At 71.0% G+C, this 56,198-nt stretch carries 50 protein-coding genes, 1 tRNA gene and 2 pseudogenes (2 of these 53 cut by a window edge); 24 read left to right on the forward strand and 29 right to left on the reverse strand.

Going from position 1 to position 56,198, the window contains the following annotated elements; translation table 11 throughout:
* Nucleotides 1–997, forward strand: partial view of a PA14 domain-containing protein gene (locus tag ACIRF9_RS24495; protein ID WP_403825987.1) — the 3' portion only. Its footprint begins 707 nt before the window's first position; the window shows 997 of its 1,704 coding nt (coding positions 708–1,704); its start codon lies beyond the left edge, outside the window; the stop codon is at nucleotides 995–997.
* An 18-nt stretch (nucleotides 998–1,015) separates the two neighbouring features.
* Here ACIRF9_RS24495 and ACIRF9_RS24500 read toward each other — a convergent pair whose 3' ends face one another.
* The gene (locus ACIRF9_RS24500) at nucleotides 1,016–1,663 is read right to left on the reverse strand and encodes a Uma2 family endonuclease (protein WP_403825990.1); all 648 of its coding nucleotides are present in this window, start codon (nucleotides 1,661–1,663) and stop codon (nucleotides 1,016–1,018) included.
* A gap of 103 nt (nucleotides 1,664–1,766) precedes the next feature.
* Nucleotides 1,767–2,138 (reverse strand): ATP-binding protein, encoded by a 372-nt coding sequence (locus tag ACIRF9_RS24505; protein ID WP_403825992.1) that lies wholly within the window; start codon nucleotides 2,136–2,138, stop codon nucleotides 1,767–1,769.
* Nucleotides 2,139–2,544: 406 nt separating this feature from the next.
* Here ACIRF9_RS24505 and ACIRF9_RS24510 point away from each other — a divergent pair, with 406 nt between their 5' ends.
* Complete coding sequence (locus tag ACIRF9_RS24510) at nucleotides 2,545–4,578, forward strand: fibronectin type III domain-containing protein (RefSeq protein WP_403826428.1); 2,034 nt, start codon at nucleotides 2,545–2,547, stop codon at nucleotides 4,576–4,578.
* A gap of 89 nt (nucleotides 4,579–4,667) precedes the next feature.
* On the opposite strand, the gene ACIRF9_RS24515 is transcribed toward ACIRF9_RS24510, so the two are convergent.
* The 5 genes from ACIRF9_RS24515 to ACIRF9_RS24535 all read right to left on the reverse strand — a co-directional run bounded on the left by ACIRF9_RS24515 (nucleotide 4,668) and on the right by ACIRF9_RS24535 (nucleotide 10,157).
* A complete protein-coding gene (locus ACIRF9_RS24515) occupies nucleotides 4,668–5,129 on the reverse strand; it encodes a heat shock protein transcriptional repressor HspR (RefSeq protein ID WP_403825995.1) in 462 nt (153 codons plus the stop codon).
* 5 nt (nucleotides 5,130–5,134) lie between these two features.
* The gene (gene dnaJ, locus ACIRF9_RS24520; RefSeq protein ID WP_403825998.1) at nucleotides 5,135–6,310 is read right to left on the reverse strand and encodes a molecular chaperone DnaJ; all 1,176 of its coding nucleotides are present in this window, start codon (nucleotides 6,308–6,310) and stop codon (nucleotides 5,135–5,137) included.
* Between the two features lie 42 nt (nucleotides 6,311–6,352).
* Nucleotides 6,353–7,009, reverse strand: a complete 657-nt coding sequence (gene grpE / locus ACIRF9_RS24525; RefSeq protein WP_403826001.1) for a nucleotide exchange factor GrpE — start codon at nucleotides 7,007–7,009, stop codon at nucleotides 6,353–6,355.
* Complete coding sequence (gene dnaK, locus ACIRF9_RS24530) at nucleotides 7,006–8,844, reverse strand: molecular chaperone DnaK (RefSeq protein WP_403826003.1); 1,839 nt, start codon at nucleotides 8,842–8,844, stop codon at nucleotides 7,006–7,008. Before dnaK ends, grpE begins: the two co-directional genes overlap by 4 nt.
* A gap of 95 nt (nucleotides 8,845–8,939) precedes the next feature.
* The gene (locus tag ACIRF9_RS24535; RefSeq protein ID WP_403826006.1) at nucleotides 8,940–10,157 is read right to left on the reverse strand and encodes an MraY family glycosyltransferase; all 1,218 of its coding nucleotides are present in this window, start codon (nucleotides 10,155–10,157) and stop codon (nucleotides 8,940–8,942) included.
* 176 nt (nucleotides 10,158–10,333) lie between these two features.
* On the opposite strand from ACIRF9_RS24535, the gene ACIRF9_RS24540 reads away from it, so the two are divergent.
* The 3 genes from ACIRF9_RS24540 to ACIRF9_RS24550 all read left to right on the forward strand — a co-directional run bounded on the left by ACIRF9_RS24540 (nucleotide 10,334) and on the right by ACIRF9_RS24550 (nucleotide 15,301).
* A complete protein-coding gene (locus ACIRF9_RS24540; RefSeq protein ID WP_403826008.1) occupies nucleotides 10,334–12,610 on the forward strand; it encodes a heterodisulfide reductase-related iron-sulfur binding cluster in 2,277 nt (758 codons plus the stop codon).
* A 182-nt stretch (nucleotides 12,611–12,792) separates the two neighbouring features.
* Nucleotides 12,793–14,223 (forward strand): FG-GAP and VCBS repeat-containing protein, encoded by a 1,431-nt coding sequence (locus ACIRF9_RS24545; RefSeq protein ID WP_403826011.1) that lies wholly within the window; start codon nucleotides 12,793–12,795, stop codon nucleotides 14,221–14,223.
* Between the two features lie 145 nt (nucleotides 14,224–14,368).
* Nucleotides 14,369–15,301 carry a YIP1 family protein gene (locus ACIRF9_RS24550; protein WP_403826014.1) on the forward strand — a complete coding sequence of 311 codons (933 nt, stop codon included), beginning with the start codon at nucleotides 14,369–14,371 and terminating at the stop codon, nucleotides 15,299–15,301.
* Between the two features lie 55 nt (nucleotides 15,302–15,356).
* Here ACIRF9_RS24550 and ACIRF9_RS24555 read toward each other — a convergent pair whose 3' ends face one another.
* Nucleotides 15,357–15,875 (reverse strand): phosphoribosyltransferase, encoded by a 519-nt coding sequence (locus tag ACIRF9_RS24555; RefSeq protein WP_403826017.1) that lies wholly within the window; start codon nucleotides 15,873–15,875, stop codon nucleotides 15,357–15,359.
* A 10-nt stretch (nucleotides 15,876–15,885) separates the two neighbouring features.
* On the reverse strand, nucleotides 15,886–16,461 hold the full coding sequence (gene dcd / locus ACIRF9_RS24560) for a dCTP deaminase (protein ID WP_403826019.1): 576 nt from the start codon (nucleotides 16,459–16,461) through the stop codon (nucleotides 15,886–15,888).
* Between the two features lie 506 nt (nucleotides 16,462–16,967).
* Between dcd and ACIRF9_RS24565 the strand changes: the two genes are divergently transcribed.
* Nucleotides 16,968–17,041 (forward strand) — tRNA-Gly (locus tag ACIRF9_RS24565).
* Nucleotides 17,042–17,169: 128 nt separating this feature from the next.
* Here the strand turns inward: ACIRF9_RS24565 and ACIRF9_RS24570 are convergent.
* Entirely contained in the window at nucleotides 17,170–18,345 is a 1,176-nt protein-coding gene (locus ACIRF9_RS24570; RefSeq protein ID WP_403826021.1) for a glutathione-independent formaldehyde dehydrogenase, read from the reverse strand.
* A gap of 780 nt (nucleotides 18,346–19,125) precedes the next feature.
* On the reverse strand, nucleotides 19,126–19,614 hold the full coding sequence (locus tag ACIRF9_RS24575; protein WP_189717578.1) for an Lrp/AsnC family transcriptional regulator: 489 nt from the start codon (nucleotides 19,612–19,614) through the stop codon (nucleotides 19,126–19,128).
* 173 nt (nucleotides 19,615–19,787) lie between these two features.
* Between ACIRF9_RS24575 and ACIRF9_RS24580 the strand changes: the two genes are divergently transcribed.
* Nucleotides 19,788–21,227: a pyridoxal phosphate-dependent decarboxylase family protein gene (locus tag ACIRF9_RS24580; RefSeq protein ID WP_403826025.1), complete on the forward strand. Its 1,440-nt coding sequence runs from the start codon at nucleotides 19,788–19,790 to the stop codon at nucleotides 21,225–21,227.
* Nucleotides 21,228–21,289: 62 nt separating this feature from the next.
* On the opposite strand, the gene ACIRF9_RS24585 is transcribed toward ACIRF9_RS24580, so the two are convergent.
* The 5 genes from ACIRF9_RS24585 to ACIRF9_RS24605 form a co-directional block, all read right to left on the reverse strand.
* On the reverse strand, nucleotides 21,290–22,549 hold the full coding sequence (locus ACIRF9_RS24585; RefSeq protein ID WP_403826028.1) for an NAD(P)/FAD-dependent oxidoreductase: 1,260 nt from the start codon (nucleotides 22,547–22,549) through the stop codon (nucleotides 21,290–21,292).
* A complete protein-coding gene (locus ACIRF9_RS24590; protein WP_403826031.1) occupies nucleotides 22,546–23,229 on the reverse strand; it encodes an amino acid ABC transporter ATP-binding protein in 684 nt (227 codons plus the stop codon). Before ACIRF9_RS24590 ends, ACIRF9_RS24585 begins: the two co-directional genes overlap by 4 nt.
* 106 nt (nucleotides 23,230–23,335) lie before the next feature.
* Nucleotides 23,336–23,458 carry a hypothetical protein gene (locus ACIRF9_RS24595; protein WP_403826033.1) on the reverse strand — a complete coding sequence of 41 codons (123 nt, stop codon included), beginning with the start codon at nucleotides 23,456–23,458 and terminating at the stop codon, nucleotides 23,336–23,338.
* Nucleotides 23,459–23,787: 329 nt separating this feature from the next.
* Nucleotides 23,788–24,120 (reverse strand): ABC transporter permease subunit, encoded by a 333-nt coding sequence (locus ACIRF9_RS24600; RefSeq protein ID WP_403826036.1) that lies wholly within the window; start codon nucleotides 24,118–24,120, stop codon nucleotides 23,788–23,790.
* A 9-nt stretch (nucleotides 24,121–24,129) separates the two neighbouring features.
* Nucleotides 24,130–25,062 (reverse strand): substrate-binding periplasmic protein, encoded by a 933-nt coding sequence (locus ACIRF9_RS24605; RefSeq protein ID WP_403826038.1) that lies wholly within the window; start codon nucleotides 25,060–25,062, stop codon nucleotides 24,130–24,132.
* Between the two features lie 162 nt (nucleotides 25,063–25,224).
* Here ACIRF9_RS24605 and ACIRF9_RS24610 point away from each other — a divergent pair, with 162 nt between their 5' ends.
* Entirely contained in the window at nucleotides 25,225–26,391 is a 1,167-nt protein-coding gene (locus ACIRF9_RS24610) for a CdaR family transcriptional regulator (protein WP_403826041.1), read from the forward strand.
* 40 nt (nucleotides 26,392–26,431) lie between these two features.
* Here the strand turns inward: ACIRF9_RS24610 and ACIRF9_RS24615 are convergent, their stop codons facing one another.
* Together ACIRF9_RS24615 and ACIRF9_RS24620 are read right to left on the reverse strand one after the other, a co-directional pair.
* Nucleotides 26,432–26,884 (reverse strand): DUF5707 domain-containing protein, encoded by a 453-nt coding sequence (locus ACIRF9_RS24615; protein ID WP_403826044.1) that lies wholly within the window; start codon nucleotides 26,882–26,884, stop codon nucleotides 26,432–26,434.
* A gap of 180 nt (nucleotides 26,885–27,064) precedes the next feature.
* On the reverse strand, nucleotides 27,065–27,871 hold the full coding sequence (locus tag ACIRF9_RS24620; RefSeq protein WP_403826047.1) for an IclR family transcriptional regulator C-terminal domain-containing protein: 807 nt from the start codon (nucleotides 27,869–27,871) through the stop codon (nucleotides 27,065–27,067).
* Nucleotides 27,872–28,057: 186 nt separating this feature from the next.
* Here ACIRF9_RS24620 and ACIRF9_RS24625 point away from each other — a divergent pair, with 186 nt between their 5' ends.
* Entirely contained in the window at nucleotides 28,058–29,140 is a 1,083-nt protein-coding gene (locus ACIRF9_RS24625) for a homoserine dehydrogenase (protein WP_403826050.1), read from the forward strand.
* Nucleotides 29,133–30,566: an aldehyde dehydrogenase family protein gene (locus ACIRF9_RS24630; protein WP_403826053.1), complete on the forward strand. Its 1,434-nt coding sequence runs from the start codon at nucleotides 29,133–29,135 to the stop codon at nucleotides 30,564–30,566. Before ACIRF9_RS24625 ends, ACIRF9_RS24630 begins: the two co-directional genes overlap by 8 nt.
* A 68-nt stretch (nucleotides 30,567–30,634) precedes the next feature.
* On the opposite strand, the gene ACIRF9_RS24635 is transcribed toward ACIRF9_RS24630, so the two are convergent.
* The 4 genes from ACIRF9_RS24635 to ACIRF9_RS24650 form a co-directional block, all read right to left on the reverse strand.
* The gene (locus ACIRF9_RS24635; protein WP_403826056.1) at nucleotides 30,635–31,078 is read right to left on the reverse strand and encodes an Lrp/AsnC family transcriptional regulator; all 444 of its coding nucleotides are present in this window, start codon (nucleotides 31,076–31,078) and stop codon (nucleotides 30,635–30,637) included.
* Nucleotides 31,079–31,171: 93 nt separating this feature from the next.
* A complete protein-coding gene (locus tag ACIRF9_RS24640; RefSeq protein WP_403826059.1) occupies nucleotides 31,172–32,626 on the reverse strand; it encodes a cyclase family protein in 1,455 nt (484 codons plus the stop codon).
* On the reverse strand, nucleotides 32,623–34,074 hold the full coding sequence (locus tag ACIRF9_RS24645; protein WP_403826062.1) for an amino acid permease: 1,452 nt from the start codon (nucleotides 34,072–34,074) through the stop codon (nucleotides 32,623–32,625). The genes ACIRF9_RS24640 and ACIRF9_RS24645 overlap by 4 nt, the downstream gene beginning before the upstream one ends.
* Nucleotides 34,075–34,264: 190 nt before the next feature.
* Complete coding sequence (locus tag ACIRF9_RS24650) at nucleotides 34,265–34,720, reverse strand: hypothetical protein (protein WP_403826065.1); 456 nt, start codon at nucleotides 34,718–34,720, stop codon at nucleotides 34,265–34,267.
* A 205-nt stretch (nucleotides 34,721–34,925) separates the two neighbouring features.
* Here ACIRF9_RS24650 and ACIRF9_RS24655 point away from each other — a divergent pair, with 205 nt between their 5' ends.
* Entirely contained in the window at nucleotides 34,926–35,696 is a 771-nt protein-coding gene (locus ACIRF9_RS24655; RefSeq protein WP_403826068.1) for an IclR family transcriptional regulator, read from the forward strand.
* A 187-nt stretch (nucleotides 35,697–35,883) separates the two neighbouring features.
* Here the strand turns inward: ACIRF9_RS24655 and ACIRF9_RS24660 are convergent.
* Nucleotides 35,884–36,003: pseudogene (locus tag ACIRF9_RS24660) on the reverse strand (VapC toxin family PIN domain ribonuclease); the annotation flags it as partial.
* Between the two features lie 254 nt (nucleotides 36,004–36,257).
* On the opposite strand from ACIRF9_RS24660, the gene ACIRF9_RS24665 reads away from it, so the two are divergent.
* Complete coding sequence (locus tag ACIRF9_RS24665) at nucleotides 36,258–37,391, forward strand: hypothetical protein (RefSeq protein WP_403826071.1); 1,134 nt, start codon at nucleotides 36,258–36,260, stop codon at nucleotides 37,389–37,391.
* Nucleotides 37,392–37,401: 10 nt separating this feature from the next.
* On the opposite strand, the gene ACIRF9_RS24670 is transcribed toward ACIRF9_RS24665, so the two are convergent.
* On the reverse strand, nucleotides 37,402–38,004 hold the full coding sequence (locus ACIRF9_RS24670) for a hypothetical protein (protein ID WP_403826074.1): 603 nt from the start codon (nucleotides 38,002–38,004) through the stop codon (nucleotides 37,402–37,404).
* 286 nt (nucleotides 38,005–38,290) lie between these two features.
* On the opposite strand from ACIRF9_RS24670, the gene ACIRF9_RS24675 reads away from it, so the two are divergent.
* The 3 genes from ACIRF9_RS24675 (at nucleotide 38,291) to ACIRF9_RS24685 (ending at nucleotide 41,639) form a co-directional block, all read left to right on the forward strand.
* Nucleotides 38,291–39,457, forward strand: coding sequence for a sensor histidine kinase (locus ACIRF9_RS24675; protein WP_403826077.1), 1,167 nt, complete (start codon nucleotides 38,291–38,293; stop codon nucleotides 39,455–39,457).
* Nucleotides 39,454–40,119: a response regulator gene (locus ACIRF9_RS24680; protein ID WP_403826080.1), complete on the forward strand. Its 666-nt coding sequence runs from the start codon at nucleotides 39,454–39,456 to the stop codon at nucleotides 40,117–40,119. Before ACIRF9_RS24675 ends, ACIRF9_RS24680 begins: the two co-directional genes overlap by 4 nt.
* A 335-nt stretch (nucleotides 40,120–40,454) precedes the next feature.
* Nucleotides 40,455–41,639, forward strand: coding sequence for a type III polyketide synthase (locus ACIRF9_RS24685; RefSeq protein WP_403826083.1), 1,185 nt, complete (start codon nucleotides 40,455–40,457; stop codon nucleotides 41,637–41,639).
* Between the two features lie 6 nt (nucleotides 41,640–41,645).
* Here the strand turns inward: ACIRF9_RS24685 and ACIRF9_RS24690 are convergent, their stop codons facing one another.
* Both ACIRF9_RS24690 and ACIRF9_RS24695 read right to left on the reverse strand, forming a co-directional pair.
* Complete coding sequence (locus ACIRF9_RS24690; RefSeq protein WP_403826086.1) at nucleotides 41,646–43,808, reverse strand: SpoIIE family protein phosphatase; 2,163 nt, start codon at nucleotides 43,806–43,808, stop codon at nucleotides 41,646–41,648.
* A 193-nt stretch (nucleotides 43,809–44,001) separates the two neighbouring features.
* Nucleotides 44,002–44,796 (reverse strand): CAP domain-containing protein, encoded by a 795-nt coding sequence (locus tag ACIRF9_RS24695; RefSeq protein WP_403826089.1) that lies wholly within the window; start codon nucleotides 44,794–44,796, stop codon nucleotides 44,002–44,004.
* Between the two features lie 754 nt (nucleotides 44,797–45,550).
* Here ACIRF9_RS24695 and ACIRF9_RS24700 point away from each other — a divergent pair.
* The 8 genes and pseudogenes from ACIRF9_RS24700 to ACIRF9_RS24735 form a co-directional block, all read left to right on the forward strand.
* Nucleotides 45,551–45,820: pseudogene (locus tag ACIRF9_RS24700) on the forward strand (cellulose binding domain-containing protein); the annotation flags it as partial.
* Between the two features lie 99 nt (nucleotides 45,821–45,919).
* The gene (locus tag ACIRF9_RS24705) at nucleotides 45,920–46,807 is read left to right on the forward strand and encodes a hypothetical protein (protein ID WP_403826430.1); all 888 of its coding nucleotides are present in this window, start codon (nucleotides 45,920–45,922) and stop codon (nucleotides 46,805–46,807) included.
* A 134-nt stretch (nucleotides 46,808–46,941) separates the two neighbouring features.
* On the forward strand, nucleotides 46,942–48,648 hold the full coding sequence (locus tag ACIRF9_RS24710) for a DUF4132 domain-containing protein (RefSeq protein ID WP_403826092.1): 1,707 nt from the start codon (nucleotides 46,942–46,944) through the stop codon (nucleotides 48,646–48,648).
* 36 nt (nucleotides 48,649–48,684) lie between these two features.
* A complete protein-coding gene (locus ACIRF9_RS24715; RefSeq protein WP_403826094.1) occupies nucleotides 48,685–49,128 on the forward strand; it encodes a winged helix-turn-helix domain-containing protein in 444 nt (147 codons plus the stop codon).
* 124 nt (nucleotides 49,129–49,252) lie between these two features.
* Entirely contained in the window at nucleotides 49,253–49,663 is a 411-nt protein-coding gene (locus ACIRF9_RS24720) for a hypothetical protein (RefSeq protein WP_403826097.1), read from the forward strand.
* 83 nt (nucleotides 49,664–49,746) lie between these two features.
* On the forward strand, nucleotides 49,747–50,439 hold the full coding sequence (locus tag ACIRF9_RS24725; RefSeq protein WP_403826100.1) for a DUF6766 family protein: 693 nt from the start codon (nucleotides 49,747–49,749) through the stop codon (nucleotides 50,437–50,439).
* Between the two features lie 89 nt (nucleotides 50,440–50,528).
* Complete coding sequence (locus ACIRF9_RS24730; protein ID WP_403826102.1) at nucleotides 50,529–51,569, forward strand: YihY/virulence factor BrkB family protein; 1,041 nt, start codon at nucleotides 50,529–50,531, stop codon at nucleotides 51,567–51,569.
* Nucleotides 51,570–51,589: 20 nt separating this feature from the next.
* A complete protein-coding gene (locus tag ACIRF9_RS24735) occupies nucleotides 51,590–52,174 on the forward strand; it encodes a phosphatase PAP2 family protein (RefSeq protein WP_403826105.1) in 585 nt (194 codons plus the stop codon).
* On the opposite strand, the gene ACIRF9_RS24740 is transcribed toward ACIRF9_RS24735, so the two are convergent.
* Together ACIRF9_RS24740 and ACIRF9_RS24745 are read right to left on the reverse strand one after the other, a co-directional pair.
* Nucleotides 52,137–52,589, reverse strand: a complete 453-nt coding sequence (locus tag ACIRF9_RS24740; protein ID WP_403826108.1) for a hypothetical protein — start codon at nucleotides 52,587–52,589, stop codon at nucleotides 52,137–52,139. The two genes, ACIRF9_RS24735 and ACIRF9_RS24740, sit on opposite strands and share 38 nt — an antisense overlap.
* Nucleotides 52,586–55,009 (reverse strand): molybdopterin oxidoreductase family protein, encoded by a 2,424-nt coding sequence (locus ACIRF9_RS24745; RefSeq protein WP_403826111.1) that lies wholly within the window; start codon nucleotides 55,007–55,009, stop codon nucleotides 52,586–52,588. Before ACIRF9_RS24745 ends, ACIRF9_RS24740 begins: the two co-directional genes overlap by 4 nt.
* 378 nt (nucleotides 55,010–55,387) lie before the next feature.
* Between ACIRF9_RS24745 and ACIRF9_RS24750 the strand changes: the two genes are divergently transcribed.
* Complete coding sequence (locus tag ACIRF9_RS24750) at nucleotides 55,388–55,762, forward strand: hypothetical protein (protein ID WP_403826114.1); 375 nt, start codon at nucleotides 55,388–55,390, stop codon at nucleotides 55,760–55,762.
* Nucleotides 55,763–55,883: 121 nt separating this feature from the next.
* On the opposite strand, the gene ACIRF9_RS24755 is transcribed toward ACIRF9_RS24750, so the two are convergent.
* Nucleotides 55,884–56,198, reverse strand: partial view of an SDR family NAD(P)-dependent oxidoreductase gene (locus ACIRF9_RS24755; protein ID WP_403826117.1) — the final stretch only. 450 nt of this gene lie beyond the right edge of the window; 315 of the gene's 765 nt are visible here — the last part of the coding sequence; the start codon falls outside the window, past its right edge — the gene reads right to left on this strand; it ends in the stop codon at nucleotides 55,884–55,886.

The following is a 56,198-nucleotide window of genomic DNA, read 5'->3' on the forward strand; positions in this document are numbered from 1 at the left end:
CTACGCCTACGAGCTGCGCGCCTACGACACGGCGGGCAACGAGTCGGCGGGCACCGCCGTCAGGACGGTCACCACAGCCGACCGGACCGCCCCCGCCGCGCCCGCCCTCGGCCCCACCGCCAGCAAGCCGGAGGGGCTCCAGTTCGCCTGGAGCGAGGTCGCGGGAGCGACGTCGTACCGCGTGTACCGGGCGGCGAGCCTGAGCGGCACCTACATCCCGATCGGCACCACCGACCAGACCTCGTACCTGGACTCCACCGCCGTGGAGGGCGCCTACTACTACTACCGCGTGACCGCGCTGGACGCGGCGGGCAACGAGTCCGCGCGGTCCACCGCCGTGGTCGGCAGGCTCCGGGACGTGACCCCGCCGTCCGCCGTCACCGGGGTGACGGTCACTCCCACCGAGTACGGCTTCGAGGTGCACTGGGACGCCAACCCGACGGCGGACCTGGAGAGTTACACGGTCCGCCGGGGTGAGCTCTGGGGCGACGAGGGGGAGGAGCAGGTGTGCTCCCTGTACCCGGGCTACTCCGTGCCGGCCGGCACCACCTCCTACGCGTACGTCACCCTCCCCGAGGGTGAGGAGTCCTGCTTCATCGTCGACGCCCTCGACGACGCCGGGAACTCGTCGTTCGCATGGACCGGTGAGGCGCAGATCGTGATCGCCACCGAGCTCGACATGACGCCGAGCGTGGCCACACCCGACGGGTCGCCGCTGACCCTCACTGCGGAGGCGACCGAGGGCGACGAGGGCAACCGGCTGACCTGGCAGGGGCTCGCCGACTCGGCTCCGGAACAGGCCGGCGGCTACCGCGTCCACCGCTGGAACCCGCAGACCTCCGCCTACGAGACGATCGCCGAACTCCCCAGCGGAGCCCTGGAGTACTTCGACACCGGCGTGCCGCGCGGAACCACGTCCTTCTACTGGGTCACCGCGGTGGCCGAGGACGGTTCCGAGTCCCTGCCGGCGGCCGACTCGGCGGTCACCGCGCCGTAGCGGACGGCGGTTTGCCCGTCAGCCCCGCTTCGGGCCCGTGATCGCCTCGCCGATCACGAAGCCCTTGACGGGGCCTTCGGGGATGGTGACTTCGGTGCCGTAGGGGACGCGGTGGATGTCGTCCCAGTCGGCCTTGTCGGGACGGGGGCCGGTGAAGAGGGTGACAGCGCCCTGGCCGTCGCAGTCGTCGATGAGGACGTAGGCGGGGATACCGGCACGGGCGTATTCGCGACGCTTGCGCATGCGGTCTCGGTCCTGGTTGCTCTTGCCGGGGGAGACGACTTCGACGATCAGCGCGACTGCGGAAGCCTTGATCCCTAGGCCGTCCTCATCCTCGGCCAGCTCGGCGTCCCGAGGTGCCACGAGCCCGTCCGGAATCCATACCCTCCGTGAGTGGAGCACGTTCGTGTCGTTCCAAGCGCCGTACTCGCCGTCCTTCAGAAAGATCACCAGGGCATCCCTGAGGCGGTTGACGACTTGGGAATGTGCAAAGCGACCGGTGGGCGACACCTCGATGGCTCCCTCGATGATCTCAGCGCGGTAGCCCTCGGGGAGTTCCATGGCCTTCCACAGCTGCCACAGGCCCTCATCCGGGTCGGATACGTTCAAGAATTCAGCCTGAGCCTCGGGCATGATCTCGGGCCTCTCGTGTGCGAGAGCGGTCACGGCGGCACCTCCTCCTCAAGTGTGGGCTGGGTGTGCTCGGGGCACAAGCAACGCGATCACGGTAAGTACGGCAATACGGCTGACCAGGGGAACTACCTCCAGTTCACCCGTTCGAGCGAGCCCAGCTCGAACCACACGCCCTTAGCGAACCGCCCCGCTCTCCCGTCCGCGACCCCCCACACATCCGCCATCTCCTCGGGTCCGGACTCTCGTCGAAGACGCTGACCCGGAGCCGGGCCGGGCTCAGCCGGATGCGGAGCATGGCGGTGCCCTTGGCGTGCAGGTGCACGTTCGTGACGAGCTCCGAGGTACACAGGGCGGCCGGCATGCCCAGGGGTTCCCGGTCGTGCGTGAAGAGGGCGGCGCGGACGAAGTCCCGGCAGCCCCGGGGCGAGGTCGCGTCCGCCAGGGTGAACAGGCTGTATTCGTGAGCGAGTTGAGCGGAGCGGTGGGCGGCACGACGGGCTGGGTTCATAGGAGGCGGCTCCTTTGCGCGCCAACACGCGGACAGCTAGGGCACATCGAAGCCGGTCGAACTTCGGTCCTCACCGAGCGGTTGCTCAGAGGATCCCTATGTCGAGGCGTTGATCGCCATGTCCGAGTCCAGCGGCAAAGGCTGGTGGCGTGCATACAGGAAGCACATGGGGCCCGATGCCCTGAATCTGGCCGAGCTCGAATCAGAGGCCGCGACAGCCCGCCATCCGTGCATGCCGTCATTCACGAGTCTGCGTTGCACACATCGTCGTCGTACAGCGGCGGCCCCGATCATTTCAGGCACTCCTGATTCACAGGAAAGCCCGCACAACCCCGCGCCGCCTCCACGAGTCGTGATCGTCGTCAGATCCTTTTACCGGCCGACGACCCTCACGACCGAGGAGTTCATAATCCCCGCCAGACGCACCACCGCAGCCGCCGCGACGGCGATCGTGCTCGCCTCCGTCGGCGGCCTGCTCACGGCCGTCGCCGTGCCCGCCTCCGCGGCCGCCACCTGCACCTCCCCCGTCTACAAGCGGCAGCTCTTCGCGAACACCACGTTCAAGGGCACCCCGAAGAAGACCGACTGCGACAGCGCGATCGACCAGAGTTGGAGCGGCGCCCCCGCCTCCGGCCTCCCGAAGGACACCTTCGGCGTCCGCTGGACCGTCACCCGCGACTTCGGCTCCGGCGGCCCCTTCGCCCTCGCCGCCTCCGGCCTCGACGGCATCCGCGTCTACATCGACGGCACCCGCAAGATCGACCTGTGGAAGAACACCTCCACCACGGTGTCGAAGACGGTCAACCTGACCATCCCGTCCGGCAAGCACACCCTCCGCGTCGACTACGTCAACTGGACCGGCAGCGCCAAGGTCAAGTTCAACTACGCCCCCCGCACCTCCGCCACCGTCGACAAGGTCAAGCCGCTCACGCCGGCCGGGGCTGCGGTGTCGTACGACGCGGAGACGGGAAGGGCCAAGCTGACCTGGGCGAAGAACAAGGAGATGGATCTCGCCGGGTACAAGGTCTACCGACGGCTGAAGGGCGCCTCCTTCGGCAGCAAGCCGCTCGCCACGACAGCGTCGACGTCGTACACGGACACCAGCCTCCCGGTGACCGGCGAGACCTACTACTACGAGGTCCGCGCCTACGACAAGACCGGCAACACCTCGACCGGCACCGCCGACCAAGGCGTCATCACCGTCGACACGACGGCGCCCGCCGCACCCATCGGCGTGGAGGACAACTGGGCCATCGGCAGCGTCACCACTGCGCGCTTCTTCTGGGAAGCGAACACCGAGTCGGACCTGGCCGGCTACCGGGTGTACCGGTCCGCGTCCTACCCCGTCGCCCTCACCGACACGAACCTGCTGAGCGGCCCGACACCGATCATCGCGAACTCCTACGCCGATGACCTGCCCACGACCGGCGAGACCTTCTACTACGTCGTCACCGCCGTCGACACCCACGGCAACGCGTCGGCGCCCTCGGGCACAGCCGAGTACTGGTCGAAGGACATCGACACCACCGCCCCGGTCTACGCCCCGGACGATGTGACGGCCGTCGACGCGGAGCGCGGCATCACCCTGAACTGGTCCTGGAGCACGGACGCGGACGCCGACATCTCGTACTTCTCCGTCTACCGGGACGGCGTCGGGATCGGCGGCAGGGGCGGAGAGTCCTACGTGGACACCGAGATCGAGCGTTCCACCACGCACACCTACTGGGTCCGTGCCGTGGACAGCCACGGCAACGTCGGCCCTGCTTCGAACTCCGTCACCATCGACCACGTCGGCGACTACACCGCCCCCGCCGCGGTGACCGGCCTGACCGCGACGGCGATGGGATACGGCGTCCGGCTCGACTGGGACGACAGCCCGGCCGAGGACCTCGCCGACCACCGCATCTACCGGGGTGTGTACGGCGACGGCGCCTGGACGTACACGGACATCACCGACAGCCTTCCGTACGGCTCCACCTGGTCCCAGAACCGGGAGCTGAACCTGCCTGACGGTGAGAACCTGCGGTATGTGGTCGTGGCCGTCGACAATGACGGCAACGCCCTGGACATCGATTCCGCCGCCTTCGTCGAGGTCACCGAACTCGACCTGATGCCGACGGAGACCTATCCGGATGAGTCGGACATCCTCTACGTGGAAGGCGAGCACTACTCCACAGAAGGCCATCTCACCGTGGGCTACAGCCCGGAGAACGACACCTACGGCACGGCGACCGGCTACTACGTCTACCGCTGGGACACCGTCGCACAGGCCTACGTCAGGCTCAGCGAGACACCAACGCCCTTCGGCGACACGTACTCGGACTACACCGCACCGACCGACACGACCGTCTTCTACAAAGTCACCGCCGTGTACGCGGACGGGACCGAATCGATGCCCGTAGGCGACCACGTGTTCCGCACCACCGGCACTACCGCATGAGGACGACCGTGGTCACCATGCCGGCCGTCTGACCGGGACAGCGTGAAGGGGGCCCGGAGAGAGATCCGGGCCCCCTTCACATGAGTACCTCAGTCCTTGGCCTTCTTCGGCCGCCACACCACCAGCGCGCTGGTCTGCTGGACCTCCTGGTACGGGACCAGGTCACGGCGGTAGGAGGCGTGGACCGCTGCCTCGCGCTGTTGCATCGCGGCCGCCGCGCCGTCCAGGGCGGACTGCAGCTCGGCCACCCGGGACTGCAGGGCGGCCACCTGGTTCTCCAGCTCGATGATCCGCTTGATGCCGGCCAGGTTGATGCCCTCGTCCTGTGACAACTGCTGGACGGTGCGCAGCAGTTCGATGTCACGGGCCGAGTAGCGGCGGCCCCGGCCGGCGGTGCGGTCGGGGGAGACCAGGCCCAGACGGTCGTACTGGCGCAGCGTCTGCGGGTGCAGGCCGGAGAGCTGGGCCGCCACCGAGATGACGTAGACCGGGGTCTCCTCGGTCAGTTCATACGGCCCACGAAAAGTGTCACCGCGTCGACGGCCGTCCATCACTCTCAAGCTCCCTTCGCGGCCTCGAACAGCTCGGCCCGCGGGTCCTCTTCCGCGGTCGCCTCGCGATACGCCTCCAGTGCGTCACGAGCCTTCCCCGTCACGTCCTTCGGGACACTCACCTCCACGGTGACCAGCAGGTCGCCGCGAGTGCCGTCCTTACGGACCGCGCCCTTGCCCCGCGCCCGCATGGTGCGGCCGTTGGGCGTGCCGGGCGGCAGCTTCAGGGTCAGGGACGGGCCGCCGAGGGTGGGGACCCTGATCTCGCCGCCCAGGGCCGCCTCGGCGAACGTCACCGGCACCGTCACCGTGAGGTTGTCGTCCTTGCGGCCGAACACCGGGTGGGCGCCGACATGGACGACGACGTAGAGGTCGCCGGACGGGCCGCCGCGCTCGCCCGGTGCGCCCTTGCCGCGGAGGCGGATGCGCTGGCCGTCCGTGACCCCGGCGGGGATGCGGACCTGCATGGTCCTGGACGACTTCGCGCGGCCGCTGCCCTTGCACTCCAGGCAGGGGTGCTCCGCGATCAGACCGCGGCCCTTGCAGTCGGGGCAGGGGTCGGTGAGCGAGAACCCGCCGCCCGAGCCCCGGGCCACCTGGCCGGTGCCGACGCAGGTCGGGCACACGCGCGGTGTGCCGTTCTTGTCGCCGGTGCCGGAGCAGGCCTTGCACGGGGACTGCGAGGACATGCGCAGCGGGACCGTCGCGCCCTCGATGGCCTCCGTGAAGGTCAGGGTGACCTCGGTGTCGATGTCCTGCCCGCGCCGCGGCTGCGTACGGGGCGTACCGCCGCCGCCGCGGTTGAACAGGCCACCGAAGACGTCCCCGATGCCGCCGCCGAAGCCGCCGGATCCGCCCCCGCCCTGGGCGCCGCCTCCGAAGAGGTCGCCCAGGTCGAAGTTGAAGTTGCCGCCGGCGCCCGGCCCGGGGCGGAAGCCGCCGTTGCCGAAGAGGGCGCGTGCCTCGTCGTACTCCTTGCGCTTCTTGGGGTCGCCGAGGACGTCGTTCGCCTCGGAGATCTCCTTGAAGCGCTCCTCCGCCTTGGCGTTGCCTTTGTTGGCGTCCGGGTGGAACTCGCGGGCGAGCTTCCGGTACGCCTTCTTGATCTCGGCCTCGGTGGCGTCCTTGGGGACGCCGAGGACCTTGTAGAAGTCCTTCTCGATGAAGTCCTTGGTGCTCATCCCCGACGTGCCCCCTTTCCGGTGTTCCCCTCGGTGTCTACGTCAGCCCTCCTCAGGGCCGTTGTCCTTCTCTTCGCCGGGCTCGGCGGAGGCCTCCTCGGCCTTCACCGTCTGGGCGCCGGGCTGGGGCTCGGCGACGGCCACCCGCGCGGGGCGGATGGTGCGCTCGCCGATTCGATACCCGGGCTGCAGAATCGCCACGCACGTCGTCTCGGTGACATCGGGCGCGTACGAGTGCATCAGGGCCTCGTGGATCGTCGGGTCGAAGGGCTCGCCCTCCTTGCCGAACTGCTGCAGGCCCATCTTGGCCGCGACGGTCTCGAGCGACTCGGCGACGGACTTGAAGCCGCCGACGAGTTCGCCGTGGTCCCGCGCGCGGCCGATGTCGTCGAGCACGGGCAGGAGCTCGGTCAGGAGGTTCGCGATGGCGATCTCCTTGACGGCGATCCGGTCGCGCTCGACCCGGCGGCGGTAGTTCTGGTACTCGGCCTGGAGGCGCTGGAGATCCGCGGTGCGCTCGCCGAGCGCGGTGCGCACCTGGTCCAGCTGGGCCACCAGACCCGCTGTCTGGTTCGCGTCCCCGGCCGGGGCCGCCCCCTCCCCCGAGGAGGGGGAGGCGGCCTTCGGCTCGGCGTCTTCAGGGGTGGCGCCGGAGGGGACGTCGGGCTTCTCCTCGAAGCCCGGGGTCTCCTCCGTCACGCGGCACCGTCCTTGCGCTCGTCGTCCACGATCTCGGCGTCCACGACGTCGTCGTCGGCCTTCGGGGCCTCACCGGCACCGCCGGCGGTGGCCTGCCCGGCCTGGGCGTCGGCGTAGAGGGCCTGGCCGAGCTTCTGTGAGACGGCCGCGACCTTCTCGGTGGCGGTACGGATCTCCGCGGTGTCCTCGCCCTTGAGCTTCTCCTTCAGCTCGGCGACGGCCGCCTCGACCTCGGTCTTGATCTCGCCCGGGACCTTGTCGTCGTTGTCCTTGAGGAACTTCTCGGTCTGGTAGACGAGCTGCTCGCCCTGGTTGCGGGCCTCGGCTGCCTCGCGGCGGCGGTGGTCCTCGTCCGCGTACTGCTCGGCCTCCTGGCGCATGCGGTCGACCTCGTCCTTCGGCAGCGAGGAGCCGCCGGTGACGGTCATCTTCTGCTCCTTGCCCGTGCCGAGGTCCTTCGCGGTCACGTGCATGATGCCGTTGGCGTCGATGTCGAAGGAGACCTCGATCTGCGGGACGCCACGCGGGGCCGGCGGCAGACCGGTCAGCTCGAACATGCCGAGCTTCTTGTTGTACGCCGCGATCTCGCGCTCGCCCTGGTAGACCTGGATCTGCACGGACGGCTGGTTGTCCTCGGCCGTCGTGAAGATCTCGGACCGCTTGGTCGGGATCGTGGTGTTGCGGTCGATCAGCTTGGTCATGATGCCGCCCTTGGTCTCGATGCCGAGGGACAGCGGGGTCACGTCGAGGAGCAGGACGTCCTTGACCTCACCCTTGAGGACACCGGCCTGGAGCGAGGCGCCGATGGCGACGACCTCGTCCGGGTTCACACCCTTGTTGGCGTCCTTGCCGCCGGTCAGCTCCTTGACGAGCTCGGCGACGGCGGGCATACGGGTCGAACCGCCGACGAGAACGACGTGGTCGATCTCGGAGAGGGAGATGCCGGCGTCCTTGATGACGTTGTGGAACGGCGTCTTGCAGCGCTCCAGCAGGTCCGCGGTCAGCTGCTGGAACTGGGCGCGGGTGAGCTTCTCGTCCAGGTGCAGCGGGCCCTCGGCGGACGCCGTGATGTACGGCAGGTTGATCGAGGTCTCGGTGGACGAGGACAGCTCGATCTTCGCCTTCTCGGCGGCCTCGCGCAGGCGCTGCAGCGCCATCTTGTCCTTGGAGAGGTCCACGCCGTGGCCGGCCTGGAACTGCTTGACCAGGTAGTCCATGACGCGCTGGTCCCAGTCGTCACCACCGAGGTGGTTGTCACCGTTGGTGGCCTTCACCTCGACGACGCCGTCACCGATCTCCAGGAGGGACACGTCGAAGGTGCCGCCACCGAGGTCGAAGACGAGGATGATCTGTTCGTCCTTGTCGAGGCCGTAGGCGAGCGCGGCCGCGGTGGGCTCGTTGACGATACGAAGGACGTTCAGACCGGCGATCTCGCCGGCCTCCTTCGTCGCCTGGCGCTCGGAGTCGTTGAAGTACGCCGGGACGGTGATGACCGCGTCGGTCACCTTCTCGCCCAGGTAGGCCTCGGCGTCGCGCTTCAGCTTCTGCAGGATGAACGCGGAGATCTGCTGCGGGTTGAAGGGCTTCCCGTCGAGCTCGATCTTCCAGTCGGTGCCCATGTGGCGCTTCACCGAGCGGATGGTCCGGTCCACGTTCGTGACCGCCTGGCGCTTGGCGACCTCGCCGACCAGCACCTCACCGTTCTTGGCGAAGGCGACGACGGACGGCGTGGTCCTGGCACCCTCGGCGTTGGTGATGACGGTGGGCTCGCCGCCCTCCAGAACGCTGACGACGGAGTTGGTTGTGCCCAGGTCGATGCCGACCGCACGTGCCATGGTGATCTTCCTCCAGCTGACTTGAGTGGAACGGACTCAAGTGTGCACGAGGCTCGCCACTGGGTCAACAGACCTGAGTCGGACCCACTCAACTCTTATCCGTTCCTTACACGCAAGGAGCCGTTGACCTGGGAAGACGCACCTCGACCGACTCGACGATCACCCGTTTCAGGGTGCTCCACAGCGGACTCGGATTGACGCCGGGGGCCGTACACCGCCGCCCGGCGGGCACCGGGGCGAGCACCCTGACGGGACCCGGAGCGGGGTCCGAAGCGGGCGCCGGCACGAGGGTCGCGACGACCGGCACGCGCGGGTGCGGCGCCGTACGGGCCACGCGCGCGTGGCGGCCCGTACACCGGCACCCGCAGCAGTCCGAGTACGACGACCAGGGCCCCGCCGGCCACCCACCACACCGCCTGCGCGTCGACCCATCCAGTGTGCGCGAGGGTCCCGACGAGTACCCCGGAGAAGGCGGCCGCGCCGATCAGCACCGCCACCCCCTGCGGGGTGAGGCCGAGCCGCCGCAGCCGGTGCGCCAGATGGTCGGGGCCGCCGCGCAGCAGGGGTCGCCCGGCCAGCCGCCGCGCCACCGCGACGAGGACGGCGTCGGCGGCCGCGACGGCCGTGAGGGCGAACAGCACGCCCGCCCCCTCGGCCTCGTCGCCGCCCGCGCGCGCGGTGACCGCGGCGGTGGCGAGCAGGAAGCCGGCGAACAGCGAGCCGCACGAGCCGAGCGCCACGCGCGCGGGGGGCCAGTTGTGCATCAGGAAGCCGGTCAGCGCGGCGGCCAGCACGCTCATCAGCACCGCCGGCCCGTCCAGCACCTCCACCGCGGCGCACGCGGCGGCCCCGAACGCGGTGACGACGCCGACCGTGCCGGCCACCCCGTCCGCGTGGTCGAGGGACCGGAAGGCCAGCGCCACGAAGGTGATCCAGCCGACGGCAACCGCTCCGGCGAGCACGCCCGTGTCGCCGTACGGCACGACGAAGGCGGCCGCCACCGCCGTACCGAGGACCAGGAGCCGGGCCTTGAGCCGCCACACGTCCGCGACCAGCCCGAGTCCCGCGACGGCGCCCGCGGCGATGAGCAGCACGCCGATGTCGTCACCGAGCGGGGCGATCCCCCACCGGTCCCCGGCGATCGCGACGAGGCAGGTGGCGAGGACGACGGCGATTCCCCCGGAGAGCGGCACCCGCCGCTGTCGCTGCCGCCGCTCGACGAACCCGAGGCGCAGAGCGGGCACGCGCAGCAGGGCGGCGAGGACGGCGGCGAGGAAGAGGGCGGTGGTGGCGGCGGCGATCCCGTAGAGCACGGATATAAATTAGTCACAAATGTACCAATTTGGTACGAATAACACGGTCAGACTCTGAGGTGACCCTCAGCGATCCAGATCACCTCACTGCCAGCTACAGTGCGACGCAGGATGGGGGTAGTCTCAGACGGACTGCATAAGTTACCGCTTAGTAATTTCGCCCGAGGAGCCCCCTCATGCAACTCGCCGCGATCATCGTGTCGCTGGTCCTGACCGTGGTCGGCGTCGCGCTGCTCGCACGCGCCATCGGTCAGTTCGTCCGGTACTTCAAACTGGGCCAGCCGGTGCCCGCCGGCAGCCGGACCGACAACCCGTACGCGCGCAGCGTGACCCTGGTACGCGAGTTCCTCGGCCACACGCGGATGAACCGCTGGGGCATCGTGGGCTTCGCCCACTGGTTCGTCGCCGTGGGCTTCCTCACCCTGCCGCCGACCCTGGCGCAGGCCTTCGGCCAGCTCTTCGAGGCCGACTGGACGCTGCCGATCATCGGCGGGTTCCTGCCGTTCGAGATGTACATCGAGTTCATCGGTGTGATGACGGTCCTCGGCATCGCCGTGCTCATCGTGATCCGCCTGCTGAACCTGCCGTCGCGCCCGGGCCGCAAGTCCCGCTTCGCGGGCTCCAAGGCCGGCCAGGCGTACTTCGTCGAGTACGTCATCCTCACCATCGGCCTGGCGATCTACCTGCTGCGCGGCCTCGAGGGCGCGATCCACCACGTGGAGCACTACGAGGCCGCGTACTTCGCCTCGTACCCCCTGGTCCTGGCCTTCAAGGGGCTGGGCGTCACCACACTGCAGAACCTGATCTACCTCACCGCGATGGTGAAGATCAGCACCTCGTTCATCTGGATGATCGTGGTCTCGCTCAACACCAACATGGGCGTGGCCTGGCACCGCTTCCTGGCGTTCCCGAACATCTGGTTCAAGCGCAACGCCACCGGTGAGACGGCCCTCGGCGGCCTCCAGCCGATGACCTCCGGCGGCAAGCCGATCGACTTCACCGACCCCGGTGACGACGACGTCTTCGGCGTCTCCCAGGTCGAGCAGTTCTCCTGGAAGGGCCTGCTCGACTTCTCCACCTGCACCGAGTGCGGCCGCTGCCAGTCGCAGTGCCCCGCCTGGAACACCGGCAAGCCGCTCTCCCCCAAGCTGCTGATCATGTCCCTGCGGGACCACGCCCACGCCAAGGCGCCCTACCTGCTCGCGGGTGGCGGCAAGACCATGGAGGGCGAGGAGAAGGCCTCTGCCGAGGCTTTGAAGGACGTCCCGGCGGCGGCTCTCGCGGAGGCCGAGCGCCCGCTGATCGGCACCGCCGAGGAGAACGGCGTCATCGACCCGGACGTCCTGTGGTCCTGCACCACCTGCGGCGCCTGCGTCGAGCAGTGCCCCGTCGACATCGAGCACGTCGACCACATCGTCGACATGCGCCGCTACCAGGTCATGATCGAGTCCTCGTTCCCCTCCGAGGCGGGCACGATGCTCAAGAACCTGGAGAAGAAGGGCAACCCCTGGGGCCTGGCCAAGAAGCAGCGCCTGGAGTGGACGAAGGAAGTCGACTTCGAGATCCCGGTCGTCGGCAAGGACATCGAGGACCTCACCGAGGTCGAGTACCTCTACTGGGTCGGCTGTGCCGGCGCCCTCGAGGACCGCGCGAAGAAGACCACCAAGGCCTTCGCCGAGCTGCTGCACATGGCGGGCGTCAAGTTCGCGATCATGGGCGGCGACGAGAAGTGCACCGGCGACTCCGCCCGCCGCCTCGGCAACGAGCCCCTGTTCCAGGAGCTCGGCATGGAGAACGTGGCCGCGCTGAACATGGCCTTCGGCGAGGACGACGACGATCCGGAGACGAAGAAGCCGAAGTCGGCGAAGAAGATCGTCGCCACCTGCCCGCACTGCCTCAACACGATCGGCAACGAGTACCCGCAGCTCGGCGGCGACTACGAGGTCATCCACCACACCCAGCTGCTCCAGCACCTCGTCGACGAGGGCAAGCTGATCCCGGTGACCCCGGTCGAGGGCATCATCACCTACCACGACCCCTGCTACCTGGGCCGCCACAACAAGATCTACACGCCCCCGCGCGAGATCATGTCCGCCGTCCCCGGCCTGCGCCAGCAGGAGATGCACCGCCACAAGGAACGCGGCTTCTGCTGCGGCGCCGGCGGCGCGCGGATGTGGATGGAGGAGCGGATCGGCAAGCGCATCAACAACGAGCGCGTCGACGAGGCCCTGTCCCTGAACCCGGACATCGTCTCGACCGCCTGCCCCTTCTGCCTCGTCATGCTCACGGACTCCGTGAACGGCAAGAAGAACGAGGGCAAGGCCAAGGAGTCCATCACGGTCGTGGACGTCGCCCAGCTCCTGCTGGAGTCGGTCAAGACCCCGGTCGACGACGAGCCCCCGGCGGGCGAGACGGAGACGGAGAACGAGCCGGAGCCTGCTCCGGTGAAGTAGCTCCCAGCCACCCCACGAACGCCCCCGCGCCCCTCTCCGGCACGGGGGCGTTCGCCGTTCCCGCCCGGCACGGCCACCCCGAGAATTCACCCAACTCCCCTACAACCCTTGCCGGTTACCACTGGTCTCCTGATCGCCGACCCATTCGCCGAGCGGTATGCCGCCGCACTCAGGAGAACCCGTTGCGCACGCCCAAGCTCGCCGCCCTCACGGCCACCGTACTGACCGCCGCCCTGGCCCCCCTGGCCCTGCCCGACCCCGCCGCCGCAGCCCCCGCCAAGTACGCGGACGACTTCAACGGCGACGGCTACCGCGACCTCGTCACCGCCGCCCCCGGCGCCACCGTCGGCGGCAAGGCGCGGGCCGGCGCCGTCGTGGTGAACTACGGTTCCCGGTCCGGGATCAAGGCCTCCCGACGCACCGTCATCACCCAGGACTACCCCGGCATCCCGGGCGCGGCCGAGAAGGACGACGGGTTCGGCTCGGCGCTCGCCTTCGGCGACCTCAACAACGACGGATACGCCGACCTGGTCGTCGGCGTCGAGGACGAGGACGCCGAGGCCGGCACCGCGGTGATCGTCTGGGGCGGCCGCAACGGCCTCTCCGGCGCCCGGTCCGTCCCCGACCCCGCCCCCTCCGCCCACCAGCGCTACGGCATGTCCCTGGCCGTCGGCGACTTCACCGGGGACCACAAGGCCGACCTGGCCGTCGGCAGCACCGGCAAAGACGTGTGGATCTTCAAGGGCGGCTTCACCAAGGGCGCGGGCGCCGCGTCGCGCTCCGCCCTGAACACCGACCTGTACACCGGCAACATCTACGGCGCCCAGTCCCTGGCCGCCGGCGACGTCGACGGCGACGGCACCGACGACCTGGTGATCAGCGGGACCTACCACCCGGACGACTCGACGTTCGTGGACGGCAACCTGGTGTACCGGGGCTCCCGCTCCGGCTTCACCCTTCAGCGGGTGCTGAGCAGCGGCGGCTGGCGCACGGCCGTCGTCGGCGACCTCAACCATGACGGCTACGACGACGTCGTCACCTCCGCGGCCCCGGGCACCGTCTCCGCGAACGACGGCGGCTCGGTCCGCGCCTATCTGGGCGGCGTGAGCGGCGTACGCGCCACGCCCCAGGCGACGATCACCCAGAACAGCCCCGGTGTCCCCGACACCGCCGAGTCCAGTGACTGGTTCGGCGACTCCCTCTCCGTCGGCGACGTCAACGGCGACGGCTACGCGGACGTCGCCGTCGGCGCGCCCTTCGAGGCTCTGGGCAGCGCCTGGCAGACCGGCGCCGTCACACTGTTGCGCGGCTCCGCCGCCGGTCTGACGGGCACGGGCGCGAGGACGTACTCCCAGAACACGGCCGGCGTGCCCGGCGGCAACGAGGACAACGACTTCTTCGGCAGCGCCGTCCACCTCGCCGACCTCAACGGCGACCGCAAGGCCGACCTGAGCGTCGGCGCCCGCAACGAGAACAACGGGGACGGCACCGTGACGACCCTGCGCGGCTCCGCCTCCGGCCTGACGACGACCGGCGCGGTGAGCTTCGGTCCGGCGGCGACGGGGGTCTCGGCGACGGGATATCCGCAGCTGGGCTTCACCTTCGGGCAGTGAGGCGGCCACCGTCAAAGCCGCCTGCCCGTGGGGGAGTTTTCCCCTAGGGACGTTCCCCTTAAGGGATGTCACAGCTCGGCAGCAAAGGTGACCCGGAGCCGTACGGCCGTCACGCCGACCCCCGGGACCAGGTACGTTCGAGTACGTGGCTGGATTCAGGATCGGACGTGGCGGCCGTGATGGCCGCGCCCCCCAAGCGCGACCGCAACACCCTCCGTACGGGCAGCAGGCGCCGCAGGGCCAACCCTCGGGGCCGTCGTACGGCTACCCGCAGCCGGCGGGGCAGCCGTACCCGCCGCAGTACCGGGGCGGCCAGCAGCCGCCGTACGGCGGTGGGAGCGGGAGCGGTCAGTGGCCGCCGCACGGGAACGGCGGCGGCAACGACGAGCCGGAGTACTTCGGTGGCGGCGCGCCGCACGACCCGTACGCGGCGAACAACCCCGGGCACACCCAGGCGTTCTCGGTCGGCGAGCACCAGCAGTACAGCCAGGGTGAGACCTATCACGCCGGTCCCGCCGCGCCCTCGGGCCCGATCGGGCCGCGTCTGCACTGGAAGGAGCTGCTGCGGGGCATCGTCGTCGCCCCGAACCAGACGTTCCTGCAGATGCGGGACTACACGATGTGGGGCCCGGCCCTCGTCGTCACCTTCCTCTACGGCCTGCTCGCGGTCTTCGGCTTCGACGACACCCGCTCGGACGCGATCAACGCCACCCTCTCCAACGCGATCCCGATCGTCCTGACGACGGCCGTGGCGATGGTGGTGTCGGCGTTCATCCTGGGCGTGGTCACCCACACCCTGGCCCGCCAGCTCGGCGGCAACGGCGCGTGGCAGCCCACGGTCGGCCTCTCCATGCTGATCACGTCCCTGACGGACGCGCCGCGTCTGGTCGTGGCGATGTTCTTCGGCGGCGACGCGTCCTTCGTACAGCTGCTCGGCTGGGCGACCTGGGTGGCGGCCGGCGCCCTGCTGACGCTGATGGTCAGCCGCTCCCACGACCTGCCCTGGCCGAAGGCGCTGGGCGCGTCGGCGATCCAGCTGATCGCGCTGCTGTCGATCGTGAAGCTGGGCACGTTCTGACACGTCCCGCGACAGGCGTGAGGGGCCCCCGTCCACCTGGACGGGGGCCCCTTCGTCAGAGTGCTTCCTTGGACGGAGTGACCGGCTCCCCCGACTTGCGCACCACGGGCAGGACGCTCCACGGGAAGTTGATCCAGTCGTCGGTGCGCTGCCAGACGTACTCGCACTTCACCAGGGACTGCGACTTCTCGTAGATGACGGCGGAGCGGACCTCGGCGACGTGGTCCAGGCAGAAGTCGTGCACGAGCTTCAGCGTCTTGCCGGTGTCGGCCACGTCGTCCGCGATCAGGACCTTCTTGTCGGTGAAGTCGATCACGTTGGGGACGGGGGACAGCATCACGGGCATTTCGAGCGTCTGCCCCACACCGGTGTAGAACTCGACGTTCACCAGGTGGATGTTCTTGCAGTCGAGCGCATAGGCGAGCCCGCCGGCGACGAAGACACCGCCGCGGGCGATGCTGAGCACGATGTCGGGCTCGTACCCGTCGTCGGCGATGACCTGCGCGAGCTCGCGTACGGCGACGCCGAACCGCTCGTAGGTCAGATTCTCGCGCCGTACGTCCGAGCCGCTCATACCGCCGCCCTCACACCTGGGTCCGATGGAAGTTGAGGTAGGACCGCGAGGCGGTGGGGCCGCGCTGGCCCTGGTACCGGGAGCCGTACTGCTCGCTGCCGTACGGATGCTCGGCCGGCGAGCTGAGCCGGAACATGCACAGCTGTCCGATCTTCATACCGGGCCAGAGCTTGATCGGGAGCGTGGCCAGGTTGGACAGCTCGAGGGTGACGTGCCCGGAGAACCCGGGGTCGATGAAGCCGGCCGTGGAGTGCGTGACGAGCCCGAGCCGTCCGAGGGAGCTCTTCCCCTCCAGGCGCGAGGCAAGATCGTCGGGCAGCGAGATGACCTCGTACGTCGACGCGAGCACGAACTCCCCGGGGTGCAGGATGAACGGCTCGTCCCCCTCCGGCTCCACGAGCCGCGTCAGGTCCGCCTGCTCGATGGAGGGGTCGATGTGGGGGTACCGGTGGTTCTCGAACACCCGGAAGAAGCGGTCCAGCCGTACGTCGATGCTCGACGGCTGCACCATGGATTCGTCGTAGGGATCGATCCGTACCCGCCCGGCATCGATCTCGGCCCGGATGTCCTTGTCTGAGAGAAGCACGCCCCGAGGATACGCAAGACGCGCGGAGCCCCCGCAATCAGGACGACTCCGCGCGTCAGACCTCTTCCGTCCCTACCGCTTCTCGAGGGTCACCGGCACCGCACTGCGGAGCCGGGCACACCGCGGACAGCGAACGAGCCGTCCGGGGCCGAGCCGCTCGGCCTGCTGCATCGGGAACGAAGCGGTGCTGAACACGTGCCCATCGGCACAACGGACGACGGTGCGCTCCATCAAGTCCTAGAGTCCCTTCCCCAAAGAGCCGCGTCCGGCTGCTGCTCGCCGGACAACGAACGCCACATTACGGGACGAACGGGACGGCCCTCCAGGCGGCACTCCGACCCCGCCCGACCCCTCTTCCGCACCCCCACCGTACGCCCCAACTCCGGCCGCCCGCACCCGGATCCCACCCCCTGAAACGCGCACGGACCCCTCGGCTTCAGCGCCGGGGGCCCGGGATGTTGTACAGTGACGAGGCAATCGGACACCGGCCCTGACCGGCGTCTTACGCGGGTGTAGTTTAATGGTAGAACATCAGCTTCCCAAGCTGAGAGCGCGAGTTCGATTCTCGTCACCCGCTCCACGAAGAAGGCCCAGCTCGGAGAGCCGGGCCTTTTTGCTGTGCTCTGCGATCACTCGCCGCGTACCTTCCGTAGCCGTTCGTCGGCCGGCCCGGTTCGGGGGAGCAGGCGGACGGCGGCCCCAGGGTCCTTACTGTTTGTGGCCGTTGCCGTGTCCGTTGGGATGCAGGACCACCTTGGTCCAGCCCTCGTCACGGGCGTCGAAGTGCTCGTAGGCGGTGGGGGCCTCGTCCAGACTGAGTTCGTGGGAGACGACGAAGCTCGGCTTCGCCTTCTCGCCGGCGATCAGGTCCCGCAGTGCCCGGTTGTACTTCTTCACCGGCGCCTGTCCGGTCCCCATGTGCTGTCCCTTGAACCACATCATCCCGAAGTCGATCGGGACCTTGCCCTGTGCCTCCAACTCACCCTGGGCTTCCGCGCCGCCGGGATCCTGGGGCAGGAACACGCCCACCACGCCGATGTCGCCCGTGAACCTGACCGAGTCGATCAGGCCGTTGAGCGTGAGGCTGGCATCCTCGTGTCCCTGGGGGTCGTGTGCCTGGTAGCCGACGCACTCACAGCCGTTGTCGGCGCCCAGACCGAGGGTGGCCTCCTTGACGACCTCCGACGGGTTCTGCTCGGCGGTGTTGATCGGGATGGCGCCGATCTCCTCCGCCTTGCGCAGCCGGTCGGGCTGGTGGTCGGCCGCCCAGACGCGGCCGGCGCCCTTGAGGAGGGCGGAGTAGGTCGCCATGAGCCCGACGGGGCCGGCCCCGAAGACGATGGTCTGGTCGCCCGGCTTGACGTGGGCCATCTCGGTGGCGTGATAGCCGGTGGGGAAGATGTCGGCGAGCATCACGTAGTCGGTCTGCCGCTCGGCGGCGTCCTCGCCCAGACGCAGCGCGTTGAAGTCGCCGTAGGGCACGCGCAGCAGCTCCGCCTGGCCGCCCTGGTAGGGGCCCATGTCGGCGAATCCGTAGGCGGCTCCGGCGAGGGCCGGATCCGGCTGCATGGTCAGGCAGTAGTTGGTCAGACCCTGCTCGCACTGCTTGCAGAAGCCGCAGGCGATGTTGAAGGGCAGGACCACATACTCGCCGACCTGGACCTTGCGGACGGCCGAGCCGACCTCCACGACCTGGCCCATGTTCTCGTGTCCCAGGGTGCGGCCGGACTCGAACGAGGTGCGGCCCTCGTACATGTGCAGGTCCGAACCGCAGATATTGGTGGTGGTGATCTTGACGATGATGTCGCAGGGGTGTTCGATCTTCGCGTCCGGTACGTCCTTCACCGTGACCGTTCGCGGTCCTTCATATACCGCTGCTTTCATGATGACTTCCCTTGGTGTCGCGGCATGACCGCGGCACGGCGATGATGAGACGGCGCAAAGATCCTGACTCTCGGAAGTTGCTACGCCGGGTCCGTGGCTCCGGCACGCCTCTACGGGCCGTCCATCCGGATCGGATGGAACGGTGGTTCCGCCACCGGCCCGCCAGGCGGAGCTTCGGCGCCCGGCGGCGTGCCGTGCGAGTCCCCATCGGCCTCCGACGCGAAACAACCATTCCCCGATCGATCAGCGGTTTTCTTCGCATCCAGCCGGCCACCGACCAAAGACGCATCTCCGACTCAGGTCACCGTCTCCTGCAGCCGGGTCACGGTGAACAGCGGGAAGCCGATCGTGATCGGGGTCAAGGAGGAGGTCGAGGCGCGGGCCGCACGGTGAGCCTGCAGTTCAAGGCGGCGGGTTCGTTCTCGTACACGACGGTCAAGAAGGTGACGCGGACCGTCTCCCCTCGCAGAAGCGTCACCACAGTGCGTGGCGCTCTCAGTCACAGAAGCTCTGACCAGGCGTGCCAGAACCGTGCCAGGTCGTGCGGCGAACACTGGGCGTGCGGGGAGGCTGTGTCGATTCTCGCCGCCCATGCCGGATTGACGCCTTGGCTCAGACCTTTTCCGCCCTCACGCGTGGATGCTCGGCAGTGAGCAGCCCGATGTCTTCCCTATCGGAAGTCAGGATCGTCACCTGGCCGGGATGCTTTTTGTCCAGCCCCATTCGAGGGTGGCGCCAAGTCGTCGGCGCGAAGGGCCACTTGCTCGGCATGGGGTCCGGTCACGCACGCGGGGCGGGCCAGGAGTCGAGGGGGAGCGGGCCGCGGTCGATGACGGTGCGGATGCAGAAGGTGCTGCGGGCGTCGCGAACGGGGCCGATGGCCAGGATCTGGTCGGTGAGCACCTTTTCGAAGGTGCGTAGGTCAGGCACGGCCAGCTCGACGAAGAAGTCGGCGTCGCCGGAGACCACATGGCAGGCGACCACGTGGTCGATCGCCTTCAGTGCCTCTTCGACCACCTGGGAGGTGGTGCGGGAGTGCTCGACCTTGAGGGAGAGGAACACCGTCAGCCCGAGGCCGAGGCGCTCGCGGTCCAGCTCGGCCCGGTAGCCGGCCAGGACCCCGTCCTCCTCCAGCGCCTTGGTGCGGCGCAGGCAGGACGAGGGTGACAGGCGGACGGCCTCGGCGAGGTCGACGTTGGGGGTGCGGCCGTGGCGCTGGAGGTGGTCCAGGATCGCCCGGTCGATGCGGTCGTACAGAGGGCGTGGCATGAAATGCAGCGTATCGGCCGTATCGACGAACAATCCTGCGCTGCGACGCCGTACAGGCACTCACTACGCCATCGCGTGCGGGGCTCGGCGGCGCATTCTGGTCACGCGCCGCGGCCGCCGAGCCGGTCCGCTGCCGCCTCCGTACCCCCCTCTCACCGCCATCGGACTGCCTCATGCACCCCTTCCCCCTGGAACCCGACCGCGCGACGATGACCGAAATGGGCCGTCTCGTCCTGGACCGTGTCGTCGACCGCACCGACGAGCTCGCGGCCCGCCCCGCGACCAGCCCCCTGTCCCCGCAGGCCGAGGCCGACCTGGCGGAGTCCTTCCTGGCGCCGCCGCCCGCCCGGGGCGGTGACCTGAAGGCCCTGCTCGCGCGCCTGGACGAGGCCGCCGACTGCGCTCTGGAGACGGCCGGGCCCGGCCACCTGGCGTACATCCCGGGCAGCGGTCTGTACTCGGCCGCGCTCGCCGAGTTCTACAACCGTGCCGTCAACCGCTACGGCGGCCTGGCCTCGGTCGCCCCGGCCCTCGCCGCGCTGGAGGAGAGTGTGATCCGCTGGATGGCCCGCGCTGTGTGCGGCCTGCCGGAGGGCAGTGGTGGCCTGCTGACCAGCGGCGGTTCGATGGCCACCTTCTCCGCGACGGTCGCCGCCCGCCACCACGGGCTCGGCGAGGATCTCGCCGGCGGCACCGTCTACACGACCGCCTTCGCCCACCACTCCGTCGCCAAGGCCGCCCGCCTCGCCGGGATCCGCGCCGCGCACATACGTACCGTGCCGCACACCCCGGACCTGCGGATGGACCCGGAGGCCGCCGCGACGATGATCCGTGCCGACCGGGACGCCGGGCTGCGGCCGTTCCTGTTGGTGGCCACCGCCGGCACCACCGACACCGGCACCGTCGACCCGCTGCCTCAGCTGGCCGACCTGGCCCGCCGCGAGGACGTGTGGTTCCACATCGACGCGGCCTACGGAGGCTTCTTCCGGCTCACCGCACGCGGCGCGCAACGCCTCGCCGGCATGGAGCAGGCCGACTCGATCACCCTGGACCCGCACAAGACCCTGTTCATGCCGTTCGGCACCGGCGCCCTGGTCGTCCGCGACCTCGCCGCCCTGCACGCCGCGCACGAGGGCACCGGCAGCTACCTCCAGGACATGACGGCGGCGGGGAGCGTCCCGGACTCCGGTCACCTCGGACCCGAGCTGACCCACGAGATCCGCGGTCTGCGGGCCTGGCTCCCTCTCCACCTGCACGGAGTGGACGCCTTCCGCGAGGCCCTGGACGAGAAGCTCGACCTGGCCGAACACGTCCACGACACGCTGTCCGACGTCGCGGAGCTGGAGGTCCCGCAGCGCCCGGACCTGTCCACCGTGATCTTCCGCGTCCGCCCCGCCGACGGCAGCCCAGCCGCCGCCGAGCGGGCCGACGAGGCCAGTCGCCGTCTGCTGGAGCGCATCAACGGCCACCGGCGCATCGTGCTCTCCAGCACGGTTGTCGACAGCCGCTACACCCTGCGCGTCTGCGTGGTCTCCCACCGCACCCACCACGACCGCATCGCCGAAGCGCTGAGGATCATCACTGCCGAGGCCAAGCGCCACTCCATCGCGTAGCGCAATGTCAGCAGCCCCAGCGGCTTGGTGTGACGATCAGTGGCCCGAGGCGTCGACCAGGCTCACCGGTCGAATCGGAACGGTCGCAGTGCCTGCGGCCGGTCGCCGGTGCGGATGTACCGGGCGAGTTGGTGGCCGGTGGCCGGGCCGAGGGTGACGCCGAGCATGCCGTGGCCGGTCGCCGCGTAGGCGTTGTCGTGGCCGGGGACGCGGTCGATGACGGGAAGTCCGTCGGGGAGGAAGGGGCGTCCGCCCACCCATGGGTCGCGGATCAGGGCGACCAGGTCGTCGGGGTCGTCGAACCAGTTGCCGAGGTAGTGCCGGCTGGCGAGGGCGACCGCGACGATCCGGCGCCAGTCGAGCCGGTTGTTGTTCCCGCTGAGTTCCATCGTGCCGCCGACGCGGGTGGTCGCGCCGATGGGTGAGGCGACGGCCCGGCGCTCGCCGAAGTAGAGGGTGTGGCGGGGTGCCGGGTCGAGGTCGACGGAGAAGCTGTAGCCCTTGCCCGCCTGGAGCGGCAGCGGTCGGCCGAGTTGGTCGAGCAGGGCTGGGGAGCGGGTACCGGCGGCGATGACGACGGCTCGGCAGGGGATGTCGCCCTGGCCGGTGGTCAGCGCCGTCACCCGTCCCGCGGCGGCCGTGCGGAATCCGGTGACCCGCGTGTGCTCGTGGACCTTCACCCCGGAGGCGGACAGCGCCCGGCCCAGCCCGCGGGCGAACGCTTCCGGGTCGACCACGCCCTCGCCCTCGACGAGATACGCGGCCCGCACCCCGGGCGCGAGGGCGTGGTCCAGCAGGCGCGCTTCGTCGCCGGTGGTCACGTCGTCGGGCAGCCGGTAGCGGCCGTCGGCCATCTCCCGCTGGACGGCGAGGTGATGGCGGGCCTCGGCCGCCGACAGGAAGGCGTGCACCATGCCCGGACGAGTCAGCGTGGTCTCCACGCCTGCCTCGCGCATTCCGTCGAAGAGGTCGAAGGTGTCGCGGTTCAGCTCGGCGATGGCCGCGTACCCGCGCCGGAACGCGGTCGGCGTACTGCTGCGCCAGAACCGCCACAGCCACCGTACGAACGCCGGGTCCGGCAGCGGCCGCAGATACAGCGGCGAGTCGGGGCGGCCCAGCGAGCGCAGCGCGTAGCGCACCACGCCCGGTGCCGGAACAGGGGTGGAGTGGCTGAGGCAGACCCAGCCCGCGTTGCCCCGCGACGCGCCGGAGCCCAGCTCCCCGCGCTCCAGCACTTCGACCGGCAGCCCGGCTGCCGCCAGGTAGTACGCCGTGCACAGCCCGACCACACCGCCGCCGACCACCACGACGGGCCCCGTCATGCCCCGCTCCCGTAGGCGGTGAGGAAGGCGCGGGTCCGGGCGTGGGAGGGGTGGTCGAGGACGTCGGCCGCGGCGCCCTCCTCCACGATCCGGCCTCCGTCGACGAAGACGACATGGTCGGACACCTCGCGGGCGAACGGCAGTTCATGGGTGACCAGCAGCATCGTCATGCCCTCGGCGGCCAGTTCCCGCATCACGCTCAGCACCTCGCGGGTCGCCTCCGGGTCCAGGGAGGAGGTCGGCTCGTCGAACAGCAGGACCTCCGGCTTCAGCGCCAGCGCGCGGGCGATGGCGACCCGCTGCTGCTCACCGCCGGACAGCTGCTCGGGCTGGGCCAGGGCCCGGTGGGCCACGCCGACCCGGCGCAGCAGCGCCACGGCCCGCTCCAGCGCCTCCGGTTCCGGGATGCCGGCCTTGCGCTGGGCGAGGACGACGTTCTCCACGGCCGTCAGATGCGGGAAGAGGTGGAACTTCTGGAAGACCATGCCGACCGTGCGGCGCAGCCGCGGCAGATCGCGGCAGACGGTCCGGCCCTGGCTGTGGACCACCTCGCCGGCCACCTCGACCGTGCCGCCGTCGGGTTTCTCCAGCAGGTTGACGCAGCGCATCAGGGTCGTCTTGCCGCCGCCGCTCTGCCCGATGACGCAGACGATCCGGCCACGGCCGACCTCCAGGTCCACGTCGTCGAGGACGAGCCTGCCGTCGAAGGACTTGCGCAGCCCCTGGATCCGTACGACCGCCTCGGTGGCGGCCCCATCAAGGTCGTGTGGGTGGTGACGGGCTCGGTCATACCGCCGTCTCCTCTCGTACGACCCGTACGGCGGTGGCGTCCAGGTCGGCCGCGAGCAGCACCCGTGCCGCGCGCACGCGGCGCCGCCGCCACGGGGACAGCGGGACGCCGGCGCGCACCTTTCGCTCCAGCAGGAGCTGGGAGAGCGGTTGACGCCCTCTCCTGCCCGAAGGCAGGAGATTCCGGTCCGTACCGCTACGCGGTACCGCCTCGGGTTCCTGTTTCACGGGCCACTGCCGACCGGTGAGGGTCGGTCTTACACGGCCTCCGCAGGCCTGACTTCCCGCCCGTCCGGCGGTAGGTCCGACAACTCCGTCGTCGGACAAGGCGATCTTAGCCATGCCTCCACGCCCCTCCGGGCCGCTACGGGCAGGATGCCCTACACCTCCACCCTGAAGGGTGGAGCACTGGGCACGTGTTCGATCGCAGCGTGGAAGATCTCGGACAGCTAGGCGGCGTAGAACACGATCAGCGACAGACATCCCGCGCTGAACACGTCCAGCCGGATGCCCGCGGAGGCCAGACCGAAGTAGGTCAGGAAGATGATGGCCAGCAGCGGGACGTTCTTGAACACCTCGGTGTAGACCGCGGCCACGGCCCGCAGCGGCCATGCCCTGCTCAGCCGCAGCAGCGCGACGGCCAGGCCGAGGAGCACGGCGCCGACGAAACTGACCGCGGTGTACGAGACCGTACGGCCGAGCGCGTCGACGAGGTCGCCGCGGTAGTCGGACCAGGGAACCTGGAAAGGACCCGACGCGGACACGTGGAGAAGACCGGACATGTCAGCCCCTCACTGTCCGATGGACGGCGGGTTCCAGCCGGCCGGCCGGTCCACTCCGCGTCGTGCGGTGGCGACGTCCGCGGCCGGCTTCAGGAACTGCTCGGGGTCGCCGCCGTACTTCTTCACGAGCTTGGTCATCTCGCCGTTGGTGTACATGGCGTCGATCTCCCGGGAGATCGCCTGCTCCAGCTTGGTGGCCTTCCTGGGCAGGTAGAAGCCGGTCTGGTAGGGCTGGAAGTACGCGTAGGCGGGCTGCCGCTCGACCTCGGCGGCGGTCGGCGGGGTCAGGTACTCGGTGGTGATCTTCAGGTCGGGGCGCTGCTTCTGTGCCGCGATGATGAGCAGCGGGTCGAGGAAGCCGACGTCGACACGGCCCGCGCCGAGGTCGTCGAAGACCCCGTTGGCGTCGGGGTAGGCGTGCAGCTTCGCCTTCGGCACCGCCTGGATCGACTTGACCCACACATAGCCCTCGACCGTGCCCAGGTCCAGGCCGCTGAGGTCGGCGACCGTCTGGTACGTCCTGCCGTCGCGGACGGCCATCGCGGGCGGCGAGTAGTACGGCGGGTCGGTGAACAGTCCCTGCTTCTGCCGGTCGGCGGACCAGGCGACACCGCCGACGGTGATGTCGACGCGGTGCGACTGCACGCCGGCGAGCATGCCGGCGAAGTCGGTGACCTGCGGCCGTATCTCCAGGCCCAGCTTCTTGGCGACATACGTGAGGATGTCGCCGTCCAGGCCGACGATCCTGCCGTCCTGGACCGAGGTGTAGGGCGCGTACGGCTGGATGGCCACCTTGAGGACACCTGGTGTGAGCGTGCCCAGCGCGGCGGTCTTCGCCGACACCTTCGTGGGGGCGTCGTCACCGCCGGAACCACAGGCGGCCGTCAGTGACATCAGGACTGTCGCCGCCAGGGCGACGGCGAGGGGGCGGACACGGAACATGGGCTGAGCCCTTCCGTCGCGGGGCGGGGTGGATTGGGCCCATACGCTAGGGATCACCCCGCGCCGCGTCACTGTTCACTCCGTACGAATGTCTGGCCGAAATGGTGCGCTGCCCTGTACGGTCCGTCCATCCCAGTCACGCCCCTGACGGGAGGACCGACCGTGCTGAGCCCCTCGCTCGCCCAGGAGATCGCCGGGGACACCTCCGCCGTCATCGGCTACAACGTGCTCATCACCGACGCCGAGGCCATGGTCATCGGCAGTGGCGACCGCAGCCGCGTCGGCACCTTCCACGAGGCGTCCGTCGAGGTCATGCGCACCAAGGAAGCCGCCACGCACAACGCCTCGCAGGCCCAGGCGCTGCGCGGGGTGCGGCCCGGCGTCACCCTGCCGCTGGTCGCGGGCGGACAGGCGGTCGGGACCGTGGGCATCACCGGCACCCCCGCCCAGGTGCGACGCTTCGGACTGCTCGTCAGACGCCAGACCGAGATCCTCCTGAGGGAATCGGTCATGCTCCGCTCCCGGCTGCTCGCCGAGCGCGCCGCCGAGAAGCTCCTGGCCGACCTCGCCTCCTACGATCCCCAGGTCATCGAGGCCGACAGTCTCGTCTTCCGGGCCGCCGATCTCGGCTTCGACCTGCGCCTGCGCCGGATCGCGGTGGCCTTCGAGGTGACCGCGCCGCCCCGCGCCCCGCACCGGGACGTCGGTCTGGTCCGCTCCGAGATCCTGCGCACGGTCCGCGAGGTCTTCGCCGACCCGCAGGACATCGTCGCCGCCACCGCCCCCGGCCGGGTCGGCGTCCTGCACCGGCTCACCGCCCGTCGGCCGGTGGACTCCGTCTCCCACGACTGCCGCCGGGTCGTCGACGCCATCGCCGCCCAGGACGGTCTCGCCGCCCGCGCGGGCATCGGTGAGCCCGCCTCCACCGTCGACGCCCTGCACCACTCCTACCGGGACGCCGGCGAGGCACTCCGCCTCGGAGCGCGCCGCCCCGGCGGCGCACTCGTCCACCCCATCGGCGACCTGCGGGTCCATCAACTCCTCACCGCGCTCGGCCAGCCCGCCCGCACCCGGCTCCTCGACTCCACCACCGCCCGACTGCGTGCCCAGCCGGACTGGCCCACCCTGCGCGACACGATCACCGCGTGGTGCGAGAGCGGCTACAACCTGGTCGGCACCGCGGCCGCCCTGCACATCCACCGCAACACGGTCGTCTACCGCATGCACAAGATCGAGCAGCTCACCGGCCGCCCCCTGCGCGACCACCACACCACGATCGCCCTCTACCTCGCCTGCCTCACCGACCACCTGACAGCCCCGGCGGACTGACGAACGCCCCGCTCGCCTCCCCCCTCTTCCCGCGGTCCGGTCAGCCGACGGTGAAGTCCACCGCCTTGGTGTTCAGGGTGGTGGTGCCGTCCTCGGCGGTGGCGAGCACCGCGACATGCCAGGAACCGCGCGGGGACGAAGCGGCGTCGGCGGAGGTCACCGCCACCGTGTACACGCACCGCGCGGCGTCCGCACCGGCAGGCTTGCAGCGGGCCGACTCCGCCGCGGTCATCTCCTCGGCGGTCGGCTGCTTCGTGGCGAGCCCGGACTTCTCCGGCCAGGCCAGCACCTTGACGCTCTTGACGCCGGACGACGCCGTGACCTCGGTGGAGAAACCGAACGAGCCGTCCCGGGCGCCCTCCGGGGCGGTGTAGCGCGCGGTGCTGTCCGCCAGCGCGGGAGCCTGGTCCCCGGCATGGGCGAGCGCGAAGGCTCCGGCGCCCGCGAGGACGACGGCACCGGCGGCGGCGGACAGGACGATACGACGGGACATGGCGAGTTCTCCGTAACTGGCTCGAACGATCTCGGCTGACGACACCCGGCGCTCTCGTTCGCGCCGTTGCACCGATGCTCGCAACACGCGGGCATCCCGGACCTGAGTACGGACACTCAACTCGGCCTGGGTGATCGGGCCGGGACACCCGGCGGATGTGCACCCGCGACCCTGTCGGGGCTACTGCGGTGTGTCGTCGCCGTCGAGGTATTCCGCCAGTGCCGCCGCGGCGGCCGTGAGGTCCGTGTGGATGGTCCGCTCGTGGACCGTCAGGTCCTGTTGCCTGCCGACGACCGACACCGCGGCTCTGATGCGTCCGGCGGTGTCACGCACGGGTATGGCGTACTCGGTGACGCCGTGTTCGAACTCACCGTGTGCCGCGACGACACCCCGCAGCCGGTCGCGATCGTTGGCGGCGGCGACCTCCCCTGCGGAGTGGGCCGCGTTGGGGCCTCCGACGCCGATCAGCTCGTAGTCGTCGAGCAGGGCGGTGATGTCCTCTGCGGTGTGGTCGAGGAGGAGCGCGCGGCCGGCGCCGGTGCACCAGCACGGGGTGACGAGACTCGCTCCCCCCTGCCACTGGGCGAAGCCCGCGGCGGACTCGGCGCGCAGCAGCCGGACCTGGACGCCGTCGCGGACGGAGAGCCGGGCGCCGGCACCGTGCTCGACGGCCAGACGGCGCAGGAGCGGACGGCTGCGGCTCAGCAGACCGGGGTGCAGGGACGCTGCCGTGGCGAAGAAGGCGTGGCCGGCCCGGAGCGTCGAGTCGTCGCGGCGTTCCAGGAAGCCCTTGTCGCACAGGTCCTGGGTGGTGCGTGACGCTTTGCTGCGCTCGACGCCGATCTCGTCCGCGAGCCGGCTGACGTTGAAGCCGCTCCGGCCGGAGGCTTCACGGTCCAGGACCGTGTTGACCATCCGCAGGGCCGTGCGCAGTGAGGCCGCGGTTCCCAGGTCCGGCCGACGGGGTGCGGGGCCGTTCGTCGTCACCTCCTCACTATAGGCGAGCCGCTGATCAGGGGGCCGAGGCGGCGAAGGCAGGACGGGCGGCAGGCGGACAGTGCGGATCGGCAGCCCCCACGGCCGTTTCGGCATGGCCGCACTGCCCTGCCCGCGCCCGACGCTGGGGGTGGCCGGGCCGCCAGGTGGGCGGCGCCGCCGGAGAAGGAGGACCGGATGACCCGATACGATCTCGCGCTCATCGGATTCGGCGGCGTGAACCGTGCGCTCGCCGAGCTGATCGCCGACCGAAAGGACACGCTGGAGGCCGAACTCGGCTTCGCGCTGCGGGTGGTGGCCATCACCGACCTGCGGGCGGGATCGCTGGTCCGCACGGAGGGGGACGGCATCGACCTGGTGCCGCTGCTCGCCGTCGCCCCGGGGGAACTGGACTTCTCCGCGATGGACGGCGGTGACGCGGACCCCCGTAACGAGTGGGTGATCCGTGAGGTCCCCGCCGACATGGTGGCCGAGGCGACCTTCACCAACCCCACCGACGGCGAGCCCGCCCTGTCGCACGTGCGGTGGGCGATCGAGGCCGGCAAGCACGTGTGCACCACCAACAAGGGGCCGGTCGCCCTGCACGGCCGTACCCTGCGGGAGCTGGCGCGGCAGCACGGTGTGTGCTTCGAGTTCGAGGGCACGGTGATGTCGGGCACGCCGGTGCTGCGCACCGCCCGCCGGATGTTCGGCGGACTGGCCGTGACCGGCTTCGAGGGCGTCCTGAACGGCACCTCCAACTATGTCCTCGGCCGCCTGGAGTCGGGCCTGTCCTTCGAGGACGCCGTCGCCGAGGCCCAGTCCCTGGGGTACGCGGAGGCAGATCCGACCGCCGACATCGAGGGCTACGACGTCCAGCTCAAGGTCATGATCCTCGCGAACGAGGTGCTGGGGGCGAGCCTGACCCGCGCGGATGTGCCCTGCACCGGCATCTCCGCGCTCACCGCCGAGGACGTCCGGCGGGCCGCGGCCGAGGGGCTGCGCTGGAAGCTGGTCGGCTCCGCGGTCCGGCGTCCGGGCGGCACCGTCGAGGCCCGGGTCGCGCCGGTCGCGCTGCCCGCCGAGCACCCCCTTGCCGGGGTCACCGGACCCGTCAACGCCGTCGCCTTCCACACCGACCTGCTGGGCACCGTCACGGTCGGCGGCCCCGGCGCCGGGCGCACGGAGACGGCGTACGCCCTGCTGTCGGATGTCCTCGGCATCCACGAACAGAGCGCGGTCGTCAACGCCAAGATTCTTCAGGAGGCCCACCGTGGCTGACACCGTCCTGAGCACCGGCCTGCCCTCGCCCGCACAGGTCGGCGACGGCATGGCGCCCGTGCGCAACCCCTATACCGGCGAGACCATCGGCTCCGTCTGCCTCACCCCGGCCACGGCCGTGGACGACGTGCTGCGGCGGGCCCGTGCCGGGAGGGAGACGGCCCGTCTGCTCTCCCGCGCCGCCCGTGCGGCCGTGCTGGACGGCGCGGCCCGGCTGATCGAGGAGCGTGCCGAGTCGTTCGCCCGGCTGATCGTCGCCGAGGCGGGCAAGACGCTGGTCCAGGCCCGCAAGGAGACCGGCCGCGCGGTCAACACCCTGCGGCTGTCGGCCGCCGAGGCCCGCCGCAACGCGGGCGAGGTGGTGCCGTTCGACGCGTACGCGGGATCGGAGGGCCGGACGGGCTGGTTCACCCGCGAGCCGCTGGGCGTCATCGCGGCCGTCACGCCGTACAACGACCCGCTCAACCTGGTCGCGCACAAGCTCGGCCCGGCGATCGCGGGCGGGAACGCGGTCGTCCTCAAACCGTCCCTGCTCACCCCCCTGTCCGCGTTGCGGCTGGTCGACACCCTGGTGGAGGCCGGGCTGCCGGAGGAGGTGGTGACCGTGGTCAACGGCGGCGCCGAGCTGGGCGCGGCCGTGGTGGTGGCGCCGGACGTGCGGATGGTGTCCTTCACCGGCGGGTTCCGCACCGGTGAGGCCATCGCCCGTACGGCGGGCCTGAAGAAACTCGCGATGGATCTGGGCGGCAACGCCCCCGTCCTGGTGCTCGCGGACGCCGACCTCGACTCGGCCGTTCAGGCGTGCGTCTCCGGGGCCTTCTGGGCGGCCGGGCAGAACTGCATCGGCACCCAGCGGATCCTGGTCGAGCGCGAGGTGTACGGCGCGTTCCGGGACGCCTTCGTCGAGCGGACGCGGCAGTTGCGGGCCGGGGACCCGGCGGACGTGCGCACCGACGTCGGCCCGATGATCAGCGAGGAGGCGGCCGCCGCCGCCGAGGCCACGGTCGCGGCCGCGCTCGCCGAGGGCGCCCGGCTGCTGTGCGGGCACGAGCGGGACGGCGGTCTGTACGCGCCGACCGTGCTGGAGGACGTGCCGGGCACGTCGGCCGTCTGGCGTCAGGAGGCGTTCGCGCCGGTCGTCGTGCTCCAGCCCGTCGACTCCTTCGAGGAGGCCGTCGAGCGGGCCAACGAGATCGACTTCAGCCTGCACGCGGGTGTCTTCACGGGCTCGCTGGACCGGGCGATGGCCGCCGCACGGCTGCTGGAGGCCGGTGGCGTGATGGTCAACGACTCCTCCGACTACCGCTTCGACGCGATGCCGTTCGGCGGCTTCAAGTACGGCAGCATGGGCCGCGAGGGCGTTCGCTTCGCCTACGAGGAGATGACCCAGCCGAAGGTGGTCTGCCTCAACAGGGAGTCGGCGTAAGCGAGTTCGCCGTCGTCGGCGTGACGCTCGCCGTCACGGACTGCTGGACCGCGAAACCGCGCCGCGCCTCATGGCTGCCGTGGCCGGCTGACGACCCGGGACAGTGCCAGCGCCGTCACCGTGTCCCGTACACCGGGCATCTGGGCGATCTGCTCCCAGATGCCCTGTACGCGTTCCAGGGTGGCCGCCTCCACGCTGACCAGCAGGTCGAACTGGCCGCTGAGGACATCGCAGGAGACCACCTCGGGGATGCGTTTGAGGGCGGCGAGGACGTCTCCGCCGCGCATCCGGTCCTCGCGGTAGACCAGGACGTGCGCGGCCACCACGGCGTGGTCCGGCCCGTGGGACGGGCGGACGATCGTGTAGCCGCCGATGTGCCCCTGCCGCTCCAGGCGTTCCACACGCTGGCGCACGGCGTTGCGGGACAGCCGTACCCGCTGGCCCAGTTCGGCGTGCGAGATCCGGGCGTTGCGGGTGAGTTCGGTGATGATCTGCTCGTCGATGGCGTCCATGGCGCTGTGCCTGTCTCCTCACGGGTCTCCGGACGGGCGAAAGCTCCGGCGGCCGGGTCGGACGGCCGCCGGAGCTGGTGGTGCGGCGGAGGTTCAGTCGGCGTGGTGCAGGGCGAAGACACGGGCCGGGAAGCCCGAACCGCCCTGCGGCTTGGGCCAGGTGGCGACGATCAGTGCGCCCGCTTCCGGTACCCGGTCGAGGTCGGCCATCAGCTCGATCTGCCAGCGGTCCCGTTCCAGGACATAGCTCTCCAGGCTGAAGTCGCCCGCCGAGGTGGCCAGTCCGGGGTCGGTGTCGGTCTGCTCGTGCCCGATCGCGGTGACGCCGGCCTCCTCGAAGAGGTACGTCAGGACCTCGGCGGACCAGCCCGGGTAGTGGCTGACTCCCCCCGCGTCCTTGTTGGCCATGGCGGCCGGGTCGGGCCAGCGGCGGCCCCAGCCGGTGCGCAGCGCGACGAACGCCCCTTCCGGGACACGGCCGTGGCGCGCCTCCCAGGCCGCGACGTCGGCCATCGTCGGTACGGCGTCCGGGTCGGCGTCGACGCGCTCGGTGATGTCGAGGACGACGAGCGGCAGGATCATCTCGTCGACGGGTATCTCGTCCAGGGGCCGGGCGCCGTCGACGAAGTGCACGGGCGGATCCACGTGGGTGCCCCACTGTCCGACGATCGTGTACAGGTGGACGTTGAAGCCGTCGCCGCGGGACATGTCGAAGGGCATCTCGCGCTTCTCGTCCGGGAAGGCCGGGAAGTGCGGCTGGCCGGGGTGGAAGGCGTGTGTGAGGTCGGTGCGGACCGTCTTGCCGACCAGTTCCCGGTGCAGGGCCCACAGGGGCGGTTCGGTGGCGGTCGACGGGGTGGCGGTGGACGGGGTGGCGGCCGGGTGCGGTGTCATGCGTGCTCGTCCTCTTTCTCTGCGGTGTTCGACGGAGCGATCAGGTCGGCGGGCGCCCGCCGACTCCTCGGGGCCGCCGTAGCCCCACCGCACATGGACGGCGGGGATCCCTTCGGCGGCGGCGCTCTCGATGTCGTAGGCGCGGTCGCCGACCATCAGCGGGCGGCTGACGTCGGCGCCGGCGGCCCGCAGCCGGGCGACGCACTCCCGGATCACCAGCCGCTTCGTCGTACGGCCGGCCTCGTCGGACACCCCGCAGACGGCGCTCAGGCGGGAGTCGAGGCCGAAGCGGCGGGCCATCAGCTCGGCCTGGTCCTGCACCTTGGAGGTGGCGATGCCCAGCGGCAGCCCGCGCGCGGCCAGGGTGTCGAGCAGTTCGGGTATCCCGTCGTACAGGGCCGCGGCCAGGGCGCCGCTACGGGCGTACTCGGCGCGGTAGGCGGCGAGGGCGGCCCGCGCGGCCGGCTCGGGGAGGCCGACGACCTCGCGGAAGGTGTCGTACATCGGCGGGCCGACGAAGCCGCGCAGGGTGGGCGCGTCGGGGACCGGGGCCCCGACCGCCCGCAGGGCCTCGGCGGCGCTGGCGGTCACGCCGGGGGCGGAGTCCACCAGGGTGCCGTCGAGATCGAGCAGGACGCAGGTGGGCGGCTTCACGCGACCGCCCCGGCGGCAGTACGGCGGCGGCCGTGCCGCAGCCAGTGGTACAGGTAGCAGCCCGCCACGAACGGGACGCCGAAGTACAGAGCCGTCGCCTGTGCCGGGTCCAGGGCGATGCCGACCAGCGAGGCGAGGCACAGGGCGAAGGCGAGGACGGGGACGACCGGGTAGAAGGGCGTGCGGTAGGGCAGGGTGCCCGGGTCGCCGCCCGCGCGGACGAAGGCCCGGCGGTGGAAGAACTGTGCGGCGACGATGGACATCCAGACACCGACGGCGGCGAATCCCGCGATCGACACCAGCACCAGGTAGACCGTCTCGGGCGCCGCGACGCTGCTCAGCAGGGAGGCGAGGCCGCCGAGCATGCTGAGCGCGAGCGCGGTCAGCGGGATGCCGCGGCGGCTGAGCCGGCGCAGTGCCTGCGGGGCCTGCTTCTCCTCCGCGAGCGAGAACAGCATCCGGGCGCAGGAGTACAGGCCGCTGTTGCCGGCCGACAGCAGCGCCGTGATGATCACGAAGTTCATGGCGTCGGCGGCGTAGGGGACACCGAGGGAGGAGAAGACGGTGACGAACGGGCTCTCGTCCAGGCCGACCTCGTCGTACGGGATGGTCGCGGCGATCACCGTGATGGCGCCGACGAAGAAGACCAGCAGGCGTACGACGGTGACGCGCAGCGCCTTGGGCACGGCCTCGGCCGGGTTCTCGGTCTCGCCGGCGGCGACACCGATCAGCTCGGAACCGGAGAAGGCGTAGAACGCGGCGAGCACGGTGACCAGGACGCCGGAGAAGCCGTTCGGGAAGAGGCCGTCGGGGGTGTCGAAGTTCTGCAGGAGGAAGGGGTGCGAGCCGCCGGAGGCCAGGGGGTGGAAGCCGAGCAGGGCGGCGCCGCCGAGGACGATGAGGGTGACCACGGCGATCACCTTGACCAGCGAGAACCAGTACTCGGTCTCGCCGAAGACGCGGGCCGAGAAGGCGTTCGCGCCGAAGACGACGGCGGCGAAGACCACGCACCAGACCCAGACGCTCACCCCGGGGAACCAGCGCTGCATCAGCAGCCCGCACGCGGTGAACTCCGAGCCGAGGGCGACGGCCCAGGTCAGCCAGTACAGCCACGCGGTGGCGAAGCCGGTGGCGGGGCCGATCGCGCGGGAGGCGTAGACGTGGAAGGCGCCCGAGACGGGGTAGGTGACGGCGAGTTCACCGAGGCAGGCCATCACCAGCCAGACGACGAACGCGCCGACCAGGTACGCGAGGACGGCGCCGAGGGGACCGGCCTGGGAGACGGTGAACCCGGAGCTGAGGAAGAGCCCGGAGCCGATGACACCACCCATCGCGATCATGACGAGATGGCGGGAGTGCATGGTGCGGCGCAGGCCGTCGCCGGGCGGCGGTGAAGCGCCGTCCCCGGTGGCGGCCGGAGGGTTCTCCGGGATGGCTGAGACGGACATGGCGGTCTCCTCTGCGGAGCGGGGCGGGGAGGGACGGGCGCGGGGGGTGATCGGCAGGGCATGGCTGCGGGGTGGGCCACTTTCGGCGGGTGAGGGGTGCGCGGGGGGTGGTCGCGCGCGGGAGGAGCGGGCGCCCGGTGCGGGCGACGGGCTCGGGGAAGCGAGGGGAGACGGCCGGCGGGGGCGGGGGTCAGGCCCGGGTGACGAGGTCCATGGGGGCGGAGAGTTCGATCACCGGGACCTCCCAGGGGTGGACGTCGACAAGGCGGGCGAGCAGCAGGCCCAGTTCGTCGTCGCCGGCCGTGGCGTCGATGTAGGTGGTCACCGCGAGCGTCGAGGAGAGGAAGCGTCCGCCGACCGAGCCGAGGGTGGGCCGGGCGCCGGTACGCACGGTGAAGCTCTCCACGCCTAGGGCCACCTCGAAGACATCGCCGTAGACGCCGAAGTCGCCGAGTTCGGGCGAGGTCTCCAGGACCCGCAGCAGCGGGGCGAAGGACTCGTCGGCGCGCAGGACGTCCAGGTCGCCCGCCGCGCATGCGGCCAGGGTCTGTGCCGGGACCGGCCAGTGCACCTTGATCGCGCGGACCGTGCGGCGCCGTAGGGGCTTGCGGTCCCGTGCGGTGGCGTCCGGCGTGATCGTCGTCATGGCCATGCGTCTTCCTCATCCCTCGGCGTTCGGCGGTGGCTGATACGAGGATGGTAGGCGTGCATTAAATACACGGCAAGATGCAGATGTTGCACATCCCATGATCTCTTGAGAGGTGGCGTTAGAGTGCACACCGGCAGGTCACGGGGACGACGCCCCGGCGGACGCAGGTGTCGGCACGGCGGAGGAGCGCGTGGACCCGAGCGTGAACTCAAGCGTGACGAAGGGCCTGGACGCCCTGTCGGCGCTCGCCCGCGTCACGGCCGGCGGCCGGCGGCACGGCTCCGCCGTCTCCGTTTCGGAGCTGGCCCGGCAGATGGGCCGCGACCGCAGCCAGCTGTCCCGCACGCTCACCGCCATGACCGCGGAGGAGTTCGTCGCCCGGGACGACGCCTCGAGCGGTGTCACCCCGCACTGGCGGCTCTACGCCGCGGCTCGCGACCTCACCGCGCACCGGCTGCGTACCGACGGGCTCACCGCCCTGGAGGGCATGGCCGCCGAGACCGGCGAAAGCTGTTACCTCGGCGTCCTGCACGGCGACACCACCGTGACCATCGCCGAACGGGTGCCGCCGGGCAGCCGCCAGCTCGGCTCCTGGATCGGCCGCCCCTTCCCGGCCTACTGCAGCGACTGCGGCCAGGCGCTGCTGAGCGACGCCGACGACGACGAGGTGAGCGCGGTGTTCGCTCGAACCGAGTTCGTCCGCCACGGCCCCAATACCCCCACCGGCCTGGACGACTTCCTGCGCCGGCTGGAACTGACCCGGCGGCGCGGATACTCCGTCGTCGACGAAGAGGCCGAGCCCGGCCTGTACTCGGTCGCCGTGCCGGTCCGCGACTTCACCGGCGAGGTCGTCGCCGCCGTACAGGTCGTCGGACCGCGACGGCGCCTGGAACCCAGGACGCGGGACTGCGCGGAGGCCGCCCTGCGCTGGGGCCGCCACTTGGAGACGGCCCTGCGCGGAGGCGGGAGGTGACACCGGCCTCACGGCAGGGAGTCCGTATGGCCTCGCCCCGAGTGACCGGCCAGGAGAAGTCCGGGCGTTCCACGGCGAAGCCCTGAGGGCCACCTCCGGGGGCGAGCCGCGCGAACCGACCGCCGCCCTGGTACGCCACGCCTGCAACGGCACATCGACCGGGGACTTTCCCCGGCGGCAAAGCGCCTCAAGCGATGTCGTGGACGTTGTGCTCGGTCAGGTCGGATGCGTGCCGGGCGACAGCGCGGTAGTCGGCATCGTCGTGGAGGACGGCCAGACCGTGGTGAGCCGCTGTAGCGGCGATGACCCGATGCCCGTCAGATCCTCCAGGGCGCCTTCGACCTCGGCCTCCGGCGCGCGTTCCGCCACCGAACGCGCTCAGGCCTCCGCCCCGCTCGGCACGGCCGACGGCCCGATCGACGGTGTTGCGCCGCTTTCACCGTTCGGACCAGTGCGACGGGCTCCTGGCGGAGGGCTCCCATAGCGTTCAGGAGCCGGGGTGATTCGCCCGGTTCGTCCGGGTGTCTCGCCGGGCACTCCCACCGCCCTAAGGAGTCTTCCTTGCCTTTCGCACCCAGAGCGGGTGGCGCACTCTCCGCGATCACACTGGCCCTCGGGCTGGCCACCCTTCCCACCCCGGCCCACGCCGCGCCGATCGCATGCGACGAAGTGGCCCTCGTGGCCGCCGTCAACGCCGCCAATCAGGCGGGCGGCGGTGTCATCGACCTGGCCCCGAACTGCGTGTACACCCTGGACACGGTCGCCCCTGCCGTCGGCGGCAACGGACCGAACGGGCTGCCGGTGATCACCGAGCGTGTCACCATCAACGGTTCCAACGCCGTCATCGAACGCGCCGCCGACCCCACCACCCCGAATTTCCGCCTCTTCGAGGTCGGCGGAGCGGACGGCAGACTCACCCTCGACAGGATCACCTTGCGCAATGGACATCTCGGTGACGAACTCGGAGGCGCCGTCCTCGTCAACAACGACCGCGGCCTGTTCGTCGACGACAGCACCCTGACCGGCAATCACGCGCACGAGGGCGGCGCCATCGCGGCCGTCGGCGTCGGCCACGCCACGATCTCCGGCAGCACCGTCAGCGACAACACCGTCGACTGGGGTGGCGGCGGCGTCTACGGCGGCGGCCTCACGATCCGCTCCACCACCGTGTCGGGCAACAAGGCCCACCACGCCGGCGGCGTCCACAGTCTCGGCACCCTCCTCATGCAGTCCAGCACGGTGCGGAACAACTCCGCCGAGGTGGCGGGTGGCGTCTACAACGCCGGTACCGGGACGATCACCGGCAGCGGAGTGCAGGACAACACCGCCGGTACTGCCGGCGGGGTCTTCAACCTCACCGGCTCCCTGACCGTCGACCACAGCACCATCCACGGGAACACCGCGACCGTCGAGGGCGGTGGGCTGCACAACTACGACGGCACCCTCGACGTCGACTCCTCCATCCTCTGGGCGAACAAGGTCACCGCTACCGACTCACGGGGTGGAGGGCTCTACAACGGGACGGGCACGGCCACCCTCACCCGTAGCTTCGTGGTGGGCAACAGGGCGGTGCTCGAGGGCGGCGGCATCTTCGAGACCCCCGGCAGCACCGTCGACCTGGTCAACAGCTTCGTCTTCGCGAACACACCCGACAACTGCCGACCCCCACGCGCCGTCCCCGGCTGCACCGGCTAGGGCCGTCGTCTCAGACCAGTACCCGGTTCGTGGTGTGCTCGGCGCCTGGGGCCGTGCGCCACAGTGCGGATGAGAGCCATGTCAGGATGACGCCGACCAGGACGTGCAGCGCGCTGGTGAGCGGGGAGTCGGGCAGCGCGGTCAGGAACGCGAAGAGCGGCAGCACCACGGCGTACCCCCACGACGGGATTCGCGGGAAGAGCCGGGCGCGGATCATGGCCGCCCCGAACAGCGCGCAGCCCGCGGCGAAGACGGCCGCGGAACCGATGAGCGCGGGGGCGGTGGGGCCGGTCAGGACCTCGTCGACGACGTCCTCGTCCACGTAGAAGAGCACCAGGTTCGACGCGAACGCGGCGCCGCCGAACAGGCCGAGGCCGATGAGGTTCAGGGGGGCGGCGATCCTTCCGAGGCTCCCGGCGGCCGGGCCCTGGCGCTGGTGCAGTGCGGTGAGCAGCGGCAGGGCGAACGCGGGGGCGAGGGCGAGCGGGACGCTGGTCGCCGAGGTCTCTCCGGTGAACGCCTCGACCAGGCCGGGCAGGGCGATCAGCAGGCCGGACAGCACCCCGCACAGGGCGCCGGTGCGAAAGGTCGATGAGGTGACGGATGAGGGCATGGGGCCGCTCCGGTTGCTCGGACGGTGGATGGTTGCCCGGACGGTTGGCCGCAGGCGGGCCAGTACCTGCTCGGACTGCGGGTCCGGGTGGCAACCGTAGGAGGCGGCCGGCCGGCGTCGGGAGGTGAAGGACGTCGGCATCGGCGGCCGGAAGTCACCGTCTTCGGGGCGGCGCAGAGCCGTTCGGCACATGCCGTCGGGGCCGATCCGGCCATGATGTGCTCGCCGGTGTCCCGTGGTGGTTGTGGTGGCCCTAGCCTGGCGGCAACGGGTGGAGGGGGTGCGCATGGCCGCGTATGTGCCCGTGCGATGGGTGTCGCCACTGCTGTACGGCGTCGTACTGGTGGGTGGCCTGTACTCCGTGGCGGTCGGCCTGGCTGACGCCCCCGGGCCGACGGCCTGGCGGACGGCCGGCTTCGTCGCCGCGATCGGCGCGCTGTTCGCGCTGGAGGCGCTGGGACTGCGTCGGCCCGCAGCCCGGACGCCGCTGCTGTTGGCCCGCTGCACCCTGATCGCAGCGGTGGTGCTGCTGGACGCCTCGGGACTGTCCCAAGTGCTGTTCGTGCTGGTGCCGTTCACCGCCTACTTCGCCTTCGGCCGCACCACCGCGCTGGCGCTGGGCACGCTGTGTCTGGCCGGGCTGCTCACCACGTACCTGCTGACCGCGCCCGGCTGGTACCGCGACCAGGAGCACGTGGCCGACCTGTTGATGCTCTGCGTCGGACTGGTGCTGGCGATCTCGACGGCGGCGGTGGCCGTCGGAGAACAGCGCGCGCGGCTCGAACTGGAGGCGTATGCCGCGCGGGTCGCCGAACTGTCCGCCGCCACCGAGCGCAACCGGCTGGCGCGGGACATCCATGACAGCCTCGGTCACCATCTCACCGCGATGTCCGTGCAGTTGGAGATGGCCTCGGACTTCCAGAGCCTGGACCCCGACGCGGCCCGGCGGGCACTGAACGAGGCACGGCGGTCGGTGCGGCTCGCGCTGGGCGACGTACGGCAGTCGGTGCGCGCGCTGCGGGACGAGACGACGCGGCCCACGCTGGCGGCGGCGCTCGCCGCGCTGGCGGGGGACGGTGCGGCACGACCGCGGGTCACTGTCGAGGTGACCGGCGACGAGGACGGCTACGGCGCGGTCGAGCTGACCGCGCTGTACCGGGCCGCGCAGGAGGCTCTCACCAACGCGCGCCGCCATGCGCGGGCCTCACGGGTGACCGTCGTGGTCCGGTTGGCCGGGGGCGCCGCGCGGCTGGAAGTGACGGACGACGGCCGCGGCTTCGCACCGGACGCGGCCGCCGCCGGGTTCGGGCTGCTCGGCATGAGGGAGCGGGTACAACTGGTGGCGGGGAGCGTCGACGTCGACAGCAGGCCGGGCGCCGGCACCCGGGTGACGGTGACCGTCCCGCGCGGGACGACGGCGAAGTCCTCGGTGGACGGGGAGGCAGCGACATGAACGACGAGGAGCCGGAGCAGGCGCCGTCCGTGCGGGTGCTGGTAGTGGACGACCAGCGGCTCATCCGGGACGGCATCGCCTCCCTGCTTTCCATCCGGTCGGGCATCGAGGTCGTCGGCACCGCCGTGGACGGCCGGGACGCCGTGGCGAAGACCCTGGAAAGGGGGCCGGACGTCGTGCTCATGGACGTCCGGATGCCGGAGATGGACGGTGTCGAGGCGGTCGCCGTCCTGCGTGACCGGGCGCCGGGGTGCCGGGTGGTGATGCTGACGACGTTCGACGACGAGGAGTACGTCGTGCAGGCACTGCGGGCCGGCGCGTACGGCTATCTCCTCAAGGATCTGCCGGCCGAGGAACTCGCCCACGCGGTCCGCCTGGCGCACGCGGGCGTCACCCAGATCGACTGGTCCGTCGCCCGCCGTCTGACCGCCCTCCTGCCGCATCCCGGCCCCGCCTCCGAGGCCCCCGCCGTCTCCCTCAGCCCGCGCGAGACGGACATCCTGCGGCTCGTGGCACACGGGCACACCAACCGGGAGATCGCCGCACGGCTGTACCTCAGCGAGGGCACGGTCAAGAACCACGTCTCCCGCATCCTCAAGCGCCTCGCCCTGCGGGACCGCACCCAGGCAGCGCTCCGCGCCCGGGACCTCGGCCTGCTGTGAACCTCCGCAGTCGCCTTCGCGCCTGCTCCTAGCGGCCTCCTGCTGACGTTCTTCGTCGAGCGCCGATGGATCAACGCGCCCGCTGACGGCATGTCAGGCGGGCGCGGCGCCCGCTCCGGTCCCCCTGCGCGGCAGTGTGCGCGGCGTCACGCATGCCAAATACCGTCCAAGTTGCCCAGATCACAGCGCAAATGTCCCTTTGGCGTCCATGCTCGAACGGACACAGCAGCCCGAAGTGGAGCGCACTGGCGTCGACTTGAACATGTCGTGCCTAAGTGACCCAGGACACAGCATTCGTGACGTTCCGCCTCGTCCCCCGTAGAAAGGTGCCCATCATGGCCGCTTACCTGTGCCCGCCCGCCGTGATACACGGCGAGCACACCGTGAAGACCAGCGAGATCGTGGCGGAGGTGCGCGGTCGGCACCCGCACGCGGCGTGGGCGCCGCGGATCGACGGCATCGCGGCCAGTACGGGCATCGAGACCCGTGGGTGGATGCTGCCCCTGGAGAGCGCCGTCGCCCCCGGTGACGGGAACGGTCTGCCGGCCGCCGGTGTCGGGGCGACCCGAGGGGCGTTGGCCGGCGAAGGGTTCGGCGAGCAGGACGTGGATCGCGTGATCGCCGCGCTCGAGGCGATACCCGCGCCGCAGACCGTCCAGGAGCGCACCGCCCCGGCGTGGGCCGCCGTGCAGGACGGCGGGGAGCGGGCGGCGCGCGGGGCCCTGCAGATCGCCGGGCTCGACGCCGCGGACGTCGACTGCTTGATCACCAGTCACTCCACCACCCCGGCGCTGCCGGGGCTGGACGTCGCCCTGGCCAACAGGCTCCCGCTCCGGAGCGACGTACTGCTGCTGCCGGCCACCCAGTGGGCCTGCATCGCCGGGACCCGCTCCCTGGCGCTGGCGGCGGATCTCGTGGCCGCGGACCCCGACCGGGTGGTCCTGGTCGTGATCGCGGAGGCACTGAGCACGACCTACCAGCCCGCGGACGACACCCTGGAGTCCTTGATCGTCCGGTTGCTGTTCGCGGACACCGCGGTCGCCGCGGTGGTCACGGGCCGCCCGAGGCCCGAGTCGGTGCTGCGGCTGGACGCCGCCTGGAACCACACCCTGCCCGGCACCCAGGACCTGCACCGCCTGGAGACACGGGAGGACGGCACCCACTTCGTGATGGACCGGCGCGGGCCGCGCGCCGTGCAGGAGACGGTCACCGCGATGTGGGAGTGGCTGCGGCTCCGGTACCAGGACGACCCCGACTCCTGGCATCCCGACGTTCTGCTCGCGCACCCCGGCGGGACGCGCGTGCTGGAGTACATGGAGCAGACGATGCCCGACGGGTGGCCGTCGGGGCTGCTGGACTACAGCCGGGACAGCTACACCAGCGGCAACCGCGGAGGCGCAGCCGTGTTCGACATCATGCGCAGGGCGCACGACGCCGGGCAGGAACGGGGCAGTCGTGCCGTCCTGTACGCGGCGGCCCCGGGCCTCACGGCCACCGCTCTGGAAGGCGAGTGGCTCTAGGGGGCGTCACCTCGCGAACGACGCCCAGACCACCTTGCCGGTGTCCGTCCACCGCACCCCCCACCGGGTGGTGAGTCCATGCACGACCTGCAAGCCTCGACCACCGTCGTCGAGGAGACCGGTGCCGCCCAGCCGCGGTCTGCCGTTGCCGGTGTCGCCCACCTCGCACAGCAGCCCGTGACCGGCCCTGATCAGCCGTACCGTGATGGGTCCTGCGGCGAAGCGGACCGCGTTGGCGACCAGTTCGCTGACCACCAGCAGCACGCTGTCCCGGGTGTCGTCCCTGGTGTGCCATCGCGCCAGCAGCGCGGCAACCAGCGTGCGGGCCCGGGCGGCCGCGTCGCCGCGGGCGGGCAGCCGCCAGGTCGCGGTGTCCCCCTTGCGGTAGCCGATCATGCGGGCGAGCAGCAGGGTCACGTCGTCGCGCCGGTGCGCGGGCGCCAGCGTGGAGACCACGCGCCGTGCGGCCTGCGGCAGGGCGTCCCAGGGGTGCACCGAGGACACGGCGTCCGCCAGCCTGTCGATGCCCTCGTCGATCGACAGGGCGGGATCCTCCACCAGGCCGTCGGTGTAGAGGGCGAGCAGCGAGCCCGGGGGTGCGGAGAACGCGTGCACGTCGAAGGGCTCCCGCAGCGCGAACTCGGCGCCGAGACCGGGGTGTGTGCGGACGGCGACCGGGCCGGCGGGTCCGTCCGGGGGCACCAGGACCGGGGGGAGGTGGCCGGCGCTGGACAGCGACACGCGGTGGCTGACCGGATCGTAGACGGCGATGCAGCAGGTCGACCCGAGGGCGCTGTAACCGGCCGCCAGCCCGGACTCCGTGTCGTCCAGCAGCGCCACGGTCTCGTCCAGGTGCTCCAGCACCTCGTCGGGCGCCAGCCCCGCGGACAGCAGCGCGCGGGCCTCCATGCTCAGTTGTCCCATGGTCGCCGCGGCTCCCAGGCCGTGCCCGACGACGTCACCGACCACCAGGGCGGTACGGCCGTCCGGCAGCGGAAAGCTGTTCACCCAGTCACCGCCGACGCCCGCGCTGTCGGGGGTGGCGGGCTGGTAGACGCTGGCCGTCTCGATGGTGTCGCCGGCGGACCGTGGCAGCAGTCGGCGCTGCAGGGCCAGCACCTGGGTGTGCTCGCGCTGGTGCTGACGGGCCAGGTCGACGTGGTGAGAGGTCCTGGCCACCAGCTCCTGCAGGTCGAGCAGCTCGCCGTCGTCGAAGGGGCGGTCCGCCCGCCGCCAGACCTCCGCCACGCCCAGGACGACGGGCGGCGCGCCGTCCAGGACCAGCGGTATGCACGCCACCCCCGCCGCCATGTCACCGGGCACCAGGGCATGCACCAGCCGCGGACTGCCCAGTACCCGTTCGATCGTCTGCCGGTCGGGTATGACGATGGCCTGCGCGGCGTCGTCACGCCGTATCGCCTGCGACAGCAGGCGACTCGCGTCGCCGGGAAGATCGTCGCCCGGGGTCACATAGCCGTCGGGCCACGCCCGGTCCGGCACCAGGGCCGCCCGCCGCAGATGGATGCGCCCCTGCGGCTGCTCGGTGAGCATCTCGCCCGACCACACGGCGAAGTCGAGGTCGATGGCGGCCACGTCTCCCCAGGCCAGCAGGGACTCCGCCAGCGACTGCGCGGTCTCGCCGATGTCCAGCGAGGTGCCGATCGCGGTCTCGGCGGCGTACAGGTGCAGCCTCCTGGCCATGGCGATCAGGGTGACGGTCAGGCCCTCCTGGGGCGCCGCGGCGGCCAGGATGCTCATCGAGACCACCAGCTCCGACCCGTCGCTGCGCCGCAGGCGCTGGACCCGGGCGACGTGCGGCTCACCGGTCTCGAGGACCTGCCGCAACCGACGGGTGACCGTCGGTACGTCCCAGTGCGGCAGAAGACCGATGAAAGAGCTCCCGGTCACGGCCTCCACCCCCGCGAAGACGGGGGCGTCGAGGTTGGACCGGGTGATTCTCAGATCCCGGTCCAGGTTGACCGCGCCGAGGATCTGCTCCTGACGGCCGGGGGCCGGATCGGCGGGTACGCGTCGGTCGGCGGCGCTGTCCCCCTGCGGGTCGGCAGAACCGGCGGCCGCTGCCGCTCCGCCGCGTGGGATGTACTTCCCCAGAGCGCTGCTGACCATGTCGAACGGCGACGCAGACGAGGGGGAGGGGGTGGAGTCCATGCGGCTCTCTCAGCTCGCTCGCCAACCCCGGCACAGCGCCGGGGCCGTACCAGAACCCGGGCGACAGGGTCCCGAGATTCCTGACCGCACACCTCATTCAATAACACCCGGGGCCGCTTCGCCTACACCAGTGGACCGCCTCGACGATCACGGAAGGCGAGGGAAGGCGACGTTCAGTGACGGCCGGTCGTGGCTACGAGCTGGACCCGAAGTCCTGGGTCCAGTAGTAGCCCGGCTGCGCCAGGCCGATACCGATCTCCTTGAAGCCGCAGTTGAGGATGTTGGCCTTGTGGCCGGCGCTGTTCATCCAGCCGTCCATGACGCTCTCGGGGGTGTCGTACCCGGCGGCGACGTTCTCGCCCGCCGACCTGAACGTGTACCCGACACGGGAGAGACGGTCACTCATGGACGAACCGTCGGAACCGGTGTGGGACATGTTCTGGTGATCGGCCATGTCCTGGCTGTGGTCCTGAGCGGCCTTGGTGAGCTTGGCGTTCTCGGTCAGCGGCGCGCAACCGGCCTTCGCGCGTTCGGCGTTGACGAGGACGAGCACACGGTCCGTGGGACCGGAATCCGCACTGGCGCTGGGAGTACCGTCGGCCTTCGGGGCATCCGGAGAAGGCGCGGACGTGGAGTCGTCGGCCGGGTCGGCGGTGGGCGTGGCGGTCGGGCTGCCGGACACCGAAGGGGACGCGCTCGGGGTGGCGCCGGGGTTCGAGGCGCTCGGGGTGCCGGACGGAGTGGCAGGAGTGCCCGAAGCGGAGGCGGAGGCGGACGCGGAGGCGACGGCCGACTGCGACGGCGTCGGGCCGGTTTCCGGGCGCGACTTGCCCCATCCCCACCAGGAGAACGAGACGATGCTCCAGCCTCCTGAGCCGCTGCCGCTCGCCTGGGCGATCGAGGGAACACCCACGGCGCCCACAGCCACCACGAGGGCCGCGGCACCGGCTATCTTCCGGCGCTTCGATTTCTGGCGATGCTTGGTCATACGTGGCCTCATTCAGTGGTCCATTGATCGGCGGCAAAGCGGTCCCACTCCCTGGTGAGAACCGATGCGCGCACACAGCGACTGCACGGGTCCCGAGCCGCCGCACCGCGCTCCGTAAACCCACTCGCCACTCGCCGAATTCGCCCGATGTTTCGGCACAAATGGCACCGGACCGGCCGTCGGCCCTGGCGAGCCCGGTCATTATGGGGACCGCTCAGCGCGCGAGGCAACGAATGCGCGTACTGCCTCCGGACGCTCGACCCGGGGTTCCGCCGGAGCCCGAGAGGCCGCGGATCCAGCCGTCCTCACCCGTTTCTGGACGCCCGAAACGCGACGGTGACCAGGCCGAGAACGCTCTTTCGCGACTCCGATCACCGACCCGAGAGATCGCTTGAATTTCCTGCCCGTGACGGCAAGCTCCCGATTGGGGTTCAAAAGAGAAGAGTTATTACCTTCGGTAATGAGTCAATCGACGCCATCGCGGACAATTCCGGCGTGACGCACATCACTGCAATTCGAGGTGGGGGAGGTTGTGCCCCTCCTGTGAGTGCCGACCGCCGAATTTTTTCTTCCTCATGACGGCAACCTCCCGACGGTGGGCGGCGACCAGGAGGCATTCCGGCACAGCCCCTTCCAGGAGCCATCCATGAGTTCGCGTCCCCCCGGCAGCCACCGTCTGCGCAGCCGCTTCCTGAGACCTGTTCCCGTCGCCGTCGCCGGCGTCCTGGTCGCGGGGGGTGTGGCGGCGGTGCCGATGCTGGCCAGCGGCGCGTCCTCCGCGTGCGGCGTGTCGTACAAGGTGACCTCGCAGTGGGGCGACGGCTTCCAGGGCACCGTCGCCGTGACCAACAAGCGCAGCACCCCGCTCAGCAGTTGGAAGCTCACGTTCACCTTCGCCGCGGGCCAGAAGGTCTCGCGGGGCTGGAACGGCGAGTGGAAGCAGTCCGGGAAGAAGGTGACCGTCAACAGCGCCGCCGCCGCCGGCACGCTGGCGTCGGGCGGTTCGGTCAGCACCGGCTTCGTGGCCTCCTGGTCGGGGAGCAACCCCGCGCCCAAGACGTTCAAGCTCAACGGGAAGACGTGCGCCATCACCGGCACGGCGACCCCCAGCGCCTCCGCCAGTGTGACCCCGACCTTCCAGGAGTCCACGAGCCCCACCCCGACCGCCACCGCGACGACCACCCCCAAGGCGTCGGCCAGCCCCACCCCGACGCCCACCCCCGCCGCCGGCTCCCCCACGCCCCAGGCGCAGGCCGACGCGTGGAACCCGCCGTCCAACCTGGTCAAGCCGCTCGACGAGGTCTGGAACCACGTCGAGTCGACGTACTCCGACCTGTACGGCTTCAAGAACTACGGCTGGGACCAGCTCATCGCCACCAAGGGCACGCTCAACTACTGCGTGCGCTGGGACTCCGACACCCCGGTCACCGCCACCACCCGCGACAGGATCCACACCGCGCTCCAGACGCAGTTCAACAAGTGGATCCACGCCATGGTGGACGACGGCAAGGGCTACGACGCCTTCCCCTACACCGACGTGAAGGTGAAGGTCGTCGGCTGGGCGGTCAAGGACCGCTCCACCCTCCAGTGGTCCGACGACTCCGTGAAGATCTACGCCGGTGTGCTCGACGACTCGGGAGCACCCCAGTGCGCGCCCGACTGCGGCCGCTTCTTCCACCAGGACGGCGACTACTCCCAGTGCCCCGGCAAGGAGGCCGAGCACTACGACGAGTCGCTGTGGCTCACCAAGGGCTTCGAGGGCGGCGCCGGCGGCGACTGGGGCCAGCGCGTCGGCCAGGAGTACTTCGTGGGCGCCCTCGGCCAGGAGAACATCCACATCTACCTGCACGAGGTCGGCCACACCTTCGGGCTCGACGACTTCTACGACTGGACGCCCACCGGGGTCTCCGGCTTCATCATGAACGCCGGCAGCGCCACCGAGATCACCACCTTCGACCAGTGGATGCTGCGCGACTTCTGGCGCCACCTGAAGAACCGCTACGGCTACTAGGGCCGGGGAGGGCGGCCGGTCGACCGGGATACTTCCGGCCCCGGCGGGGAATGGCACCGACGGAGGTGGGACCGATGGGGCCATGGTGGGCGAGAGACCGGTCGTTTCCCCACCGGGCCCCGGACGATGCCGTGGTGCCGCCCCTGCCCCCGGCCCTGAGGAGAGCGGCGGCCCGTGCGCGCCGCCGCGATCTCGGACCGGACCCGAAGCCGCAGGAGGAGATCCGGCGCCGCATCGTCCTGGCGCCGGCCGCCCCCTCCCAGTGGAGCCACAGCCACCGTCTCGTCGACTCCCTCGAACCCCGGGACCGCCGACGGCTGGGACTGGCGCTGCTGAGCGACCCGCACGGCACCCGGGACATCTGTATGGAGGCCGCGCTGACGCGCCACACGTGCGACTGGTCCCCCGAGGAGACCGAGGAACTGCTGGCTCTCGCCCTGCTGGAGTTCGAGGACACCCCCTACTGGTCCCACCGGGTGTGCCGGTCCCTGGGGTTGCCGCTCGCCGCCGTACGGGAACAGGAACCGTCCGAGCGGGCCCGCTACCGGCCCCAGCTGCGCTCCATCGTGTTACGGGCTCGCCGCCACCACCACCACTCGGCCCGCCCCGAGCAGTGTCGGTGGCATCTCTCCGTCGAGGAGGCCGCCGCCCTGCTGGACCTGCCGCACGATCGCGAGGTCGTCGAGCGCCTGCCGCAGGTCCTCCCCGACCGGGGCACCTGCGGCAACCGGGCATCGACCGCACTGGGCACGCTCGTCTTCGAACCCGGTGTGCTGGACCTGCTCGCGGCGCTCCTCACCATCGACAGCTTCCGTCCGGCCCAGTCCTGGCTCGGCCAGGTCCGTGAGCGGCTGGAGATGCTCCCGGCCGCCCCCGAGGTCGTGAGCGCCCTGCTGCGCATGGACACGAGCTACCCCGACTCCATGACCGAATCGGCACTCGCCAAGCAGGCGCCCGTCTTCAACCAGGCGAAGCTCATGGCCGGAGCCGCCTGGGCGGCCTGTCTCACCGGGGACCCGGCCCTGATCGGGCTGGTGGCCCCCCAGGCCCTGAGCCGCGGCCGCGACCGGCGGCTTCCGGGCGTTCAGGAGCGGGACATCCTCCCGGTGCGGGCGGGTGTCACCGCCCTGAGTGCCGCGGCCGGCATGCCGGGACCGGGACGGCACCGCAGGGCACTGTCGGGACTGCCGCCCGAGGCGGCCACCGCCGCTCGCGCGGGCCTGGACGCGATCGCCGACGAGTTCCTGCCCGAAGGAGCCCGCGAGGTGTCCCTCCACTTCCACACGGCCTACCTGGCCGTACGACCGCACGGCTCCGTCGGCGTGGAGATCCGCACCGACCGGGGACAGCCGGTGAAGCCGTCCCAGGTGCACCACTACAACGGGATGTACGTCCTGGAACTGACCGCTCTGCGTCAACGGATCCCGCATCTCGCCGCACAGGCCGATCACGAACGTGGCGCCCTCGCCGAACTCCTCGCCACCGGAACCGCGCTGACCGGTGAACAGCTCGGCGCCCGGCTCGACCACGACATCGCCGGTCCCCTCTCCCAGGCCCTGGTCTGGGAGGCGGACACCGCCGTCGGCGCCTTCGCCGGGCTCCCCGTGCCCGGTCCGGGCGGCCGGTGGCTGCTGCGGGACATCCAGGGTCGGACGCACGAGGTCACGACCACCGACACGGTACGTCCGTGGAACCCCGTCCACGCCGATCGGGCACAGACGCGCGCCTGGCAGGTCCATCTGGAACTCGGCGGCCTGAGGCAGCCCATCCGCCAGGTGCCTGTGCGACGGGGCGCGGCCCGCGGCCCGGTGACGGACACCAGGCCACCGCGATCGTCCTGACACCATCTGCACCACCTGTCCGCCTGCTTCGCCCGCATGCGCGCGGTCCAGCGCCGCCGCACCACGACCGCCCCGCCGCCCTCCGGACCCGGCGGCCCCGGCGGCCCCGGCGGCCCCGGCGGCCCCGGCGTGGTGCTCGACCTGCCCGCACCGCGGCGGACGCCCGACACGTACGGCCGCGTGGCCCTCGACCGCCGGGCCCACCGCGTGTTCCTCGACGGGGCCGAGATCCCGCTGCCTCCCAGGGAGTACGCCCTCCTGGCCTTCCTCACCGAACAACCGGATGTACTCGTGACGCGCGAGACCATCATGGCCACGGTCTGGGACGCCCACTGGTTCGGCCCGACCAAGACCCTGGACACCCATGTCTCCGCCCTCCGGCACAAGTTCAAGGACGCCCTGACCATCCAGGCCGTGCGCGGCGTCGGCTTCCGGCTGACGGTCCGACCGGACACGGCCGCGGAGCCCTCCGCGTCATGACGCTCCGTCCGACGCCGCGTCACCTCGTGTCCTCGCTCGTCGATCGGCCGGGTGGGGGAAGGCCGGGCGCGGTGGCCACCGGGGGTGGGGGGCCTTGCGCTGTACTGCCGGTGGAGGTGCGCGGATGGCCTGGCGCGTGTGCGGAGTCACGGCTTCCGTGCTGCTGGCCGTCTGCGGTGTCGGCGGGTGCGGCACGGTGGCGGAACGGCGGGACGACGTACGCGACACGGCGGCCGTGTTCGAGCGGGCCCTCGGTGAGGGGGCGTACGAGCAGGTGTGTGCCGTGCTCGCGCCGGCCACCGTGGAGGAACTGGAGCAGTCGGCGGGCCGGCCGTGTGCCCAGGCGGTGGGCGAGGAGTCGCTGCCGGCGGGCGGGGCCGTGCGGCGGACGGACGTGTACGGGAACCAGGCGCGGACGGTGCTCGCCTCGGACACCCTGTTCCTGTCCCGTTTCACCTCCGGCTGGAAGGTCGTGGCCGCGGGATGCGAGGCGCAGCCGCGGGAGCCGTACCAGTGCCGGATCAAGGGCGGGTGAGGCGTGCGGTTCATGTTCACCGTGGTCGTCGTGATCATCGCGGTCGGCCTCGTCCATCTGGCGGCCCTGGGGCTGATGCGGCGATGACCGGGGGCGGAGGTGTGCGGCGCTTCGCGCGGGACAACGGGCTCGGGCTGTTCTTCGTCGTCACGTTCCTGCTGGCCCTGGTCGGGCAGGCGATCGCGGGGCACGCCGATTTCAACAACCAGCTGGCCACGGACCGGCTCCAGCAGGTCTCGTTCGGCGAGTACGTCACCACGTCCGATTTCGCGGTCGACGTGTCCGAGAACTGGCAGTCGGAGTATCTGCAGTTCTTCCTGTACATCGGCGTGACCGTCTGGCTGCTGCAACGCGGCTCTCCCGAGTCCAAGCAGCTGCACAAGGCCGGCACGGAGTCCGACGAGGACCAGCTGGTCGGCGAGCACGCCAAGGAGGACTCGCCCGGGTGGGCCAGGGCCGGGGGCTGGCGGCGCGCGGTCTACTCGCACTCCCTGCTGCTGGTCATGGGCACGATCTTCCTGCTGTCCTGGCTGGTCCAGTCGATCACCGGCGTGGCCGCCCACAACGAACAGCGGCTACGGCAGCTGCAGGCGCCGCTGAGCTGGTCCGGCTACCTCGGTGCGGCGGACTTCTGGAACCGCACCCTGCAGAACTGGCAGTCCGAACTGCTCGCCGTCGCCTCGATGGCCGTGCTCTCGGTCTACCTGCGGCAACGCGGCTCCCCTGAGTCGAAGCCGGTGGGCGCGGCCCACGACGCCACCGGCGTGGAGGGCTGAGACAAGAAGAGCTGAGGCAAGAAGAAAAGAAAAGCCCGATATGTCATATATGCGGGCGTGAGGTGTGCCTGGCCGGATACACGTGCGGAATGGTACGCACACTGAAACCGCACAGACGACACGACGAAGGCCTCGCGGCCGACCGCGAACGCGAGACCGAGACCGAGCGCGAGACCGAGCAGGCCCCCGACAAGCCGACGGACCTGCCCAAGCGCTCCTGGGGAGCGGTGCTGAAAGGCACCCTGAAGGAGTTCAAGAAGGACGAGCTCGCCGACCGTGCCGCGGCCCTGACCTACTACTCGATCCTGGCCCTGTTCCCCGCGCTGCTCGCGCTGGTGTCGCTGCTCGGGATCGTCGGGCAGTCGGCCACGCAGGCGGTCCTGGACAACATCCAGAAACTCGCCCCGGGCCCCGCCCAGGACATCCTGCGGGGCGCGGTGCAGCAGATGCAGGGCAGGGGCGGGCTCGGCTCGCTCATGGCGGTCGTGGGTCTGCTGCTGGCCGTGTGGTCGGCGTCCGGTTATGTCGCCGCGTTCATCCGCAGCGCCAACGCGGTCTACGACCTCCCCGAGGGCCGTCCGGTGTGGAAGGTGCTGCCCGTGCGGGTCGGCGTGACCGTGGTGTTGATGGTGATGGCCGTGATCAGCGCGCTGATCGTGGTGTTCACCGGCGGCCTGGCCCGGCAGCTCGGCTCCGCGCTCGGGGTCGGCGACACGGCGCTGACCGTGTGGTCGATCGCGAAGTGGCCGGTGCTGCTGCTCCTGGTCACGGTCATGATCGCGGTCCTGTACTGGGCGACCCCGAACGCGCGCGTCCGCGGTTTCCGCTGGATCACGCCGGGCAGCTTCCTGGCCCTGCTGATCTGGATGATCGCCTCCGCCGGCTTCGCGCTGTACGTGGCGAACTTCGGCTCGTACAACAAGACCTACGGCGCCCTCGCGGGCGTGATCATCTTCCTGGTGTGGCTGTGGATCACCAACCTGGCCATCCTGCTCGGCCTGGAGTTCGACGCGGAACTGGCCCGCCAGCGTGCCGTCGCCGGTGGCCACGCGGCCGACGACGAGCCGTACGTCGAGCCGCGCGACACCCGGACGTGGGACGAGGAGGACCGCCGCCGCCTCGGGGCCTGACACGGAGGTTCGGCCAAGTGATGGGGGCCTTGCACGACGGGGACCGCCGGCTGGCCCGACGGGCGATCGCGTGGGGGCCGCCCTGGTTGCGACGGGGCGGACTCGCGCTGGAGGAGGCGGCCGAGCACACCAAGCTGTGGTGGGCGGCGGCCGCGACGATGGCCGCGGTCGGCGGCCCGCGCGGCCGGCGGGCGGCTGCCGCCGGGATCGCCGCGATGGCGGCGTCCGAGGTGCTGTCCAACGGGGTCGCCAAGCAGGTGTACGAGCGGCGGCGCCCGCCCCGGGAGTGGGTGCCGCCGGATGCCCTCCGGGAACGCCCGGACAGCTCCTCCTTTCCCTCCGGGCACACCGCCGCGGCCGTCGCCTTCTCCGGGGCCGTCGCGCCGGTATGGCCGGCAGCCGGTGCCGCATGGGGTGCCACCGCGCTGCTGGTGGCCGGGCAGCGGCTGCACAGCGGGGCGCACTACCCGTCCGACCTGGCCGCGGGCGGCGCGATCGGGCTCGCGGCAGCGGCCCTGGCACGGACCGCGCCGCGCCTCCTTCGCCGACGGCTGCTCCGACGGCTTGTCACAGGCTTGTCAGCAGCTGCGGGGCGAGATTCTTGATCATGGTGTTGGTCCAGCGCATCTGGCGCAGTGTCCGCGCGTGGCACTCGGACACCACGGCGAGCAGCCCTTCGTCCCGGGTGGCCTGCGCGACCTGCGCGAGCATCTCCCAGTGCAGGGAGTTCTCCGCGGCGCTCAGGTGCAGTGCGCTCAGATCCCGCAGCAGCTGCGGGCCCGGCCCTGAGCCGTGCGCCGGCGTCGTGGCGGCCTCGGGAACGTCGTCGAGACGGAGGCCGTGGTCGAGCGCGGTCTCGGCCAGGAGCCGGACGTGTTCACGGGACCACTCGGCGAGGTCCAGGGCCACGTAATGGACCTCGTGCTCGGCGTGGTGGCGTCCGGCCACCGTCGTGAGCCGGTCGGCGAGGTCGCTCTCGCCCCGGTGGAGCGCGTACAGGACGAGGCCGATGCCGTTCACCGGGCGTCCTCCCCACCATCTGTGGCGCGGGAGGGGGCCGAGGCGGTGGTGGTCGGTGCGGGAGCGGGGGAACCGTCTCCGCGTTCCACGAGGTGCAGCGCGGCCGCGGCCGTCTTGAGCAGGGGCTGCTTGGAGACGGGGTCCCAGTCGGTGACCGTCGTCTCGTTCGCGGCGCGCCCGGGAGTGTCGCCGTCCGGACCGTATCCACCGTCGGTGTCCCAGTAGCCGTAGTGGAAGGGAACGAACAGCAGTCCCGGCCGGATGTCGGTCACCCGGAGGCGGCCCCGCAGGGCGCCCTGGCGTGTGGTGACCTCGACCAGATCGCCCTCGCCGAGTCCGAGCGTGGCCGCGTCGGCGGCGGCCATCTCCACCCACACGTCCGGCGCGGCGGCGTTCAGCTGGGGTGCCCGGGCGGTCTTCGTGCGGGTGTGGAAGTGGTAGAGGGTGCGGCCCGTGGTCAGCTGGAACGGGTACGTCTCGTCGGGCGCCTCGTGCGGCGGGAGGTAGGCGGCCGCCCTGATCATGGCCTTGCCGTCCGGGTTGAGGGAGCGGTAGTCGGCCTCTTCGTCCGTCGCGCCGGTCACCAGGTCCTTGCCGTAGCTCTCGCAGCGGTCGGGCCGGGCCCAGCTGATCCCGTCGGTGTAGAGGCGTGCCGTGCCCTGCGGGGCCTGTGCGTCGCACGGCCACTGGATGCCGCTTCCACGGCGCAGCCCGGCGTAGGTGAGGCCGGTGTAGTCACAGGGGCGCCCGGCGCTGCACCGCTTCCACGCCTCGAAGGCGGACTCCGGGTCGTGCCAGGTGATCAGCGGATCGCCGTCCTTGTCGCGGAAGTCCATCCGGGCCGCGTAGTCGAGGAAGACGTCCAGGTCCGGCCTGGCCTCGCCGGGCGGTTCGACCGCCTTGTCGGACAGATGCACGGTGCGGTCGGCGTTGGTGAGCGTGCCGGTCTTCTCGCCCCAGGTCGCCGCGGGCAGGACCACATCGGCCAGCTGGGCGGTCTCGGTGCGGAACAGGTCCTGCACGACCACGAAGAGACGTTCCTGCGCCAGGATCGAGCGGATGCGGGACAGTTCGGGCAGCGACACCGCCGGGTTGGTGCCGCTGATCCACAGCATGTGGATCGAGCCCTGCTCGGCGTACCGGAACATCTGCATCGCGTGCGTGGGCGGGGCGTAGTGCGGGAGGGCGGCCGGCTCCACGTTCCACACCCTCGCCAGGTCGGCGACATGGGCGTCGTTCTGCCAGTTGCGGAAGCCGGGCAGGTCGCCGTCGGCCCCGCACTCCCGGGTGTTCTGGGCGGAGGGCTGCCCGTTCATCTGCAGCACGCCGGCGCCCGGCCGGCCGAGCATGCCGCGGATCAGGTGCAGGTTGTTGATCTGTACGGCCGCGGCGGTGGCCTGGTGGGCCTGGTAGACGCCCTGGAGGACCGTGGACAGCAGCCGCTCGGCGGTGCCGAGGAGCTCCGCCGCCTCACCGATCAGCGCGGCCGGCACGTCGCAGATCCGCGCCGCCCACCGCGGGGTGCACTCCCGCACCTGGGACGCCAGTTCCTCGAAGCCGACGGTGTGCGCCGCGACGTAGTCGTGGTCGACGTGGTCCGTACGGATGATCTCGTGGAGCAGCGCGTTGAGCAGGGCCACGTTGGTGCCGGTCCGTGGCGCCAGGTGTACGGCCGCCCTGCGGGCCACCTGCGTGGGGCGCGGGTCGACGCAGAGCAGGCGGGGCGGGTCGCCGCCCGCCAGCCGGTCGAGGACGCGCATCCACTGCACGGGCTGCGTCTCGGCGAGGTTGTGCCCGAACAGCGCGATCACGTCCGCGTGGTCGATGTCGTCGTAGCAGCCCGGCTGTCCGTCGCAGCCGAAGGACTGCTTCAGCGCCTCGGCGGCGGTGGCCGTGCACAGGCGGGTGTTGCCGTCCAGGTGGTTGGTTCCGATGCCGGCGCGGGCCAGCACGGCGAGTGTGTAGTACTCCTCCAGGAACAACTGCCCACTGGTGTAGAAGCCGATCGCTCCGGGGCCGCGTCCGGCCAGCAGCTCCCGCGAGCGGCCGACGATCCGGTCCATCGCCGTGTCCCAGTCGCACTCGACGAGGCGGCCGTCCTCCCGGATCAGGGGCCGGGTGAGCCGGTCCGGCGAGGTGTTCGCCTGCCAGCCGAAGAGGTCCTTGGGGCCCAGCCGACCGTGGTTGACCCGGTCGCCCGCCCGTCCGCGCACCCCCACCGGCCGCCCGTCCACGACCGCGATGTCCATCGCGTCCCCGTCGGAATGGAGGATCGACGCGGTCTGCACCCAGCGCTGCACCCGGCTCGGTTCGACACCCGGCTCGAGATACGTGTCCACGCGCACGGGCCACGGCTCGTGCGCGTCGTACGGCGTCCGAGTGCCCCACGGCCGTTCGATCCGTTCCACCGAAGCGTCCACACCCTGCCTCCCAGCCCGCGCCGACGGCGTCCGACGCCCTGTCCGCGGTACCCGTCGCCCGACTCCCGTAACACCGCCCGGGACGGGTACGCCGTCGTCGGTGCCGCGAGTCGCGCGGCACCCCGAAGACCACATACCCGCATGTATGGCGTGTATCGGGCGTCGCGCAGGGCACTCGGCACCCACGGCCGAGACAGGCCCCGATCAGCGCGAACAGGCGCAACGCGCGCGGGTGCACCGTGCACCCGACGCATCCGACGCACCCGACGCACCCGACGCACCCGACGCACCCGACGCACCCGACGCACCCGACGCACCCGAAGGACACTCCCCACCGGCGCCGCGCAGGCGTCGCCCTCTCGAACAGGAAGATCGCCCATGGCGAAGAAATCACGCGCGTCCGAGCCACCGCACGGTCAGGGCCCGAGCCGCCACCAGGGCACCGGACAGCACGGCTGGTCTCCCGACGTGGACGAGACACAGCAGCAGGACAACCCGAGCGCCCGCCGCTCCTTCCACACCGCCGAGCACGGCGGCGGAAAGGGAGCGGGACGGACCAGGTCCAAGGAGGAGACGAAGTCCGTACCGGGTGACACGGCGCGAAGCGACAGCGCACGCGGCGAGGAGTACGCCGGCGGGGACGAGAAAGGCCGACGGGACACGGGCCGCAGAGGCCGCTCCCAACGCCCCAGCGGCACACGGGACGCCTCGGCGATGACAGGCGTGGACCCACAGGACCCGCCCCCCAGGTAGCCCGCCGCACGACCGGGCCCCGAGGCCCCGAGGCCCGAGCCCCCGGACGGAACCAACCCCAGGTCAGCGACCTGGGGTTCGTCCATGGCAGGGGCGATTGTCTGTCGGCCCCGCTCGGTGATCAGGCGGTCGTGTCGGTGTCCGGGGCCGTGGGGGCGGGGTGGAGCTGTTCGACGCGGTCGCGCCGGGTGTACATGTCCCAGTAGTACTCGGCGAGGTCGTCCGGGTCGACGACGTCGACCTTCAGGCCGCCGGGCAGCTCCACCGTCCCGGCGGTCGCCCCGTCCCGCGGTATGCCGAAGGCGTCGGCGCCCTCGCTGCGGGCGATCATGGCGCCGATGACGAGGGTGCCGGCGTAGACGCCGGTGCCGTCCAGTTCGGCGTGGAGGGTGTGCAGGTAGTTGCGGGCGCCCGCCATCGCCGGGCCGGGGCCGCT

The organism is Streptomyces sp. NPDC096132 (genome assembly GCF_044763345.1).
Lineage (GTDB): Bacteria > Actinomycetota > Actinomycetes > Streptomycetales > Streptomycetaceae > Streptomyces.

What these genes read in the sequence shown, in the direction of transcription:
- ACIRF9_RS24505 (WP_403825992.1), bottom strand. Translation starts at nt 2,138, where the DNA reads ATGAACCCAGCCCGTCGTGCCGCCCACCGCTCCGCTCAACTCGCTCAC.
- ACIRF9_RS24515 (WP_403825995.1), bottom strand. Translation starts at nt 5,129, where the DNA reads ATGGACGGCCGTCGACGCGGTGACACTTTTCGTGGGCCGTATGAACTG.
- dnaJ (WP_403825998.1), bottom strand. Translation starts at nt 6,310, where the DNA reads ATGAGCACCAAGGACTTCATCGAGAAGGACTTCTACAAGGTCCTCGGC.
- dnaK (WP_403826003.1), bottom strand. Translation starts at nt 8,844, where the DNA reads ATGGCACGTGCGGTCGGCATCGACCTGGGCACAACCAACTCCGTCGTC.
- ACIRF9_RS24540 (WP_403826008.1), top strand. Translation starts at nt 10,334, where the DNA reads ATGCAACTCGCCGCGATCATCGTGTCGCTGGTCCTGACCGTGGTCGGC.
- ACIRF9_RS24555 (WP_403826017.1), bottom strand. Translation starts at nt 15,875, where the DNA reads ATGAGCGGCTCGGACGTACGGCGCGAGAATCTGACCTACGAGCGGTTC.
- ACIRF9_RS24570 (WP_403826021.1), bottom strand. Translation starts at nt 18,345, where the DNA reads ATGAAAGCAGCGGTATATGAAGGACCGCGAACGGTCACGGTGAAGGAC.
- ACIRF9_RS24575 (WP_189717578.1), bottom strand. Translation starts at nt 19,614, where the DNA reads ATGCCACGCCCTCTGTACGACCGCATCGACCGGGCGATCCTGGACCAC.
- ACIRF9_RS24580 (WP_403826025.1), top strand. Translation starts at nt 19,788, where the DNA reads ATGCACCCCTTCCCCCTGGAACCCGACCGCGCGACGATGACCGAAATG.
- ACIRF9_RS24585 (WP_403826028.1), bottom strand. Translation starts at nt 22,549, where the DNA reads ATGACGGGGCCCGTCGTGGTGGTCGGCGGCGGTGTGGTCGGGCTGTGC.
- ACIRF9_RS24600 (WP_403826036.1), bottom strand. Translation starts at nt 24,120, where the DNA reads ATGTCCGGTCTTCTCCACGTGTCCGCGTCGGGTCCTTTCCAGGTTCCC.
- ACIRF9_RS24605 (WP_403826038.1), bottom strand. Translation starts at nt 25,062, where the DNA reads ATGTTCCGTGTCCGCCCCCTCGCCGTCGCCCTGGCGGCGACAGTCCTG.
- ACIRF9_RS24615 (WP_403826044.1), bottom strand. Translation starts at nt 26,884, where the DNA reads ATGTCCCGTCGTATCGTCCTGTCCGCCGCCGCCGGTGCCGTCGTCCTC.
- ACIRF9_RS24625 (WP_403826050.1), top strand. Translation starts at nt 28,058, where the DNA reads ATGACCCGATACGATCTCGCGCTCATCGGATTCGGCGGCGTGAACCGT.
- ACIRF9_RS24635 (WP_403826056.1), bottom strand. Translation starts at nt 31,078, where the DNA reads ATGGACGCCATCGACGAGCAGATCATCACCGAACTCACCCGCAACGCC.
- ACIRF9_RS24645 (WP_403826062.1), bottom strand. Translation starts at nt 34,074, where the DNA reads ATGTCCGTCTCAGCCATCCCGGAGAACCCTCCGGCCGCCACCGGGGAC.
- ACIRF9_RS24650 (WP_403826065.1), bottom strand. Translation starts at nt 34,720, where the DNA reads ATGACGACGATCACGCCGGACGCCACCGCACGGGACCGCAAGCCCCTA.
- ACIRF9_RS24670 (WP_403826074.1), bottom strand. Translation starts at nt 38,004, where the DNA reads ATGCCCTCATCCGTCACCTCATCGACCTTTCGCACCGGCGCCCTGTGC.
- ACIRF9_RS24675 (WP_403826077.1), top strand. Translation starts at nt 38,291, where the DNA reads ATGGCCGCGTATGTGCCCGTGCGATGGGTGTCGCCACTGCTGTACGGC.
- ACIRF9_RS24680 (WP_403826080.1), top strand. Translation starts at nt 39,454, where the DNA reads ATGAACGACGAGGAGCCGGAGCAGGCGCCGTCCGTGCGGGTGCTGGTA.
- ACIRF9_RS24685 (WP_403826083.1), top strand. Translation starts at nt 40,455, where the DNA reads ATGGCCGCTTACCTGTGCCCGCCCGCCGTGATACACGGCGAGCACACC.
- ACIRF9_RS24690 (WP_403826086.1), bottom strand. Translation starts at nt 43,808, where the DNA reads ATGGACTCCACCCCCTCCCCCTCGTCTGCGTCGCCGTTCGACATGGTC.
- ACIRF9_RS24695 (WP_403826089.1), bottom strand. Translation starts at nt 44,796, where the DNA reads ATGACCAAGCATCGCCAGAAATCGAAGCGCCGGAAGATAGCCGGTGCC.
- ACIRF9_RS24715 (WP_403826094.1), top strand. Translation starts at nt 48,685, where the DNA reads ATGCGCGCGGTCCAGCGCCGCCGCACCACGACCGCCCCGCCGCCCTCC.
- ACIRF9_RS24720 (WP_403826097.1), top strand. Translation starts at nt 49,253, where the DNA reads ATGGCCTGGCGCGTGTGCGGAGTCACGGCTTCCGTGCTGCTGGCCGTC.
- ACIRF9_RS24725 (WP_403826100.1), top strand. Translation starts at nt 49,747, where the DNA reads ATGACCGGGGGCGGAGGTGTGCGGCGCTTCGCGCGGGACAACGGGCTC.
- ACIRF9_RS24730 (WP_403826102.1), top strand. Translation starts at nt 50,529, where the DNA reads ATGGTACGCACACTGAAACCGCACAGACGACACGACGAAGGCCTCGCG.
- ACIRF9_RS24735 (WP_403826105.1), top strand. Translation starts at nt 51,590, where the DNA reads ATGGGGGCCTTGCACGACGGGGACCGCCGGCTGGCCCGACGGGCGATC.
- ACIRF9_RS24750 (WP_403826114.1), top strand. Translation starts at nt 55,388, where the DNA reads ATGGCGAAGAAATCACGCGCGTCCGAGCCACCGCACGGTCAGGGCCCG.